The organism is Pontibacter sp. LHS1, from assembly GCF_058932855.1.
Window position 1 is genome coordinate 230686 of record NZ_JBZYWF010000006.1, and the last position, 56682, is coordinate 287367.

Below are 56682 nucleotides of genomic sequence, written 5' to 3' on the forward strand. Positions count from 1 at the left end.
TTTCGAACGCAGAGAGAAATCTGGATTTTTTCATGGCTTCCGAAATACTTCAGATTTCTCATTGCATTCGAAACGACATAATTGCTTTCTATAACAGCTCTATTTCACTGTGATACTTCCACCCCCCGAATAACTATTATACTCCGCATTATACATGGCATCAGCTCCAATCGGCCCTAACTGAAACGTACCCTTCGACACGGCTCTTACCTGGTAAAAGAAATATTGCGGCTGCGGTTTTGCTGTCGCGTAAAGATTGATCCGGTCGTCGCGGATGTCAATATGATCCGGGGTGGCGGGCTTTTGGGCTTCTATCCAACCGAACTCGCGGGCGGTCATCAGGCGTGGGTTTTCGATTTCGAAGCTGGCTGGCAGCATGTCAGTAATAGCGATGTTAGGCATGCTTCTGCCATCCAGCGACTGCAGCTCCACCCGCACTACTACCAGGTCGTTCTGGCGGAAAGAGTTGTTAGTGATCTCCCTGCCGTTGCGGTCGAAGAAGGCTTTGCGCACTTGTAGGTAATTATCTTCGCGCTTCACATCGCCGCTCTGGCTGATGCCTTCCAGTTCCCAGAAATAGTAAGAAGTACCGTTGCCTTTGGCGCGAATGCTGATCGGGCCGCTGCCGATGTTGTTGGTTAGTGTCAGGTCATTGCCGGAGAAAGTGCCGATTACTTTTCCGTTCTGGTATACCTGCGCTGTCTGGTTGCCCGGGTTCCTGCTCGTCAGTTTGCCCAAAGCCATCAACGCAAAAGCACGTTCCTGGGTATTATACCAGCGCTTGGAACGCAGTTCATCGGATAAGTGCCTTGCCAGCGTGCCGATCTGTGGGTTATCCGGATCAGCCTCTATTAAACTGTTCAGCGATATCGCCATGTCCCGGATCGGAGAGTAGAAACTGCCGCCGAGTGCGCGTACCGACGTTTCCCCGGCGAAGGAGCGGGGCAGGATCTGGTTGAAGCTTTCGCGGCTGCCGTTCATCGCATAGGTGCTGGCCAGCAGGTAGCGCGCATCAATCGAAAGTAGCTCCGGTTTGGCCTTGTAGTAGTTCATGGTCGACCAATCTACTATCCCGACAATGCTGAGCACATACAGCGAGTAAGTGGTTTCGCGGGCCGCAATATACTTGCTCTGTACCTGGCGGCTGGCATTGTAGTAGCGGTATTCTTCCATGGCCTTGCCTTTTACCTTTTGCTGCAGGTAGCGAACTGCCTTATCCAGCACCTCCTGCGTTACCGGGAATCCTGCCTTCTTTGCCTCCAGCAAAAAGTGTGTGGCATAGGTGCTGCTCCACCAGTCGGTGTAGGTGCCGCCGGGCCAGTAGGTAAAGCCGCCGTCGTACTGCTGCATCAGCTCAATTTTGGTAATCGCCTCCTGCACCAGGTAGTTCGGGTTAAAGGTGCGGCTCTTCTGGTCCTGTTGCAGTGAACGAGCCAGGTCGGTGTAGTATAACAGCGGGAAAGCCGTGGAAGTCGTCTGCTCCAGGCATCCGTGCGGGTAGCGCAGCAGGAAGGTGATATCGTCAGTGAACTGGGCCAGCGGCGAGCGGCTCACCACCAGCTTAGCCGACACCGACGAAGGTATAAAGTCGTTGGCTAGTTTGATGTCGGCGGTGGCGCCGTCTTTCACGCTGCCGGCATCGGCTACTTTGGTCAGCGGCACAATAGGCCGCACCGTGATATCGGTGTTGCTGACAAAAGACTCGTTCAGCGCATTGACTACCACTTTCACGGTAGCCTGTCCGATGGCAGGCGTGGCCACTAATTTGTAGGTTACCTGCGCCTCTGTGTTCGGATTTATACCTGTTGATTTTCGGGTTTCACCTACCACGCGCAAGGGACCAGTCACGGAGATCGTGCTGGCGGCTGTGGCTTTGTTAGCGGTGGTATTACTGAGCGTAACCGGCACCAGGATGGTATCGCGTGGACTGACAAAACGCGGAAGGGCCGTGCTGATCACTACCGGATCGGACACCCGCATCATCTTTTCAGAAGAGCCGAAGGCATTATCTTTATAAGCAACGGCCATGATGCGCACCGCTCCCGAAAACTCAGGTATACGCACGTTCACGGTTGCTTCGCCGTTGGCGTTTGCCTTTAACTGTCCGCTCCACAGCGACACCAGTTTTACTCGTTTGTTGGTAAGCGGATTGATGCGTTTTGCCAGGTCGTAGCCGTCGCCGCCAGTGCTGGAGCGTGCGCCCAATTCCGGGAACAGGTAAGGGTATAGGTCGTAGCCAGTTACTTCCAGCGCACGCTTCTGGTAAAAGAAGCCGTGCGGATCGGGTGTCTGGTAATCCTTGATCTGCAGGATCCCTTCATCTACCACGGCCAGCGTCACTTCTGCGTTTGGAGCCGTTTTCACCTTCACCTGCTGCACCCTGTTGGAGCGGGATGCTTCCGGCGCCTGTATGGCGACAGCCAGTTGCGTGCTCTTCTTAGTAACTGTTAATGGCTTGAATCCGCGGGCAATGGTGAGCGGCATCTGGCTGTCTTTAACTTGGCGCAGCGCAACAGCCGTGATGTAAGCCGTTGGCAGGTGCTCGTCCTTGATCGGCAGGGTAAGCGAGGCGGCTTTCTTGTCGGTTTTAAGGTAGTAGTAACTCAGCACGTTATTCTGCTCCACCGTTACCAGGATCTTACCGGCAAATGGAGACTTGAACAGAATCTTGGCCTTGTCACCTACTTCATACTGTGCCTTATCCAGCGAGATGTCTACTTCGCCTTCGGTGTTCACGGCAAAGGAAGTGCTTTCTGTATCGCCCCAGCCGTAGGCGTAAAACTCCTGCGCCACATAGTTGTGGGCGCCCGGCCGCATCACGCGTATTTCATACTGACCAGACGATACAGGCGTGAAATTAAACGTAGCTCCGTTTTCAGGTATGGCGATGTTCTGGCTGATGATCACATTCTCTTTGCGCTGCGATTTGTAGTTGTACTCGTCGCTGTAGCGCTCTATCACCGACTCGTAGGTATAGCGTACCAACTGCACCCGGGCTGTGGTGGAGACAGGGCTGCCATTACGGTCCAGGGCAATCAGCGGAATGTTTAGCGCGCTGCGGGTGCTCACATAATCATCAAAATTCCGGATACCGAAGAAAGCCTGCTGCGTGCTCACATCAAACCTGTTCAGGCGGTTGACAGGCCGGCCTGTTTCATCGAAAACGGTGGTGTAAAGGGAGCCTTCCAGCAAACCGATATCCCGGAAATTTTCCAGTTCGAATACTTCCTGCCCTTTGCCTTGTGCATCGGTTTCTCCCTGGCGGGTGCTGGTCTGGATGTTAATGGAGCCAGAGGTATGGATGTCAAAGGTATAGTCCGGGTAGCGTTTGGCTTCGAAGGTTTTCTTTTTGAGGCTGAGCTGGGTTTCATAGTTTCGGTTGGCAGCCGGCGGTCCGAACAGGTTTTGCGCTGTCAGGTCAAGTATAAGTTTCTCGCCAGCCTGGTAAGTGCTTTTGTTAAGTATCGTGGTCACTTTCAGGCGGTCGGGCATAAACTCCTCCACACCAATTTTCTTAGCGTTCAGCAGCACATCATTGCCCGAGTATACCTCCAGGGTATAGGTACCTGTGACAGCCGCTCCGTTTAAGATAAAACTTGTTTCGCTGGCGCCCTGGTTGTTCAGTTTGCCTTTGGTGCTGCGGTACTCTTTGCCGTTTGGCAGCAACAGTTTCACTTTGATAGGCAGTCCCGCCACTGTTTTCCAGTCGGGCGTGCGCACCACCGTGTTGACATGAATGGTGTCGCCGGGGCGATAAAGGTCGCGGTCGCCGTAGATAAAGGCATCATAGTTGAGTTCGTTCAGGCGCTTGCCTCCCACCTCGAAGCGGGATGTGTTTACCTGCGTCTGGCTGTAGGGCATGTAGTTAAAGTCGTCACCTTTTCGGGCCGTAATCATGCCGATCTTAAAATCCGGCGCTGCTGTGCCGGTGTTGCTGAACCGGGCCACGCCATCTTTATCGGTCGTAGCCTTGTGCACCACCTGGTTGTTCGTGCTGATAAAGCGGACTTCAACACCTTCCATGGTAGAGGCTTCGCGAATGGAGTTGGCAAACACCACCACTTCATCCTTGCCCTGCTTGGCGATCAGGCCGATATCCGAAACCGACACAATCTTGGAATCCTTCAGCCAGTTTTTGTCGGTGCTGGCCACCGTGATCACATACAGGCCTTTGAACTGGCTGTCGAAGTCGAGGTCGTGCAGGTTGAGGTTGAGCAGGTAGGAGCTGCCTTGCTTGCGCAGGCTCTCGGTGTTGTATTCGCGCTCAAAAAGCGTGTTGCCGTTGTTTTCGTTCACGTCATAGTAGGAGCTGGAGTAGTATTCTTCCGTCTCCTCGTCATAGTAGCCGTCGTACATCTTGCCCTCGCGCAGGTAGTGCAGAATGTTGTTTTCGTATACCTTGCTGATGCTCACCTTTATGCGCGGCACCTTGTTCAGGTTAAGGGCGATGTTGCGGGCTCCCTGGCTGCTCAGGTAAATGCTTTTGGCGTTGGCGAAGCTGATGCCGGGCTCTGTGTCGGCAAACGTGACGCTGTGCCGGTAAGGCTGCCCCATCGGTTTCCCGGCCATGCCCATCAGGTCGCCGGAAAGGGTGAGGGTATAGGTGCTGTTCTGGTTGAAGTTGCCCTTCAGCACCAGACCATTCTGCAGGCGCTCCACGGTATATTCACGGCGCGGGCTCACTTCGATCAGGTTGCTGATGTTGCTGTTGGTGATAGGTTGCGTGGTGAGAACATAGATGCGCTCCTGGCCTTCTTCCAGAGCGGTAACCACTTCAGATACCATCATGCGCTGTCGGCTTGGCAGCAGCACATCCCGCTCTATGGTATGGTCGGTCTGGTTGGTGCTGCCGGCTACGCTCAGACCTTTGGCAATGTGCAGGCGCAGCGGAATTTCTTTATCCTGCTGACCTTCCACGTTTTTCACCCGGATGGTAATGTTGTCGCGGTTGCCGCTGGTCAGCTCTACAGGCAGTTCTTTGCTGCCGGCATACACCTGCAAGTGCTCCCGCAACTCCTGGAATAGCACCGGATAGTTGAAGTCTAGCTGTAAACTTGCTTCCAGCTGGTTCGGGCTGTTTTCGTTGGCCACCCAATAGCTTTTGACCTTTTGCAGCCGGAGGTAAGGGGTATGGAATGTAACACCTTGTCCGGCAGGTATTTTATACTTTTCAGCTGTGTGCCGGAGCAGGTTTTCAGTCAGTTCTGCTTTGTAATTGGTCGTTGGTGCAAAGGGCTTGTCCGGCGAGAAAACCAATTCATTCGGCGCTGTCCACTTATACTTACCGGCCACTTTTGGCGTGAGGTTCAGGTAGGGGATCGTATCCCAGGTATTCAGGAGCGAGTCACCTACCAGGTCTTTATCGAAGGTGAACACCAGATTCTGCTCCCGGGCAATTTCCTGGTCGAAGTTCTTGTTTTGTAGCCGCAGTTCATCGCTTTTGCTGCGGCAGCCTATCATGCAAAGTATAAACAGAAAAACACTTAGCCGGAGCAGGTGCTGAAGCGGTGCGGAGTGGTGGTGTCTTATATTCATAGTATAGGTAGAAGAAGGGCAAAAATTGGCTGGTTGGGGAATACTTTTAAAATGGCTCCTTTTGCATTATTTCTCAAGAAAAAGTGCTACGTAATGATATGAATTTTTGCAGTAGTTGCAAAGGAGGCTATACCTAAATCAGCATGTTTGAGTAAGGATAAAAAGAATTCATACCTTTTATCGCTTCTATCTGTAATGCCGCTCCGCCATGTGAATTAGCTAATGTCAGGACGATTAGCTTAAATTAAGTGCCATAGAATGGGAAATGCCTGATTATCAGCTGTAATCAGGCATTGAAGGTATTGTCAAAATATTTTAGGATAAGATAGCCAACAATTATTTGGTTATGCTTTCAGACTTCCAGGAAATACTAGTCTTTGAAATCTCTCAACACTTTATAAAAAGTATCTGCATACGTATTACTGATAGGGATAATTTGATCCGTTATTCTAATCCTGTTTTTTTCGATGTGATCAATTTTATCGATGGCGACCATAAAGGATTTATGCACCCGGGCAAATTTTTTGTCAGGTAGCAGTTCCTGTAACTTAGCAAAACTCATCAAGGTCATTATCTTCTCCCTGTTGGTATGGATCCGGAGATAATCTTTCATCCCTTCGATGAATAAAATATCTCGAATAGCAATCTTTTGAATACGGGTACCTGCTTTTATAAAAACGTATTCCTGCTCGTTTTTAGGCATTACGTTCGCTTCTATTTGCTGGGGATTTAACTCCTGGTAGATCCGTAGTACTCCTTTGTAAAAGCGTTCGAAAGAAATTGGCTTTAACAGGTAATCTTTCACTTCCAGATCAAAGGCTTTAAGGGCATATTGATCGTAAGCAGTTGTCAGGATGATCATCGGCTTTGGATTCAGCATCGGAATAAAACTAAGTCCGTCCAGATCAGGCATATTTATATCTAAAAATAGCAGGTCGGGCTTGTCTTCGTCCATTCGGTCAACTGCATCCAGAGGACTCTCAAAGCTGCCTTTCAGCTCCAGAAAGGAAACTTTCGCAACATACTTCTCCAGTATTCTCTGAGCAAGGTGCTCATCATCAATTATATAACAACTGAGCTTTTTTCTCATTGTTCTGAGTGTGAAGATTCGTGATTTTTAATTCTGCTGTAAAAAATTCATCATTTTTGTTGATAGCCAGGCTATGCTGATTCGGATAGAGTAATTGCAGGCGTTTTTGAATATTCGAAAATCCGATGCCACCTGGTTCTTCCAATAAGTTACCTGTTTTTTTTCTAATCGTATTCTGAAAAGTAGCAGTTAGTAGATTGTCTTTTACCGCTATCCTCACCTTTATGGATCCTGGTTTTAATCGGGACGGACTATGTTTGTAAGTATTCTCCAGTAGATGAATGAATAACAGCGGTGCAACCTGGAAGGTCTCTGTATTGCCCTCCACCTGAAAGTCTACAATGGGAGTTGCCTTGTAACGTAGCTGCTGCAGGCTTATGTAGTCTTGTAGATAATCTATCTCTATGGAAAGAGGTACAGTTGACGCGTTGGATTCATAGATCATATAGCGCATCAGGGAAGAAAGACGCATCATGGCCTCAGGTGCTGCGGGATCCTGGGTGTAAACTAAGGTATGTATGTTATTGAGAGTATTGAAAAGGAAATGCGGATTGATCTGTGACTTCAAATAAACGAGTTCGCTATTTATGACCTGTTTTTCCAGCTGCTCTTTTTTTACTGTATTGATAATAAGGTTCTGAATAATTCCGACAATTGTGCTGGCAACGATAAAGATAAAAACGATCGATAGAGAGTCACCATAGTAATTCAGAAATCCCATCCATGTATTAAACTTTCCAGCTATAAAGAAAGCAAACAGTAAAAATGGAAGTGGACCCGTCAAAAAGATCAAGGTCAGGTGCCATAAGTAGGTTTTAAACTTCTTCTTATTCAGGCATTTCGTAAAAGTGTATAAATGGGCATAAAAAACATAGAGTCCTATCAATAGTGCCTGCGGCCTGAAGGGCCTGTCATTCACCATAACCTCCAGGGTAAAATTTACCAAAGCAAAAGCCCATAGAATGACATGAATAAGCGCTAAAACTTTTTTGATTCTATTCATAAGACAAAGGTATCTTATCCTGTCATTCCTCTTTCGTCTAATCGACCAGCGCCAGATATAATCTGCAAAATCAGTATTTGCTTCTGCAAGTGATTTGACAGAAGCAAAAGGTCTATTCGTCGATTTTTTCCATCTGTAGTATATCGCTTTTGACTTTCAGCATTGGTACCTGCTCTTTTGTTCTAAAATAAGCAGAAAAGGGTAGAGCCCCCTTCTCACTAACAAGATAATTTAAAAAAATGAAAGCAGCAATAAAGCCTTATCGCCCTAAATGTTTTAGAATCCTACAATAATGGAGGGTTCTGCTTCGGTGGAGAGACCGCTGCGGTGCTGGCATGAAACTGCATTGTGATGAGCATTCCGACAGTCTATAGTAATCAAAGTACATAGAATTATGAAAGATCAAATTGCTTTACGAATACAGAACGTCTCTAAATCCTATTCCAATGGAGTAAATGCGCTACAAAATGTTTCCCTCACTATACCACCCGGCATGTATGGCCTGCTAGGTCCAAATGGTGCCGGTAAATCATCACTTATGCGCACACTGGCAACCTTGCAGAATCCGGATGAAGGTACTATTCACTTTGGGAATATTGATGTGCTCAAACAAAAGGAGGAGGTACAGCAAACGCTGGGTTATCTTCCGCAGGACTTTGGACTACATCCTAAAGCAAAAGCAGAAGAACTGCTAAACTATTTTGCTGTGCTCAAAGGGATAAAGGGAAAAGACGCAAGGAGAGAAGTGGTAGAGGCGCTACTAAAACAAACCAACTTGTGGGATGTGCGCAGGCAAAAGCTTGGAGGCTTCTCAGGAGGGATGCGGCAGCGGTTTGGAGTGGCTGTAGCGATGCTGGGAAACCCAAAGTTGATCATTGTAGACGAACCGACTGCGGGACTTGACCCGGCCGAACGTGTACGGTTTCTCAACCTGCTCAGTGAAATGGGCGAGAACAGCGTTGTCATTCTCTCTACGCATATCGTGGAGGATGTATCCGAACTCTGCACGCGCATGGCGGTGATCAATAAAGGACAGATATTACTGGAAACTGAACCCCAAAGTGCTATCGAAGACTTAAAAGGAAAAGTATGGCGGCGGGTAATAGAAAGGAAGGCATTGCCAGGGCTGGAGCAGGAGCATGTTATCATTTCAACTAAACTTCTTGGTGGCCGGACTGTGGTACACGTCTATAGCGAATCCTCTCCCGGAAGTGATTTCGAACCGGTATCTCCTGATCTGGAGGATGTTTATTTCACTGTGATCGCTCAGGACTCCAGAAAGAACCAGGTACAAGAAACTAAGGAGGTGCTGGTATGAAACTTTGGGAAACTTTCCGATATGAGGTTGTTTACCAGATGCGAAGCGTCTCGACCTGGTTCTTTTTCCTGCTTCTTTTAGTAATTACTTTTTTCATGGCCCGCGACATCTTTACTGAAGAGATGATCATTGGTGGCTACTCCAGAAATGCACCTTATTTTGTTGCTAAAATTACCGTTATAGCCTTTCTGCTGGGGCTATGGATACTGGCTCCAATTTCTGGCAATGTAGCGGCTAGAGACATAGAAACCAGGATGCACCCGCTCCTCTACACTGCACCTGTTAGTAAGCTTGTCTACCTTGGAGGCCGTTACCTCGCCGCCTTTGCCCTTGGAGCACTCGTCATGACCGCCATTCCGGTCGGCCTTTTGGGTGCTTCATTTTTCCCCGGTGAACATCTGGGGCTTCCAGGACCAATCAATCCAGCCGCTTATATCAGTGCCTATTTCCTGCTCCTGCTGCCAAACACCTTTGTCGCAGTGGCATTCATGTTTGCTGTGGCTGTTCTGAGCCGACGAGGCGTTGCGAGCTTTCTTATGGGAGTTTTTATTGTTTTCGCAGCAATCGCCACCTGGCAGCTAATTGCTGTGGAGCTGGAGAACTGGAATCTCGCAAAGCTGACGGATCCACTGGGAATCACTTTAATTCAGGAACTGAAAAGCGTATGGACACCCTTAGAGAAGAACACACATTTGCCAGCAACGCAAGCCTGGACGCTTCTAAACCGGCTCTTGTGGTGCGCTTTTGCGCTTGGTATTCTTGCTCTCACCTATTTGCGTTTCACTGTAAATCCCGTCTTCCAGAGTGAGAAAAAAGATCGCACATGGCTCCGTTTATCAATCCTTTCTAAGATTCCGGACAGCTACCATACTGTAAAAAATGCCGCTGTTGTAGTTCCGCAAGTAAAACAAGCTTTTGGGGTTTCAACCCGGCTGCTACAGCTCGTAACGGTCGCCAGGGAGTCATTTAAGGTAGTGATGGATAGGGGATGGGTCGTTTTTGCCTGCCTCTCAATTTTTGTGGTCATTACGAGCCCTTCCTGGTTCAATGAATATCACTTCGTTCCTGAGCTGCCTGTTACAGGACATCTTTCAATTTTATTAGAAAACATTAATTACAATGCCATGTGGCTTGTGATCCCGCTCCTCATCCTCTACTACGCAGGAGAGCTTGTTTGGCGGGAGCGGGAAGCAAGGCTTAACGAGATAGTTGGCGCCGCGCCCATGCCGGTGTGGGCCTCCTTCGCAGGTAAGTTCGCCGGACTCTTCCTTGCACTTGTGGTATTACAGATGCTTATAATGGTTTCCGGAATGGTAGTCCAGATGCGTCTGGGGTACTATGACTTTGAAGTAGGTCTTTACCTGAAGATTCTATTTGGGATCCGGTTAGTTGAGTATGTCTTACTGGCGCTACTCTCGTTTGCTATCCATGTCGTGGTCAACCAGAAATACATTGCCCACCTGATCACGATCATGTTTTTTATTGTTCTCTTTTTTGGTCCTTCCATGGGCATTGAACCCGGGCTGCTGGTGTACGGGTCTGATCCCGGGTGGACCTATTCAGAAATTCGAGGATTGGAGCCGTACCTGGGGCCGTTGCTTCTTTTTAAACTTTACTGGGTAGCATGGGCCCTGCTATTAGCTGTAGTAGCAAAACTACTTTGGCCCCGAGGCACAGAAAGAAGTCTGAGACAAAGGCTTCGGGAAGGGAATCGCCGCCTGACTCGCCCAACAATGGCAATTGCCACCTTTGCCGGGTTGCTCGTTCTAATTCTGGGAGGTGTGATCTTTTATAACACTAACATCCTGTACCCTCGGACTGCTGCCCCCAAAGGAGAAGAGTGGAAAGCAGATTATGAGAAGCTGTATAAAAAGTATATGAATAGACCACAGCCCTGGCTGACCGGAACAAATCTTCATGTAGAGATCTATCCTGAACGGCGGGCAGTGGAGATACGCGGCAGTTCTGATTTTGTAAACAGGACCGCATCAAAGATCGATACGATCCATTTGGCGACTGCGTTGGGCCTTGAAAATCATCTGATACGCTTCAAGCCTGCTGCCAGACCGGCGCTGGTGGACGGGGAGCTTGGTCATCATATCTATGTGCTGGAAAAGCCTCTTTATCCCGGAGATTCGCTACGGCTAGACTTCCATATGAGCTATAGCCCTCAAGGCTTCCCGAACTGGGGAATTGATGCTTCTCTGGTAGAGAATGGCTCCTACTTCGACAATTCGTGGCTACCTGCAATTGGCTATAAAAGGGAACGGGAAATTGACGATCCTGTAGAACGAGCTGAGCAGGGACTCAAGCCTCACCAGGGGTTCTGGCTGGAAGATGATGAAGCACGCATGGGAATTCCCGGACAGGAGCGTATTTATTTTGAAGCTGTCGTGGGCACCAACAAAGGGCAAATTGCAGTAACCCAAGGAAAACTGCAAGCGAGTTGGACGGAAAACGGGCGTAGCTATTTTCATTATGCAGCTGAGGCTCCAATCACTAATAGATATGCTTTTTTCTCAGCCGATTACGATGTGCTTAAAGGGCAGTGGAAACACCCCGACTCGGCGCAGACTGTAAATATTGAAATTCTCTATCATCCCGGTCACTCGCTAAACATAGAGCGGATGATTAGTGGCGTACAGGCATCACTAAGTTATCTTACCTGGCAGCTGGGTCCTTATCCGCACAGCGAGATCCGTTTCCTGGAGAACTCTGGTTTTAATAAAGGTATGTATGCGCATCCAACCAACGTTTGGTACAGGACTGGAATTGCGCTTCTTAACCCGGATGAGGACCCACGGGAAGTCGATCTAATCTTCTCCATTGTTGCACATGAAGTGGCTCACCAATGGTGGGCACATCAACTTTCTCCGGCCCTTGTGAAAGGGAAAGGGTTGCTGACCGAAACCCTTGCATGGTATTCCGCTCTGGAGATTGTGGAGGAGGCCCAAGGGAAGAAACAGTTCCTCGGGCTCCTCCGCATGATACAGCAGGAACACTTTAGCCCACAATCAAGAGCCGTTCAACCCTTATTGCAAGCAAGCGATCATGATCTGATCTACCGCAAGGGACCCCTTGCCCTGTATGCAGTACGTGAATATATAGGGAAGGAGCAAATGAGTATAGCGCTTCAAAAATTGTTCAGGAAAAACGCCTCCGGGGCTCCGCCATTGCCTACCCCGCAAGATCTTTACAGCGAACTTCAACATGTTACCCCGGATTCCATCCAGTATTTATTACACGATTTATTTGTCGCGAATACATATTGGGACTTGAAAACAGAAAGATCTTCAGCCAGAAAAACCAATGCAGGTAACTGGGAGGTGAGCCTGGATGTGCAGGCAAGAAAATATACCGTTGACACATTGGGCGTCGAAGCAGATGTGCCAATGAATGACTGGATACAAATAGGAATTTTTGAACCTGGGGACGGGCAGAAGGGTGAACGGGAAACTATCTACTTACAATGGCACCGCATCCGCTCTGGAAAGCAGACTATAGTGGTGAATTTGCCACGTAAGCCCGCATATGCCGGTATTGATCCGAATCATCTGCTAATGGACCTGAAAAGACTTGATAATAGTAGTGAGGTGAGTCTTCAGTAGCAGGAATAACAATAAGTGGGTATGAAATTTTTAGTAACTGTTGCTAAATAAACTTAGAGATGATTAAGTCTAAGAAAAACATAAATCTTGTAGCGGTTTTCTCACTGCTAATCGTTTTTGTCTGTTGCACTTCAGATGGCGAATCTGAAATTACTAATAACGCAGGCGGATTTGCAATTAGTGACACTGCGCGTGACTACAAAGTAGAGAAAGTGACCAGATTTCCTGAGCTCCAGGAATATATTGCTACACGTAGTGATACGAAGGTAAAAGTCATCAATTTCTGGGCTACCTGGTGCGCGCCTTGTGTAAAGGAGTTGCCCTTTATAGACTCCCTGCGTTATGCGTATGGTCCGGATAAAGTTGAGGTACTGCTTGTAAGCTTTGATTTTCCGGATGAGCTTAGCAAGGTTAATACGTTTATTCAGCGTAAAAAAATAGGCTCTACTGTTTGGATACTGGACGAGTCTGACCCCAATCTTTTTATTGATCAGGTGGATCCTTCCTGGTCTGGAGCCATTCCTGCAACCCTTCTTATAAGAAATTTTACGGCTCAAAGAGTCTTCCTTGAGGGAGAACTTACAAAAGCAGAGCTTGAAAAACATATTAATAAACTTTTAAAAGATTAACTCTATGAAAAACGTAAATCTAATTGCGGTTTTATCACTGCTCATCTTTTTTGCCTGTTCATCTTCTGAAGGTGATCATGAGGGTGATGGCGTTACTGGCGGATATGCTGTTGGTGACACTGCTCGTGACTTCCGGTTAAAAAATGTGGATGGAAAAATGGTATCAATGGCTGATTATAAAGAAGCCAAAGGATATATCGTTGTTTTTACCTGCAATACTTGCCCTTTTTCAGTCATGTACGAAGATCGGATTAAAGCGCTGCACACCAAATTCGCAGATAAAGGCTATCCTGTTATTGCTATTAATCCAAATGACGCGCGGAAAAAATGGGGTGATTCATTTAAGAACATGATTGAACGAGCCAAAGAAAAGGGGTTTAGATTTCCATACGTCCAGGATGAAACACAGGAAATAGCCAGGGCATATGGAGCTACGAATACTCCCCATGTTTATGTGTTAGATAAGGATCGTAAGGTTGTATATATTGGCTCTATTGATAATAATGCCAGGGATGCGGCAAGCGCAGATAAACATTATGTAGAGGATGCGATTAAGGCGCTCGAGAGCAGTAAAGCTCCGGAAATCTCTAAAACCAAAGCGATCGGCTGTACGATTAAGTGGGCATCCTAACATTCTCACTCTTCATATAAAGGCCATCTGTTTAGATGGCCTTTTCTATTTCAGAACAGGTGCACCATTAAATATTGCGATTTACTTTCCGATGCAGAAAGTATGCTTGGTTTATAAATGATTGATAAATAGAGTGTTAATTGTGCTATGTGCCTGATTAGGTACAAATGGGGGACAGGATAAATTTACTTTCGGCAAATCAATATTTAGCCAAAAACAAAGGTAAAAAATTTTTCTCTTTCTATTATCCGTATCCAGCAAACCACCCAACCTATCTGTGACATTCAGGTATAAAATAAACCTTTCCCTCACTTGTCCATGTAGGGCTGCCAGTTGACGATGAGCACCTTCTCTTCAGGCAGAAGCATATAGCCATAGTCATAGCACAGGTGGTAGGTGTTTCCCTTCTGGGTACGGTAGACCTGTGTCAGGTAACGGAAATCAAAGCCCGCTAGCTCCAGGTACTGGCGGGGCAGGGTGGTCTTACCCTGCGGACTGAGCTGCTTGAGGATGCTGCGGTTCTTTCTCAACGCGGCATTGATCTGGAGAATCCTGCGTTCGTGCTGGTTCTGTAGCTTGACCGCATTATTGGCCAGGTGCCGGCAGGGGTCAGAGCAGTAGCGCTTGTCGCTTCTGCCCACGATGGCTGTTCCGCACTGGATGCATGTTCTGGCTTGGCTCATAACTTACCCGCGTTTATACCCGCGTATACTCGCGTAATAACGCGGCTAGGGTATGAAAAGGTTTTACTTTTGTCGGCAGTAATACCCTCAACTGCCATGGCTTACCTACCGCAATTACCTGTTGTGTATCTGAATCCGCTGGAACATGGCGGCAAAGCGTTTATACGTATCTGGCATAAGCCTAACCCTTTTATCTCCAAACGCCTGAAAGAGGCTGGTTGGATCAAGTACAGCAAAACCTACAAGTGCTTTGTCATGCACCGCAGCGGCCAGGCCATTGAGATGACGCACCAGCACTTCCAGGGGCTGGCCAAGGTGGATACAAGTTACTTGTACCGGCCCAGGCGCCTGCGCCCGGCGGAAGGAGCCGTTATCCTGCAACAGGACAGGCAGGTGGCAGAGCCATTGAAAAAGGTGCCTGCACGTCCCGTCGTGCGTTTGCAGCCCCTGGAACACCAGGGTAGGCCGTATGCACAAATCAGCTACCAATACAACCCGGAAATCTATACCTGCCTGAAGCAAAGCAAAGTGGCCAGGTGGCTGCAAGACATGCAGTGCTTTGTCATCAGCACCGAAAGCAATAGTCTCCACAGGCTTTTAATGGAGCTGGAGGCGGTAGCCCAGGTGTGGCTGGCGCAGACCATGCAGGTAAAGGACATGGCCCTGCAGGCCCGGCTCTGGGAACAATGCTACCAGAAGGGTGACGGCTATATTGGCTGCCCGCTTCACTACGTGGAGAAGCTATTCCTGCTGAATTACAGCCTCAGTACCATCCGCACATACCACAGCCTGCTCCTGCGCTTTCTGAACGCGCACAAGGGCAGCGGCCTGGAAGGCATCAATACCTTCTCTGAGGAGGCCACCACTACCATAGAAGCATGGTGCAGGCAAGTACCTATTCCGTATCGTTTATCAACCAATCCATCAATGCCGTCAAGTTCTACTACCAACGGGTGCTGTTACGTCACGAGGTACAGCTGAACCAGGTGGAGCGGCCCGAGAAGCCCGAGCGTTTACCCCAGGTGCTCAGCAAGCAGGATGTGCTCAAGATCCTGTCTGTGACTGAGAACCTCAAGCACCGCTGCATGCTGCAACTGCTCTACGCTGGAGGCTTAAGGATTGGGGAGGTGATAGGCCTGAAGCTGACCGATGTGCAGTCGGACAGGAACCTGCTCTTGATCCGTGGCGGTAAGGGTAAGAAAGACCGCACCACACTGCTCTCCCAGAAGCTACTGGAAAGCCTGCGGGCTTATTACAAACAGTACAGGCCAAAAGTGTGGCTGTTTGAGGGGCAGACGGGCGGGCAGTACACGGTGGAGAGCATTCGCAGCGTGTTCAGGGCCAGCAAGGAGAAAGCGGGTGTGAAAGCGCCCGCCACACCCCATACCTTGCGCCACTCGTTTGCCACGCACCTGCTCGAGCAGGGGACAGATCTACGCTACATTCAAGTGCTGCTGGGGCATCGATCCAGCAAAACCACCGAGATCTACACCCACATCACCACCCATGCTCTGGATAAAATTGTCAGTCCGTTGGATAATCTCTAGCAAACGCTTATATTAGCTTAAACATAAACGATCATGCACGCATCATTCACTTATATCAAATCCAGCCAGCAAAAAGATGCTAAAAGAGGGTTTGGCTACTACGTGCATAGTGCAGATAAACGTATGTTGTCTTATATCCGGTAGTTACCTATCATAGTAACCTATAGAACTTTGTCTTGGAATCCATCGTTAATGTAATAACTTTGTAATTACATTAAATAGAAGTGGCATGGAAGTATCAATCATTCAAATAGGAAATTCTAAGGGACTTCGGCTGACCAAGTCCATCCTTGACAGGTATAACATCAAAGATAAAGTTGAGCTAATACTGGAAAAAGGTCAGATTATTTTAAAACCAGTTGAGCATCCAAGAAAAGGCTGGGACAAGGCATTCAGGAAAATGCATGAGAACGGTGATGACCAGCTTTTATTGGATGATGTGTTTGGCGATGAAAGCTTTGACGAATGGAAGTAAGCCAGTATGAGATAGTCTTGGTGAATCTGGATCCCACTGTAGGAAGTGAAATACAGAAGACAAGACCCTGCGTGGTGGTATCCCCTGATGAAATCAATCATAATCTAAGAACAGTCGTTATCGCGCCGATGACTACCAAGAGTCGTAGTTACCCAACCCGTGTAAAAGTGAAACACAATAACCAAGTGGGGTGGGTAGTGATTGACCAGATACGGACTATTGATAAAGTCCGTATCGTCAAAGTGTTAGGAAACCTAAATCCTTCCGAAATAGCTACCTGCAAGAGTGTGATAAAAGAAACCTTCGTGGACTAATAAAAGAATAACGAATAGGTAACCCAGTGCAGCCTTAACCCTCGCTGCGCTTCGGACTTCTGCTGCACTAATCCGTTGGCAGGTATATAAACTAAAAAATTTGAGATCTTTAAAAATCCTTTTCACACTATTTCTCTTCTCATCCACTATTCTCTGTGCGTATGCGCAACGAACCATTAAAGGGAGAGTAATAGACGAAAACTTTGAGATACTACCTGCGTCTAGAGTTTATAACGCAGACATGCTTCAATTAGGAGAGATAGATTCAGAAGGATTTTTTGAAGTAAGTGTTCCAACCGAATCTGATAAACTACTCTTTGGTTTCCTCGGGTATGAATTTGCTACTGTTTCTATTCCCACAAACTGTAACTACCTTGAAGTTATCTTACTTTATCGTGGAACTAATCATTATAGGTCCAATCGGAAAGTAGACAGGCTTCGAAAAAAGGAATTCAATAAATTACCAGAGCTTCATAAAAAGGCTGTTGAAAAAGGGCTTTTCAAAATGGATAGCCCCTGTTATACAAGAGAGTTTATACCTGATAAGCCGCAGCTCGACCAGATAGGAAAAGAGTTGAAAGCGAAAAGGAAAGCTAATAAAAGGTATTATAAAGATTTAGCAATCGGGGATACTATAAGAATTCCTTATAGTGGCAGTAATGGTAGCGACAGAACAGGCAGAACGACTTTGATCCCCTATTCTTACGTTGTGGGTGGGAATCAATTTGATTGCATCATTGAAGGGGTCATAGTAGACAAGAACAAGAGTTACAATGGCTATAATTTTAAGTATAAAGTGACAGATACTGGGCAATGTAAGTATGATTCCATAATACATGAAGAAAGGGATATGAAGAAAGGGGAAGTTTTCAGGTATAATATGAAGTACTTCAAAGTAATAACTGAATAAATACATCTGCCAACACAGCACAGGCACCATGTTCGGCTAATGCCTCACCCGTTGCCTGTACCAACACGTTATGAAAAATAAAAGATGAATAGAACCCCTTTAAAAATTGCAGGAATAGTGAGTGCTATAATCGCAGTTATTGTAATAGGTGGCTTCATATATGTCTTAATATCAATTAATAATAGTTTTTGGGTGACTTCAAGAACAATTAGTATGAAGTTGGATGACCGAGCAAAAGAAACTTTTATTGTAATTGACAAACAGGCAATTCATCCTAATTCAATGGAGTTAAGAATGACTGGTTCTGTAGATGGACAGGGAATACTGAAATTTGGATGGAGTGATTCTTCATTTTATCGTTCTGACACAGTAAATGGAGACTTCAATATTTACTTTGAAAGACTTGATTGGTATAGTGACACATGCTTTTTTAGGTTTGAGCCTTTGACAGCTACAATTGGTGACTTGAAGATTGAATGTGAAATCTTCTCAAGTAGAAAATGACATTTCATAACCACACCCATAAGCCAGCTACGCCGCCTTATGGCCAAGTCCGTTGTAGGTAATACTAATCATGAACATCATAGTTCTTCTATTGACTCTCCGAGCTAAAACTTGGCTTCATATTAAACAATGGGTATATTAATTCTTCCTTTTATACTGGGTTCCTTGATAGCATTTATAGCTTCGGCAGTAACGATAGCTAAATTGGTTGCCAAAAAAGAAGTAAGACTGCCATATCTTATTTATGGTTTTATATTGGCTGCCACTGTCTATGGAGCGATAATAGGCAGCTATGCAATTGAAAAAGAATATTGGGCATTAAGTCCTTTATTTAGATTCCCAATATTTATGTTTTTAATCCCTTTTGGGATTGCAGTAGTTACTAAAAGCAGTCAAAACAATGCCCTTAGGAGAACAGCTATCTTGCTATTTATTAGCATCTTATTCTCTGGTTTATACTTTGCTACTTTTAACAACCTTACGTTTGAACTTCTGGAAAAATTGGGTAATCATGGACATTATTAAAAAAACTTAAAAAGTACTTCCTACAACAACTAAGGCTTCGTTGGGTACGAAGTGCCCACAATGAAGCCGTGGTTGCACGGAACCGTGCGACGCGTTATGGGTTTTAAGTCGGAAGAGGTTAGCTCAACGCTACCTGTCCAAGGCTTTCAGGTAGCTGGCTGGCCCATTGGAGGTGAGCCTGGAGGGGTAAAGAAAGGTGTTTCTGCTGTTTCCGGGAGAGGGTTCCCGCTTTTTTCAGTGCATTTTCTGCCGCATGGGCATAGCTGCGCCAGGCCACCTTTTCAGGCGGCTTTTTTTATATCCCTACTCGAACTCCCGGTACTTGTGCTGTGTCCTTAGACCCTGCGGCGGTCCCCTTTTGGGCAGCACCTGCAGGGTGACCATCGTCTCTTTTTTGCAGCAGGGGCACTCGAGCGGGTTATACTCCTCGAGCTGGCGGACCGGCTGCTTCTGCCTCTTCCCCTCCGGCAGCTGCTGGCGGATCACGGGAATGGCCGCGCCCTTGCCAGTGCCGCTCAGAATGCCGTAGTGGCGTATCCTGACAAAGCCCTTAGGCAGGATGTGCAGGGCGAAGCGGCGGATGAACTCCACGCCCTGCAGCCTCATCTCCAGCTTTCTGGCCCCCTGCCGGTAGTCCCTGTAGGAGAAGGTGACCGTCTGCCCGTCCACCTCCTTTATCCTGTGGTTGCTGATGGCGATCTTGTGGGTGTAGCGGCCCAGGTACTCCACTACGTGCCCGGGTCCCGAGAAGGGGCGCTTGGCATAGACCACCCACTCCTTTTTGAAGAGCGCCCTGATCAGGGACTGATCCGCCCCGGGCAGCTTTTCCCTTAGGGCCTGGACGTACTTTGCCCGGAACACCCGGCTCATGGCCTTCACCGGGAAGAGGTACTTTCCTTTGCCGCGGGCCCCTCGCCACCTGCCGTGCCCGGTGAGCCCGCCGCCCGGCACGATGCAGTGCAGGTGGGGGTGCAGCGACAGCGTCTGGCCCCAGGTGTGGAGCACGGCCACCATGCCCGGCCTTGCCCCCAGGTGCTTTCGGTCACTGGCGAAGGTGAGCAGCGTTGCCCAGGCGGCCTCAAAGAGGGTGTCGTAGACGAGCCTGGGCTGATGGAGGGCCAGCTGGTTGAGCGCCTCGGGCAGGGTGAAGACCACGTGGAAGTAGGGCACGGGCAGGAGCTCGGCCTGGCGGGCCTGTATCCACTCCTCGCGCCTGCGGCCCTGGCACTTGGGGCAGTGGCGGTTGCGGCAGGAGTTGTAGCTGACGCGCACCTGGCCGCAGTCTGAGCAGGCGTCCACGTGCCCGCCCATCTGCTGGGTGCGGCAGCGCATGAGGGCCGCCAGCGTGCGCAGCTGCCAGGAGTTGATGTGGGGGCTGGACTCCACCGCGGGCCAGTGCGCACGAAGCACATCGGCCACTTCAAAGCGGGGGCGCACTAGGCGTAGAGGGTGTCGAGCGGGGAGAAAGGCCTGCGGCTCCCGGACTGGGCCACGTGCAGATAGACCATCGTCGTGTCGATGCAGGCGTGGCCCAGCAGGTCCTTGATGGAGACGATGTCCAGCCCGTCCTCCAACAGGTGGGTGGCGAAGGTGTGGCGCAGGGTATGGGGCGTGACCTGCTTGGAGAGGCCGGCCGCCTGGCGGGCCGAGCGCACCACCCACTGGATGCCGGCCGTGTTGTAGCGCCTGTCGCGCAGCCCCTGCTCGTTCTCCTGCACCTGGCCGTTGAAGAGCCAGGTCTGCGGGCACTCGGCCTGGATATAGGCCTCAAGGCCGCGGACCAGGTGCCCGCTCAGGGGCACGTAGCGGTCCTTGCCGCCCTTGCCCTGGCGCACGTGCAGCATCCGGCGGTCAAAGTCCAGGTCTACTAGCTTCAGGTTGCAGGCCTCACTGCAGCGCAGGCCGCAGCCGTAGAGGGTGGCCAGCAGCACGCGGTGCTTGAGCAGCTTGGGAGCACGGAGCAACCTTCTGACCTCGGGCTTGCTGAGCACGACGGGCAGCTTTCCCTCGCGCCGCAGGGCAGGCAGCTCGATGCGCTTGTCCTTGAGGCCTTCCATGCGGAAGACGTAGCGCAGGGAATAAACGGTGAACTTGAAATAGGAGTTGGAGGGGGTATTGTGCTCCTGCTTTACCAGGTAGAGGTAATCGTTGATCTGATCAGCATCCAGCTCGGTGGGCAGGCAGTTAAAGTGCAGGGCCACCTTGGCCAGGTGGTGGCTGTAGTTTTTGAGCGTGCTCTGGCCGCGGCCGGCGACGGTGATTTTTTTGGAGAACTTCTCGTAAAGCTCGCTGAATCCCGCTACATTAGAGCAGGCGGTCTGGATAAGGGTTGGCTCTTTTTTTTCATCTTAATTAGAAGTTAAATGTGAATCAAAAGATAGCCCTTATCCGCTGCTTTTTAAAACCAGCTACCGAAGGTTTAGTGCAACAAAGTGCATAATTTAGGCTCGGCTACGCCTCCCCACATTATGCACCAACACGTTGGCATAAATAAACCTAATAGAAATGAAGCACACTCTTTTTACTTCAGTTTTTCTTCTAATTGCTCTAAACGTTTTAGGCCAGAACCAGAGTAAAAGTCTAACTAAGAGCCTTGAGAAGCTGAGCGAAAGAAATGTGCTTCCTGGTTTCGCAGTCTCTGTGCTCAACTCAGATAGTATAATGTACTCTCACTCCTTTGGGTACTCTGACATTTCTTGCCAAAGACCATTTACCCAAGAAACAGTACTCAATATTGGCTCAGTGAGCAAAACTTTTGTTGGTTTAGCCTTGATGAAAGCCATCAACGAAGGAAAATTGAGTTTAGACTCAAACATTAATGATTTTTTACCCTTCAAGGTTCAGAACCCATATTACCCCAACCAGCCCATTAAGGTATTGCATTTAGTCACACACACCTCTGGAATAACTGACAGAGAAGAGATATATAAGCAGACATATACACAAGAGTTGGATATCGACGCATATAAGGCGTTCTTGAAGGAGTACCTAAGCAGTAAGGGGGCAAACTATTCTGAAAAGAATTTCTTGAAGCACAAGCCAGGAGAGTGGCAGGAGTATAGCAATATAGGTTCTGCACTGGTGGCTTTTGTGGTGGAAGGGGCCACCAAATTACCCTTCAAGGAATATACAAGGCGGCATATAACAGACCCTCTAGAGCTTAGCTCAACAAGCTGGTTTCTTAAAGACATCCCGAAAAATAAGCATGCAGTCTTATATACTCCTCAACGACAATCTATTCCACTTTACTCTTTGCTGACATACCCGGACGGTGGCTTAAAGTCTAACCTCAATGACTTGAACAAGTATCTACAGGAAATCATTAGAGGCAGTGTCGGCAAGGGTAGAATTCTAAACGATTCTTCTTATAAAATTTTGCTTGACTCCAAATTTGAAGACGGCTTCAATCCCAATAACATTAATCCCAAAGAACCTAATATCGGAGTTTTTTGGGTGCATAAGAGAAATGGAGAAATAGGACATACAGGAGGGGATCCAGGTATAACAACTTTCGTTTTCTTCAATCCCAAAACAGCAACTGGAAGAGTATTCATAACTAACACTTTACTAGAAGAAGAAGAACAGGTTGAGGTGTTCGCAAAAATTTGGCAGCTTTTAAAAGAGTATGAAGAACAAATTACTGATGCCGACAAAAGCTAAAACACACCAAGGCGTGCATTAGCCCAACCGTTGTGTGCCATATGAAAACTAATAACTGAAATGAGTTTTTGGAAGAAAATATTCGGAAGTAAGAGCGAAACAAATGAAGATAAAGCTGAATCGCATTTTGATAAATATAGAAGCGAGTTAAATGAACTGAATTTGAAATCGATCTCTGATTTAGAAAATTTGGTTAAACCATTAATAAGAAAAACAACTAAGCTCGAAATTCAACCATCTTTAAGACCACCTGAAAATTCTCAATTAGAATCTCATTTTGGAGGGCACCCATACTTTGAAAAAGGTGAGGAATGGCCAAAGGGTAAAAACGGAAAACACTTGGACTTCATTTTTCAAGTTTTCAACTCACCTGAATTAGAGTTGCCAAAAAGTATAGAGTTAGTGCAATTCTTTTACGATTGGGATGAATTTCCGTGGGACACAGAAAATGATGGATGGTTAGTTAAAATATATGGCGAAATAAAAAAAGAGAGCATTGAGTTTATAGATAAACCTATTGATTTAAATAAATCAAAATTCTGCAAATTGGAATTTAAGCCAACTCAAACATTACCTGATTGGGAAGGAATCGATTTATTTGGAAATGACGCCTCTAAATTATCGTGTGTACTAAATGAAGATGAGCCTTGGGATAGTTATGACCAAGTCGTAACCAAATTAATTGGAGAACAAGATTATCAAAGTCAGTTAGGAGGTTATCCAAAATGGGTACAAGGAGAATCGACACCAAAAGACAATGAAGGAAACCCAATGAAACTTTTATTTCAAATTGACTCAGAAGATAATGCAGGATTGATGTGGGGAGATGTTGGTTTGATTTATGTATTTTATGATGAAAAATCAGAGAGAATTGAATTCACTTTACAATGTCACTAATCAAAAATAAAAATACGATACATAACAAAACCTAAAGCACATTAAAACGTGCCCTAGCCCAGACGTTAGCAAGTATTTTAATTTATGAAATCAACTTTTAGTCTAATTATATCGCTGCTTTTGAACTTGTGCTTTGATAATGGTGGAGAAAAGCTTCAGACGGGGCAATACTTAATTGAAGAAAGTGGATTAGTAGAATGCCAGCTTGTAGGTAGTAATGAAAAATACAGGCTTAACTCTTCTCCAATATTAACCACTAAACACTTCAAAAAAGCTATGATCGGTTATTACGATATCGGTAGCAGACAAGCACCATTTATCTTGATTGAGCTAACTCATGAAGGGCGGAGCAAGTTCAAGGAGTTCACAGGTAACAATGTCGGGAATGTATCTGGCACTGTTATAAACGGTAGGTTATTGACAGCCATCGTTGTGCAAACAGAATTAGAGATTAATTTTTTGGAAGTTCAGGCTAATGTCTCTAAAAAAGAAATTAAAAGGTTGGTAGAAGAGCTGAATGAAGAAATAAAAACCAATCGCTAACCCGGCACAGGCTCCATACTCGGCTACGCCTCGTTCGCAGCCTGTACAATCCGTTAGCGTTAACAGGTAATTAAGAATTTACGAAATGGATGAAAGGAGAGAATCTATTCTAACCCTTAGGAGAATTACATCTGAATTCCTTAAAGGAGACCTTGACTTTATAAAATATTACGATGTACTCTCCTTTGAATTAGGTTCTACCTTTGACCCTTTTGATTGGACAACGGAAGATTTGGAAAGTGAATTAGTTGAAGAACTAAAGCTATACTTGAAATTTTCAGGTGGCGAGTTTGGAGAGCATCAAGACTTCATTCCAAAGAATAAAGACTGGAAATATGGAGAATCAGACGTGAAATATGCATGGATTGATTCTACAGAGTATAAAGAACTTCTAAAGAGAGAGTATTCTTTAATTAAACTGAAAAGGCTGTAAAACTGATTACGCTAAAAGAGCACATAAGCCAAACTTCGGCTATGCCTTGTTCGCTTTATGTACGAGCCGTTGTGCGGCATTAACTTATTCATATGAAGCTAAAGTTTTTGATATTACTGTTATTATTTACAAGCTGCCAGGCCCATAAAAGTGGACTGTCATCAGATATATCAGAAACTCTTAAAAAGTCAGCAAATCCAACTCTTCTTGCACTTCAGTTTTTAACGGTTAAAATGAAGTATGATCAAGGAGAATGGGCAGACAGCGTAACAGATTATAAAGAGAGTTTTACTGATAGTTTAGATATGTTTTTCTCAGAATTTACAGAAATACAGTTTAAGCAACAGAAGGACACGCTAATGATTCTATATAAATTAAAAGACCCACTAAAAGTTAAGAACTTGGATATAGAATTTGTAGACCCTCAGTTATATACAGAATCTGCAAAGATTAAATTTGTGAGTGAAGCTAAGCCCGTGAATAATAAGAACGAATTCAAAGTGAATGAAGGAAGGATATGGTTTTTTGAGAGAAGTGATCATGTTTCTGTAATTCATGAATATCAAGGTGGGGTTTCAAAGAATAGAATAACGCCCGCACAACAATAGCTATAACGCATTATAATGCCCCATAGCCCAATCCGTTGGGTATAAGTAACAGTATGAATTTAGAACAATTAGCTCAACGAGAAAATAACCTTTGCCTTGTCGTAACAGAGTTGTATCATCAAAAACAGTCGGCAGAAAATGACGAGAAATTAAGAGAAGTGTTTACCTCTTATAAGCACATACATCAACAATATTCCGAAATGGCTGAAATGGATACTGAGGCTTTAAAAAGAGCGCTCTTTATTCAATGGTATGCACTAACTGAACCCAACTATTTGAGTGGTATTAACACTGTCGATGAACAAGCAGAAATTAAGGTAATTACCATCTTAGATGACTTGATTGTCCGTAATGCAGTTGACCCAGAGCTTATTTGGATGCTTAATTACTATGCTACTTGGGATTACGTGTTTGATAGATTTCCAACAAATGTGAATCTGAAAGCATTTGTGGCAAATGTAAATCTTGACACTCTTCCAGAAAAAATAGATAGAAAAGCAATGGGAAAAAGAGGGCAGATGGGCAAATATTGGAACTCTCTTGATAGATACAAAGAATAAAAAATACCTTTACCCAACCAAGTTCAGCCTTTAAGCTCGGCTTCGCCTCGCCCATCGGCTGCACGAGCACGTTATATGCAATAAGAGTAATAATGAAATACTTCGACAAATACATTAAATTAAGAGAAGAGCTATGGCTGGAATTCGAAAAGCTTGTTAGAACAGGAGCAAAGTTTCCTGAATTGTTAGAAGTCATTTACCCAATAGGTATAAACCCAAATGGCTTATCTAAAACGACTGAAGGGAATAGCTGGTTTTATGCGACTGAATTGATTGCTGACCCTAACTATAATTTGCATATAGGTGAAGATATAATCGTTGGGACTGCGAAAGTGACCTTTAAGGACACCAATGGTAGGACCCATAATTTGGAACCTGATATTCTGGATTTATACTGGCTAAGCGAGTTACTTGATAAGAGTAAAAAACCTTAAGACTTCATCCATTAAAAAGAGTTATTCCAAAGCACAAAATATATGTAAGTTCTTTGGAAAAGATTAAAGCATATAACCACGTGTATACTTTATGCTGCGGCTACCGCCTTGCACTTCGTCTACACCAATCCGTTATGCTAAACCAAAAGCATGAAAACAACAACAGACATAATACATCTATACCTAGACGAAAGCATCAGGACTGGTGGTTTTTATGAATTAAGCATACAGGTTTGTCCAAGTGTAGAAACAGAGCCAATTAAGCTATATACAGACTACATCTGGAATCTTCCATATGTAGAAGGTCCTTTTGATTTGAGCTTTGACAAAACTGAAGTTAATATTAATAGCTTTGAGCATCGGGGTATACTTCATCTTGGAAAATTTTCTATCCCTTTCAAGACCTTCAACATTCGGGAAGAAGAGCCTGTAGAAACTGGGTTTAATTGGTTTGACATATGCTTCTACACAGCAGCAATTGAAAAGGTATTTGGCGAAGAGTATCAGACATGGACAGAGAACCCAAAGGTACCTAAGCCCTTAGATGAATTTCTTTCAAATACAATGAAATCGCTTCACAGTCTACACCCATTCCTACTAGCAATTATCGACTTTGAAGTGTCAGGACAATACTATCTCAATGACTTAAAAGGTGACTTTCTGAATTGGACTTTTTCAAGGTTTTTCGTGGGCAAAGAAAATATCGGACTAATAGCTGAGAAGAATAGACACCTTGTAACTGTAGTAGATTGAAGAAATGGCGTAGCATAACCCTGCATAGGCTCCATACTCGGCTACGCCTCATTCGCAGCCTGTACTAACCGTTGTAAGTAATCCCAAACGAAATGAAAAACCTATACATCACCTTTTTACTTCTTACTGGCCTATTTATAGGCATCTCCTACAAAATTAAGGATGACTACTTTATCTTACCCTACCCAAATGCCATTGAGTACGTGTTGGTTTTGCTAATACTGCTACTCACAGCGGTAGTTTTAATTTGGAAAGAACATCGGCGAAAGAAATTGTTTCTAGGCCTGGCATCAGCAGCCACTTTATTAATAGTAGTCAATGTCATGAACTATTTCTTGGAGTGGCATCCGCTCAATCTTTCACTTCCCTTTACAACTTCACAGTCTTTTGAAGTCAGCCACGAGCCTTACAAATGGCAATCTGCCACTCCAACAAGTGCAGGATATAATCAGGAAGACATAGAGCTATATCTTAAGGAGATTGAAGGCTGGGATAGGCTAAGGGGGCTAATAGTAATCAAAGATGGTAACTTAATAGTGGAGAAGTATCAGAAAGGTGCTACCAGGTATAGCGCATTCAATGTGCATTCTGTCACCAAAAGCATCATGTCAGCCCTAACTGGATTATCGATACAGGAAGGCTATCTTAGTTCCGAAAACGATTATGTAATGCCATTCTTTCCTGAGTATCAAAAGAGTGAGCAGAATCTATATAAGGAAAAATTAACAGTAGCTCATTTGTTGACAATGCGGGGTGGGTTTACAGGTTGGGACGGCCCACACAACGTAGAGCAAGTGATACTGAAGGAAGAAGTATCGGATAGTAAAATAGGACAGGAATTTAATTACTTCACAGGCTCCCAGATGGTTCTTTCTGCTTTGATCACGAAAACCTCTAAAACAACCACAAAAGAATTTGCCCAGGAGAGGCTATTCAAACCACTCGGTATCCAATGTGGCTTTTGGCGGAACGTGGATGGTTACTATGCAGGCGGAGACGAGACTTATTTCACGGCAAGAGACCTCGCCAGATTTGGAGAGTTATACCTTAACAGAGGGAAAGTCAATGGGGTGCAGCTATTGGACTCTTTATGGGTGGATAAGAGCTTCACCAACTATACACTTGAAAGTAAGACTTTTAGAACCTTAGACTGCTATCAGGAAGTGGGGTATGGCTACTTGTGGTGGCTTCTAGACTACAACGGTGAACTTGTATACACTGCCAGAGGTAAAGGGGGGCAACACATCCTGATTCTGCCAGAAGAAAATGTTGTGGCTGTTATTTTGCAGGAATGGAATATGCAGAAAGACGTATTAAAGGAAAATGCATATTTATGCAAGTTGCTCTCTATTTTAACTAAAGAAAATAAAAGGACTGCTTACAACACGGCACATGAGTAAAGCTGTGCCTACGCCTTGCTCTCTTCATGTCCTAATCTGTTACATGCGATTTTAAGAATGAAAAAACTCCTAATCCTTATAATAATCCTCAGTTCATGTAAGGCGAAAGAGAGCGTCAAAATGGGAACCATAGATTTTGGCCCTTTTTCTATTGACTTACCAACTAAGTGGCAAGTGGTGGAAGTGCAAGGAATAGATTCTTATGTCAGGGAAATTGTCACAGGAGACGGAGATACCATCTACTTCGACTATGGCTATTATTCTAATTCATTAGAAGAAGAGAGTGTAAGAATGTATCCAAGCAACATGATTCCTTGGTTTCTGGAAAGAGAAATCGACACGACTGGAATGGTGTTCCTTAACAAAGAAAAAATAACAGAGACAGACAGAGAAAAATTTAGAAAGCAAATTGAGCTTTACGATACCATTGACGGATTTACAGCGAAAATTGTAGAACCAAAAATCACAGGAAGTGGAATGACAGGAGTCTACTTTGATAGCTTAGGAGTAGGCAGCATAGGGTAAATCATGTTGCAGGTTTCAGGTGTGGACTTAGCGCCTGTGAATAACGACTTATTCCTTAAGTCAATTAGAACCATCAAAATCAAGAAAGAATAACAGCATGTAACAAGGTTCAGCCTTAACCCTTGCTACGCTGCGGGCTTTGGCTGCACAAGTACGTTAGCTTCAATATAAATCATGAAAATAATCTACACACTCATAGTACTTGCGGTACTCTCATCCTGTACTAGCGAAAAGCAAAATCTAGACAGCATTGATTCTGCTGAAAATGTAGCATTGTTTCCATTACAAACTATCAAAGAGAAATCTATTGAAAGGAAAAGCTATTTCGCCTTGGACTCTGTAGGCCATACTGAACTTGAAGCAATCGATAGTGCATTTTATAAACGGTACTTTCTGGATTTACCTGTAAATAATCTCAATGACTATAAAATGGAGTTTGACCCCTACTCCAGATACTACTTCTTCGACTATAAAGACGTGGGAGATTTAGCTCTCTTCTCAATTATTCATGATGACGAAGTAGGCTATGCTAACCTTTACCACTTTACCTTTGACAAAACAAAAAATAAGCTGCTGCAGGTTGATTTCCTAGCTGCAACTGGAAGTGACGGTGGACACAGGAACTTTGATAAACTGAATTTTAGCCAATCAGGGGACTCCTTGATTCATACAAGTCTTTCGAGCTATCAGAAATACATAAAAGATGGTGATGGTTCTGTTACCCAATACGATTCGGTGATATACAAAGTCCTATTCAGTAAGAACAGCACGAGATTCATAAAGCTCGATTCTTTGGTTAGAATGGACACAGTTTGGACAAAGAACTAATAAATACAAAAGCTAACCACAGATTTACTGTAGCTGCGCCACCGCAAAGCCAAGTCCGTTAGCATCCATTTCATTCACATGAATAATAAAATAGAGTTACTAAAGTCAAACACGATACTTTTCACAGGAATTGAGTTAGTGAAAGGTTCCCTCTCAGAATGGCTGATTGATGAAATTTTTGAAATTGATGAGAAGTATAAGAATGAGCAGATGCTAAAGGGAAAGCTGAATTCCAAATATGATCTAATGAAGCTGAAGGAATTTCTTGACAGAGAAATAAAGCATCAAGATGACGCATTATATTACTCTTGCATAGAGGAACTAAGGGAAATGAAGGAAGATTTAAGGTGGAGCAGTTCAAAAGATGGAAAGTTTATCATAAAGCTTGAGGACTGGGTGCTTGATGCGAGGAACAGGATTTCGCAACAAGGTTGGGATAAGATATTTATCGGTAGAAGTATTATTGACCCTAAGGAGTTGAACATAGGTGGTTGGATAAGGAACAATAAGGAGTCCGTTGAGATCAAGGTACAAATAGATTCGTGGGCACCGCCTGTTTCTCCAAGGTATACTTTTGAGATAGAATAAGAAAAACAGTTGCTAACCATGTATATGATCAAAGCATCGGCTGTGCCTTGCTCACCTCATGTACGAGTACCGATTAAACAGACAGGTTTAAACAAAGTCTAAGTCCTTCTGCTTGTAGCTACTTTTTTTGCTGTTTTGGTAAACGTAAGTAGCTACAATAGCTATTGAAAATACATTAGAATTCTCTGCAAGCAACGCTATACTCATTTGGCTTTTAGAGCCGAATGAGTATAGAGGTTAATTTATTTGCGGTATGATAGCATAACGTGATGGTTGCACGCTAATAAAGTTCAAGTCGAAGGAACATTAAAATGAAAACTCCGACTCAAATAGCAGCACCCAACATGGATATTAAGAGAGGCTGCTCCCTTGCAACAGTTTCTTGTTGATGTTTCGCAGGAAAGATTCCCGGTAGCTTGTGCCTATGACGATGGTCCGTTTATCTTCCAGCGTGATCATATTTCCCTCTATCACTCTGATTCTCGAATTATTGACAATGAACGATTTGTGGATACGGGAGAACTTCTTTTCCGGGAGACTCTCCTGTAGTTTCTTCAGCGTCAAATGCGTGACGATGGACTCTCGTTGCGTGTGAATCTTTACATAGTTTTGCAGTCCTTCAATGAAGATGATTTCATCATACTCTACCTTCACCATTTTCCCCTTCATATCACTCTTTACATAAAAGAAGGGTTCATCTGCTTCGAGTGGCACTACTTTTTTGGAAAGAACACGTGCCTTTATCCTACTGATAGCTTGCAGGAACCGTTCATAAGAAACAGGTTTGACCAGGTAGTCGATCGCGTTCTTATCGAATGCCTGCAACGCGTAATCCGGATAAGCTGTGGCGAAGACCACCTCTGTATAGGGGCGAATTAGTCCGGCCAAATCTATACCCGACAGTTCCGGCATGTCAACATCAGCAAAGACAACATCGGGACATACGGTTTCGCCAGTGATAGCATGCAGGGCTACTAAAGGGTTTTCCTCCGTGCCTATTAATTCCAGTCCAGGAGTTTTAAGAATATAATCTGAGAGGAGATGAATGATGTGTGCTTCATCATCTACGATATAACATTTAATCATGCTAAATTGACTTTTAAGTTTGTCGAATAGTAGAGGTCAGTTTCTTGTATTTGCAGGTGGAAATCCTCTTCCCGGTAAAATTCCTTTAACCTGGTTTCCACGTTTTGGACTCCTATTCCAAAGCCTGTCTTGATGTAAGACTTCCGTTTTTTATTCTGGATTTGAGCAGACAATATGTTGTCTTTACATCGTATTGTGACAGTGGCTGGGTGTGCGGCATCATTGAGAATGCCATGTTTAAATAAGTTCTCGATGAAGGTGAGTAAAAGCAGTGGAGGAAATCGGTGATTAAGAAAGTTTCCCTCGATGTGCATGTCTAAATGAAGGGGTTTACTAAACCGAAGTTGGTTGAGTACCACATAGTTTTTGACTTGCTCTATTTCTCTGGATAGGTCGATCTTCCCATCCTCATGCACTGGCCCCAGCGCATAATGCATGATGTCAGAAAGCAGCATAATGCCCTCTGAGGCTTTTTGAGACACATTGTACACAGAACTGTATACAAAACTGAGTGTGTTAAACAGTAAGTGCGGATTGATTTGCGCCCGTAGGTAAGCATTCTGAGAACGAGCCAGGTTTCGTTCCAGCTCTGCTTTTCCAAGCTCCAGCTCTGCTTTTCTGCGCTCCATATCAGCTTGCTGGACCTTCATCTTACTTATCCTTTTATTTCTGTCGATGGTGCTTAGGACAAACCAGTAGGCTGTGCTTAGACCGATGAAATAGACGCCCCGCCAAAGACAGCTTAACACAAAGTGCTGGTTAAAGCTAATGGCATGGGGAACGGTTCGAAAATGGTTAAAGACATGCTCTAAGCTGTATTCAGCTACTGCATAGAGAAGCAATTCTAGCGGTACAAGTAAGGCAATTAGATACCTCTTTTGTTCTTTCTTAAAGCTATAGGACAGAACCAGATGGGCATTGGCATAAAATAAGGCAATGTTCACACTGTAGTAGCCAAGATACTCCCACCACAACGTTGAGCTAGGCGTCAGAATGAGGACAATGGACACCTCATAAAAAATAAATAAAGCCCAAGCCAGCGTATGTTGCAGGATCTTGTTGAACAAGGGTGATGGGTACATAAGTCAGGCAAAAAACTGATGTGTAAGATAAGGTATTGTTCACACCTAGCAAAGGCCTATTGGTGGAATAAATTGCCTATCGGTTTTCATTCAACTTAGATTTATCTCAATAACATCAGAAAAAACCATCAAAAAAACATGAAAACGAAATCTAAAGGCCTTCAAGTCAGAGCGAAACAGCTTTTTAAATTTGAGCAGGGGAGTAACGATTCCTTTCTTTCTACACAACCGACTGTTACCCTCACAGGAACACAAATGACCTCTTTGACTTCTCTAATTTTCACTAAAAAATAAGGTATAAAAAGTTGTAGCGAGGCGAATGCCATGATACTACTACCTGCGCTCATCAAGTAACAAGATGAAGGGAAAAGGAGTCAAGCTGCAACGCTTCAAGATGTTTGGCAGGAATTTGCTCTGTAAGCGATAGTGAACCCACCCTTGTGTAGCCTATCAACATGACAAGAGCAATATTCCTGTAAAACGGTCGGAAATCCTGAAACAGCGACCTAAAACTATCTTCTGAAAGTAGGGAAAAATTTCATCTTAAAACATTATGAAAAACATTTTCAAAGTAGGCCTGGCGGCCTTCGGCTTCGCACTGGCAACATTTGCCACCACCAATGTAGTAACTGCCAACACCACGCTTGAGTCCGAGGCTGTCGCTCCGGGCGCCGGTTGTGTGGGGAGTGGTGACTGTGGCGTGTCTAACGCTGGTGTTTCCCTCACTGGCAAGTGGAGAGAGTGGTAAGCCAATAAATGTGCAGCAGCCTCTGCTCTTCTTTCAGAGGCTGCTGCATTCTCTTCAATCTAACAAAGATCTTTATGAAAAACATGTTGAAACTAGGCCTGGCGGCCTTCGGCTTCGCGCTGGCAACATTTGCTAACACGAATTCTGTGACTGCCAACCCCTCTTCAGATTTAAAGTCTTCTGATCCCATTATGGTATGTTACGGATCAGGTACTTGTGGCGTCTCAAGCGGTGGTGTTACGATCACAGGTACGTGTGGAGAGTGCTAATACAATTCATAGGAGGTAGCCCCTCGTTTTCGTATCGGAAGCTGCTTCATTTTCCATCAATTTATTTAAAAACATTATGAAAAACATTTTCAAAGTAGGCCTGGCGGCCTTCGGTTTTGCACTGGCAACATTTGCCACCACCAATGTAGTAACTGCCAACACCACACTCGAGGCCGAGGCTATCGCACCGGTGGGTGGCGGTTGCGTAGGAGGCGGTGACTGTGGCACCTCTCCGGCAGGCGTTAAATTAACAGGTAAATGGAGAGAATGGTAGACTTACCATTTTTAGAAAGGATGGGACCCTCCTCAAGCTTTGTTGAGGGTCCTTTCTCTCAAAAATTTACAATGATTAATAGAGAAACCGAGTCATGTGTTGCTTTGTCTGATAGCCACTCTTTCTTCAGGCTTTTCACGTGACTTGATGCTGGTACACGCTCCATATAATATTTAGATGAAGTACATTCTTATTCTTGCCGCATTCCTATTTTCGGGTACCTACGTTATTGCGCAGCAGCTACAACCAATCAGTGGCGTTGTGCAAGCAAGTGACAGCCCCATTGCCGACGCCATTGTTTTGATCAATGGGAACCATAAAACTATGCACCTCATAACCGATAAGGAAGGCAAGTTTTATGTGAAGGAGTTTGCTTTGACGGGTGATTCCTTAGAAATGATCGTGACAAGGCTGGGTTTCCGGCCTTATCGGAAAAAATTCGCTGCTACAGAGATGCGCTATCCTTTACATATAGGGCTAGTGGCAGACAGTGCCCAGCAGCTACAGGAAGTGGTGATTACGGGCAGTAATGTGACCAATACGGCTGGTAAAACGATCTATAATCTGAATAGCAAAGAATATATCATCAATGCGAAGGCGAATGTGGCCCTGCAGTCTCTACCCGGCTTAGCCATTACGGGAGAAGGGGTCTTGGTGGATAATCATAAAAGAGCCTTGATATTCATTGATGGTGTTGAGTCCTCTATCGAGGAACTTTACAGACTGAATGTGAGTGAAATCAGCACGGTAGAGGTGATAACCAATCCTTCAGCGCTCTATGGAACGGATCATCTGGGCGCCGTTGTGCAGGTAAATACCAAAGAGAAAACTTCGAGCTTCTTCAAAGGAGAGCTAGAGACCTTTGCTGGCGTGCGACTCGGTAGCAGAGGCATCACGCCTACCTTATCTTATAAATTTAGGTCTCTTACCCTCAAAACCTTTTATGGGTACCAAACCAATAATCAGTTTATAAACACACAGACCGAGCGGCAGGAAACAGACAGCTACTACACGGAGAATAACAGGCGTAGTATTGAGGGCTGGCAGGACTATTTAAGTGCCCGCATGAAAGTCGATGTTTCTGATAAAGCCGCATGGGTACTTAGTGGCAACATGTTCCGCTATCATTTCGATGGCCTGACCAGGGGAACTTACAGCATTGAGAATGGAGAAACAGGATTCACCATGAAGGATGAAGAATCCTTAAGCAAATGGTTTCTCTCATCCGTTTACAGTCATCAGTTAAGCAATAGAGACAAAGTACTCTTCAAACTGAAGTATTTTGATTACACCAACAAAAATGCATCCCGTTTTGAGGAAGGGAGTCAGGAGGGACTTTCCTCCAATGCCATTGCTTCCAAAACGAAGGAGTATTCAGGGGAGTTGGTTTGGGAAAAGGATTCTTTGAAGCTTATAACAAAGGATGCAAGTTATACAACAGGTCTAAAAACGATTTTTAGGGACTTTCGCTTCGAACCTTCGGCATTTGAGCTCAAACAGCAAGTGCATACCCTGTTTGTCGATACAGACGCAACACTGAGCGACAGACTATCAATGGCGACATCTTTTTCCCTTGACTTCACGCATAATAACGGGGAGGGCGTAGATCAGCACTACACTTATCTGTTACCGAGTGCTACCTTTCTCTATAAGTTTGAAAAGCAGTATAATCTGAGAGCTAACTATGGAAGAAGAATTATTCGTCCGAGCGCTAACAATTTAAACACAACGCCATTCAACCTAAATGCGGGCCTCGCCCTGAAAGGCAATAATAACCTGATGCCTCAGCTGCGAGACCTGTATGAACTTAGTCTTTCGAAAACGTTAAAAGGGGGAAAATCAGTATCCTTGCGCTTCTTCTCTGAACACATAGACAATGCTATTGTAGAGTCTTATGAGAGAGAGGGGGAAACGTTTTATATGACTTACGAGAATGCTGCTAATTCTCAGGTTACCGGGGGCAGTGTTGGATTCAATGGCAGGTTCTTGAATGCGCTGCGTGTAAACTTAACTTCCGGACTTCATTACAGCAGTTACACCAATGACGCAGCAAGCGCTCTAGTCAAAGCAACACAGGGGATAACGTTTAATAATAACTTTTACATCAATGCCCTGCTAAAACAAAAGGTGTCTTTCTCCTTTTACGGATCCTTCGCCTCGCCCCGATACACGATGATTGCAAGGACTTTCCAGCAGCCACGGCTCAATTTAGAGGCTGAGTCCACCTTTTTCAAAGATAAACTGAACGTCAGGCTCACCTATATGGATATTGGTGCCCTGCATGCCAAAACAATCAACAAGGTTCGGTCAGAACAGCTTCAACAGGTCATCAGAACCAGGAACAACACATCAAATATCAGCTTGACCTTAACTTACAACTTTGGAAAGGTTTTCAATGATCGATTCCAGAATCAGATGATTTCGAATGACGACATGATTTTAAAATAAGCTTTCATCCTAATAACTACACAATGAGAACACCTTTAAAACTTATCTATCAGGTGATGTACTCCTTCCTGATTCTGTTCATCTCCTATACATTGATGAACAAGGTTGTGTCCCTGGAATCCTTTCAGGTGAATCTGCTGAAGACCGGCGTATTCAATACTGCCTACATTCCTTATGTTTCTTATGCTGTGATTGTATTAGAACTAGGTGTATTGCTTCTGTTCATCTTCTATAGCCGTGTAGGCATTCCCATGATGCTGGGTATGTTAACAATGTTTACCCTCTATATTGTTTTCTTGCGGGTAACGGGCAAATACGAGATTTGTGGCTGCGGGGGCGTACTGAATGGGCTCGCCTTTAAATATCACTTCATGATCAATATGGCCCTGATAGGTTTTACCTATTTCATTTATAACTTCTCAGTTTCTTCCACCCTAAGACTTTCCTCCAATGAAAATTAATGTAAAACTCTGGGTCAGCATTATCTTACTTTCTTCACTTATCATCGCTGTGCAGTATTTTGAGTCAGTGCGTAGCAGGGAGTTTACTTTTTCAAGAAGCTTCAAAGAAGAAGTGGCATTCAAGGAGGTGAAGGAAAACTTTAATCCTGAGATCAGCGATTATTTCAATCTGATACTGAATAAAGATCATGTTGCCGCCTATAATTTAGTGAGCAGTGATTCGGTTGGGAAAGCTTTTTCTTTACATTATTATGATATCAACAGTGCGGCTAAAATCGGCTTATCCTCAATTCAAATACCCCTAACCGCAAACATCGTTGCTTCTACACGCAGTCACATCTACTATATTGACCGATTCAAACTCTACAGCTATGATGTTGCCAAACATGCGCATCAAGTAATGGACGTTCCAGGTTTGAAGGTGGCGGACGTTGTCGCCTTAGAAGGTGATGAAAATAAATTACTTTGCTTTGGGGAAATAGAAACTGATAAGGAGTTTGTCACAGGCTTCTTCGTGATGCAAAGGGGCGCTGTCGGTTTATGGGAAGCTGTTCATATCGTTGAAACGAATCATGAAAGCAGGGTTGCAGAAAATGCGATGCGCTATGCCGGAAGCTTTCAAGTGAGTGAGGACGGCTTTGTTTCCTACGTTTGCGATAAATATTCAAAACTGTATTTCTTTACCGGGCAGGGAGCGTTTTCAAAAGAAATCACCACGAAGGATCAAGCGCCATTGCCCACCTTAGTTTTTGATAAAGATTTCTTTTTTTATAAAAGAGGCGAGACGTTCACGACGAATACCGGGATGGTGAAGGACCGGGACAAAGTGCTGGTTTTCTCTTCCAGGACAGACGAAACGAAGCAGATGACAGTAGACCTGTATGATTTTGGATCAGGAGCGTACCTGAGTAGTTACGCGTTTCCTCTATCCGGTAAAATGTGTGCTGACATCAACTATTTTTCTGTGAATAAAAACAGGGTACTCATAGGTCTTGATGAGCGTATTGCCGTTTTGGATTATCAGTTACTTTAACACAGCAGATAGGAATAACCTCGTGCAGGGTATGCCCGTCCCTTTAGCAAAAGAGGGGGGGCGCCTCTTTTAACAAATTAACAGGTACTTTTGCACATGTTACCCTTGGCCACAACTAGCATAAGTCGAGTATACTCCATCTAGACCCGCCTGACCTTTTGGCACTATACCAATCCAATTTGGGCGCATCACCTGGTGAGGAGCGAAAGGGCGGGGTACCAATCATGAGGTTAAGGTAAACAGTTTTCGCAGTAGAGGATGATACAGGGAGGACCCATTATAGGTTTTACGATTGCGCTGCAGCGGGGTAGCCGGGCAGGGAGTAGGTTCAAGCGCATGCACCAGCATCAGGCGGAATTAAAACATCAGGCAGTCATAAAAAGAGCCCCCGTAAGCGGTTACGGGGGCTCTTTCATGGGATGAAAGCGGCTAGATCGTCATTCCCTTCCGGCGTGACTGGCGCTTTTCTGCCGATTCCTTCAACCCATGGGATTTCTCCGGTAATTGGCGCTTTTCCGGAGTCTCCTGCTGCGCCTGCTGCTGGATCGTCTCCCGCATCACTGCGTGGCGCTGCTCGTTGTAGACATTGATGGTCTTAAACTGCGGGCTGGCCTCTATAAAGCGCTTGACCGCATCACTGCCCTCCAGTGCCGTGACCGGGTGTTGGTTGCCTTTTCGGAGGGAGTGGAGCAGCCTCTCTTTCTGCAGGGGGTCCTGCAGTTCCCTGATTTGAAACTGCTGCAGGGTTTTGTCCAGGTCATAACCGTAGTTGTCATGGTACTGCTTGACTTTGTAGTTGCCCGATGGTTCCCGCGTCTTCAGGTCCAGCTGCACCCAGGCCTTATAGGGCTGTTCCTCGGCATTGAGCAGTTCTTTGTAGACGGAGCGTCCCTGCAGAAGATTATAGGCCTCTTTGGTGGTGATGCCGCCATTGCGATTCATGTAAAAAGTGTGGCTCCTTTCTTTGTCCAGGTCAGGGGACCGCAGGACCGCCTCATACTTGTTGAAAAAGTATCTGTCCGTCTGGTCTGACCGGCGAAAGTGCAGGGTGTGGTCCACCGTGCTGTTATGATAGGTCAGCTGCAACTGGAGTTGGAACTGGGGAGCCTGCTGCTTGAGTTGCTGCTCCAGGTCGCTGTACAGCTGCTCACCGAAACCAGTATACTTAAGCTCGTCTTTCAGGAAATCAAAGTTTTTGGTGTTCATAAAATCAATAGTCTTAACAGGTTATAAATGAAATAGGATACCAATTATTCAAAGAGCAGGGAGCTTGCCTGGACCAGGTGTCTGTCGCTCAGCCGGAGGGTTAAGTGCCGGGAGCCGTTACGCTCATAAAGCTCGATGACCTGCTCTTTCCCCCGGCCAAGGGGGAAGCGCTCCAAGGCAAAGAAGAAGACCTGGGATGCCCCGGCTTCCATGCTCGCCTCCTGGGTGCCCCAGGCATAATAAGGCTGCAGTTCGACTTCCTGGCTGGCCGTGCGTCTGGCCTGCCGCCTGTCCCGCGTGGCAAAGCGTACTGACTCCAGTTCGAAGGGAAGCGAGGACATATTATAAAGCACGAGCCGGTAGACGAGCGTGTTTCCTTTCGTATAGAGCCCCTCCAGAACGAAGCGCATACCGCCCGCCCTGGCCTTGATGCCATGGTAAAACCGGGTGTCATGGACCAGTTGCCGGGAAATGTTATCCAGCTGCGCCTCATGCAGCCTGCCTCCCGGCAGCAGCACCGACGTTTCGGTGGGGGTATGCGCGTCGAGGGTGATCAGGGTTGCAGCAGGAGCAGCGGCATAGCGCACCGGAAAACTGTAGAGTTTGCCGTCTTTGGTGATCACGGTCAGGTTCGTGTGGGGGAAGTGCTCCCGGCCCCCTTTGACCTGGAGCACGTTGGCTGTCTGCTCGGGAACCTGGGCCAGGATATCACCGCTGCCCCGGTCCACGCTCAGGATGGGGTAAGGAAAAACCAGGCTGGTCGTCTGGCGCACGCTCAGCTCCAGCGGGGGCTGCGTACCGGGCTGGGCATAGAGGGGCGCTTGCAGTAAAAGCAGGCAGAGGAAGAAAATGAAGCTGTTTTTTTTCATGGTAGGATCTGTTTGAAATTGGAAAAATTTAAAAGCATCATCAGCGGTTTCGCAAAAGCAGGCGGTGACCGGCCTTTACCGTCACTTTTACCTGCCGGGTCTGGCGGCTGAGCATGTCCCGGGCGGTCGCCATGCCGGCACTGGCTGCCTGGATACCCACCGATGGGGAAAGGGAGGGGAGTGGCAGGCTTTGCTGCAGGGCGCGGCCCGCTCCCTGCCGTACTGCCTCCTGCCTGCTGGTTACCGGCATATAGAGTCCTTCCTGGCCGTCCAGGTCGTAGGCTGACAGCGCAACGGCCAGGCTTGTCTTGCCTGATAGCACGGAATTGATCTCGATGGCGAGGCGCTCCCCGCGCAGGCGGCAGGTGCCGTAAAGGAAGCTGCCTTGGGGGATGCGCTCGCCTTCCAGCTGCAGGTCCTCCAGCAGGCGCAGCTTCACAAGAGAACCCGGCTGAAGGGTTTGTGTGGTGGGAATCACGGCTTCAATCGTATTGCCACCCGCTATAAGCGGGGACTGCAGCGTGGGCAGCGCGTAAAAGCCGGCTGCTGCTCCCGCGTGTAGAGCCGCCTCATCTGGCTGCACGCGGGCAGGGGGCGGAGGCGTTTCCAGCAAGGTGATGGCCGCCTGCCGGCCGCTGCCCTGCACCGGTGCGGGTGGTGGCTGCTGTGACATATCTTCTTCTCGTTTCCCTTTTAGGCGCTCCGGGTGCTGGATATCCAGGATACGCTCGAGCAGGGCTTCCATTTGCTGCATTTCCGGGTTCGGGGCGCTAGGGCTTCCCATGCGCTGCATCAGCGCCTCCAGCCTGCTGACATCCTCGCTGAAACGACTGTCCGGTTTGTCGGTCTGCCCGGTGACGGGAAAGGCGGCAGGCCCCGTACGCGGGCTAGTGCCGGCCGCCAAAGCGGAGAGCTGCGCGAGTCGCTGGTTGATTTCCGCTTCGGTTGGATCAGTAGGAAGTGGGGCGCTTTCGGGCGCGCTTCCAGTAGGTAGTGCAGCGGTAGGGCCCAGAAGATCGGGTGCAGCCAGGGCATTCGCTTCCAGGGAAACCAGGCCTCTCCAAACCGGGGACTCACGCTCCGGGTCAGTTCCCGGTTTGGAGAGGCCACGGCGGGCCTGCTCGTACAGGCTAAGCTTGTCTAGCTCTTTTGATTTCTTGAACTGCGGGTCCGGGAGCGTGAGGCTGAGCCCGCCGCTTTCGGTAGCGGCAGGCAGGGCGAAGGGGGTGCCCCGGCCGCCTCCGAGTGCCCAGAAAGCCAGGGTCAGGAAAGGAAATACGAGTAGGGGCAGCACCAGGAAGAATTTCCGTTGGCGGAGCGTGGCCTCATTTGGTGTGTTCATGGTCTACAAGTTTTAGGTGGATGATCGTGTCAGGGGACTAGTTGTATCCGGTCCGGGTAATGCTAGCGGGGCTTAGTGTGCAGGTGCCTGTTCTCCAGGGTGGTCCAGCGCTCGATCAGAAAGCCATGGGGGTTGTTGTCGGAGCGCGACACCGGGCGCAGGAAGCCTTCGGTGATGAGGTTGCGCGTCATCACCGAGGTGGTGCGCAGCAGTTTCTGGTGGGCATAGCAGCGAAAGCGGTAGGGCGTTTGCCCTGTGTCCACCTGCACGCTGTCAATGGTGATCTCCTGGCTGATGTTGGCCGTGATCAGGTTATAAAAGTAGCCGCTCTCCCGCAGGTTGTCATACACCTGCTTGGCTGAGTGGTCGGCCAGGTACAGGGCACGCTTCATGGTCGCCTCAATGGCTTTGTCATCAGGTGCCAGCGTAAAAAAAAGCTGATGGAACTGGCGCACGTGCTCGCGCGCCTCCACCGGCAGGTTCTCCCTGCCTCCGGCGGCGAACGCTTCCAGGGCTTTTCCGCCTGCCAGGATGTAGACGCGCTCCTGCGCGTGCCGTACCTGCCGGTAACTGTAATAAAGGGACAGGCAGCTGAGGGTGGCGCATACCAGGACCAGTACCAGGCTGAAGGTGCGGATGTAGCGAAAGGCGGTGTCGATGTGCTGAAATTTTCTGAACATAGCGCGAAGGATTAGGGGTTGGGTTTTCCGGATAGCCGCTCCTGCTGATAGCTTTGGTGCGTGTTGTTACTCGTTGGAGCCGCGCTTGTCTGGCCGGGACCATAGAAGTCGGCTAGGCCCTGGGCCAAGTGCTGGGATCCGGCAGCGAGCGAACCGGCCGCATAGCCGGCTGCCGTGCCGCCGCCGGAGACGGTGGTGTGGCTGGCGCTGCTCAGCAGGTTGGTGACCTTGTAGAGCAGGGCATTGCCGCCGCCGGCGTGGACGATGTAACCAGCGACGTTGGGTACCGTGAAATAACCCACAATGCCCATGAGCAGAAAGATGAGGTAGGCCGTATCGGTGGCGCTAAAGAAGGTGTCGCCGCTTGTCTCCACCTGGCTGATGTCGAGCAGGAGCATGTGTTCCTGTACCTTGCCAATGATGGCGCCGAAAAGATTGGCCACCGGGAGCCACAGAAAGACATTGATGTAGCGGGCAATCCAGACCGTAAGGGTGTGGTGCAGCCCGTCAAAGACGGAGAAGCCAAAGACCAGGGGCCCCAGCACCGAGAGCACCACCAGGTAAAAGGTGCGGATCGTGTTGATGCACAGGGCGGCCGCCTGGAAGAGGACCTCGAGCACCTCGGACATCCACTGCTTGATGGAGTGGCGGAAGCTATACGAGGCCCGGGCCATGGCAAACTTCATGTCATTGCCAATGCTCTCGAGCAGGCCTTCCCCTTCCCCGAGCGGGTCTTCGGGGTGCGCATAGCGGTACCACTCCGCCCGGTCGCCTGCCCCATCCAGTCCCACGTACATCTGCCAGGCGTCGGATTGCTGGATGGCCGCCTGTTTTTGCTGGAGAAGGCGGGCAATGGCCCGGTCTGAGTCTTCCACCATGGCGCCGGTCGCATGGACGGTCGGTTGCAGCACGCCATTGAGGAGTGCCAGCACGGACGGAAAGAGCAGGATGGCCAGGCCCAGGGCAAAGGGGCGGAGCAGGGGATAGAAATCCACCGGCTCGGCATTGGCCATGTGGCGCCAGACGCGGGAGGCGATGTACCACAGGGCGGCAAAGCCGGCCAGGCCGCGCCCGACCCCGATGAGCTGCTCGCAGAGGGGAAGCATCTCCTCGTGGAGTTGGGCCAGCACCTGGTGCAGGCTTTGCATGCGGTCCGCCAGCCCCTGTGCCTGGGAATCGGTGGGCCAGACCAGACACAGGACCAGCAGAAAGAAAAGGAATCGGTATTTTTTCATGTGCTTTGAAAAGGTTAAGGGGTGGGGAGGTGGAGACGCTGCACTGCCTGCCAGTCGTTTTGTTCCCTGGCCCGTTGGAGGGCCAGCCGGGAAGCCTGGCGGTTAAAGTGCCGGAGAAAGGAGAGTTTATCGGCCGTGGCTTCATAGAGGCGGTCAACGGCCTCCAGCCGTTCGGCCTCTGCCATGCGCAGCTCCCCGGCTGTGAGGACGAGGACCAGCTCCTCCAGGTGACGCAGGCTCTCGGCCAGCAGCCTGTCGTAAACAGCGGACAGGTAAGCCAGTTCCCCCGGTGTGAAGGTGCCGGCCTCCCGGAAGCGGCGGTAGGCACCGCGGTACTCCTGCACCAGGCGTTGCTGCAGGGTGATCGTCTCGGCCACGCGCCGGTAGTGGCGCACGGTTGGGCTCACGGCCAGCAGGCCCTCCAGAAAGGTGTGGTGCAGGCTGAAACTCCCTTCCGAAATATCCCGGACAGTGCCGTACCCCCGGTGCAGGATCTCATAGCCCTGCTTCATATCCGAGAGAATGCTTTGGAGCTGCCGGAGCTTTTCCACGTTGAGCAGCAACTGCTGCACCTCGTCTGTCTGCGCTTTCGCGCGGTAGGGTAGTCCGGCTCCCAGGAAAAGGAGCAGCAGGAGGGCGTAGCGGTATTTCATCGTCTATTCAGTTAAGGTAAACCATAAGTCTTTTGCAGCTTCGTGACTTCCTGTCCCTGCCGCTCGCGCAGCCGGACCAATGCCTGCACATCGGCCAGGAAGGCCTGCGCGAAAGCCAATTTTTCACGGGTGCTGGCCTGCAGGCGTTGGATTCTTTCCAGCCGTACCGCGTCAGATAGCTCCCGCTCTCCGGCCGTAAGCGTCTGCCGGAGTTCCTCCCGGTCCGCTGCAAGGCCATTCAGCAGGGCGGCGCGCACCTGTTCGAGGTAGGCACGCTCACTGGCATGGAGCAGGGGCAGGGAACGCACCTGGTTAAAGGTTTTCTCGACCAACACCTGCCAGGCCAGGATGTCCTGTAGCTGCATGAGCCCGGCGAGGGCAGGGTTTACTGCCTTCGGGGAGGAAAAGAAGTCCTGGTGCAGACCCAGGTCACCGTTTTTGATCGTGTGCACGGTCTGGAGCCCCTGGCGGACGAGGGCATAGCCCTGCTGCAGGGTACCGGAATAAGCCTGTAAGGCGGCGATCTGCTGCACCAGGTATTCTTTTTGGGTCTTTCGCTGGCGGAACCACTCATCAAAGGTCTGTGCCCGGAGCGTGCCCCCAGCCAGCAGGAGCAAGGAAAGGAGGAGGTGCCGTTTCATATCAGTTGTGGGTGGTGATGCCGTATAGTCGTTGCATGGCCTCCAGGTCTCCCTGCTCCCGGGCGCGCTGCAGGCACAGCTGGAGCTGGCTGGCATTGAAGCGCCGCAGGTCGCTGTAGTTTTGCCGGATGCCCGCGGCTGCGGCCTCCAGGCGCGCCAGACGTTCTCCGTCGCGCATCTGGGTGGCCAGGGAGCTGGTCACCAGCAGGGCCTGGTCCAGGTGCTGGATGCTCTCAGAGAGAATGCCGGCGTACACGCGGTAGAGGTAGTCCAGCTCCTTCGGGGAGAGGTTTCCGTCCTGGCGGAACAGGCCGTAGGCCCGCCTGTACTCGGAGACCAGGGCCGCCTGCAGGGTGATGATCTCCCGGACCTGGTGATAAGTGGCGATGGCTTGCTTGACCTGCCAGAGCTCGGCATAGTAGTCCGCGTACAGGGTGCGCTGCCGCTCGCTCCACTCGGAGATTTCGGTGAGGCGGAGTTCGGAGAGCTTGTTCTCGAGCACCTTCTGGGCGTTCTGCAGCCAGATGGTCTCGTTCTGGATGCGTTGGACCTGCAGGTCCAGCGCGACGATCACCTTCTTCACGCCGGCCTTGATGGCTTCGGAGATGGGGTCCTGCGCGTAGGCCGGTTGCAGGCTGGCTGCGGTGCTGAGCAACAGGGTCAGCAGTAGGATGCGATGGGTTGGTTTCATGGGATTATTCTTTTTGGGTCCGGATGTGTTGTGCCAGCTCGGCGATGCCCTTGGCCATGTCACCGCCCCAACGGGCGGCATAGGCCTGGACCTGGAGCTTTTCCTTTTCCTCCGTGGTATAGGCCAGGTACTCCTCGAGCGATACCTCGGTGCGGTAGACTTTGGAGAGGACGCCCCCCAGGCTGATAAAGACTTCCTTGTAGGTGCGGGCGGGGTCATTGGCCCGGTTGACAGAGAGCACCAGCGCCTTTTCTTTCTCCGTAAGGCCCAGCAGCTGCTGGATGCCGTCGAACTGCTGCAGGTACTTGCGCTGGTCCAGGAGGATCTTGCAGTCGGAGTTGTTGATGATCGCCTGCTTGACAATGGGCGAGGAGATGATGTCCTCCACCTCCTGGGTGACGACGATGGCCTCACCGTAGAACTTGCGCACCGTCTTGAACAGGTAGCGGATGTACTCGGCCATGCCTTCCCGGGCAATGGCCTTCCAGGCCTCCTCGATCAGGATCACCTTGCGCAGCCCCTGGAGCTTGCGCATCTTGGAAATGAAAACCTCCATGATGATGATGGTCACCACCGGGAAGAGGATCGGATGATCCTTGATGTTGTCGAGCTCGAAAACGATGAAGCGCTCGGACAGCAGCTCCAGGTTCTGGCGCGCGTTGAGCAGAAAGTCAAACTCGCCTCCCCGGTAGTAGGGGCGCAGCACGTACAGGAAGTTATCCAGGTCAAAGTCTTTCTCCTTCACCCCGTCCGCCTGCAGCCGCGCCCGGAAGCCGTCCCTGACAAAATCATAAAAGGTGTCAAAGCAGGGAAACAGCGCCGGCTGCGCTGCCAGCTGCCGGTAGTAGAGCTCCAGTGCGTTGGAGAGGGCCACGTACTCGGCGCGGGTGAAGGTCTCGCTGTCTTTCTTCCACAGGGCCAGCAGCAGGGTCTTGATGCTTTCCTTTTTCTCGGTGTCGAGTGCATCCCCCTTCCCCAGGAAAAAAGGGTTGAAGCGGAGCGGACGCTGGGCATCGTAGGTAAAGTAATAGCCATTCACCAGCTCACATAGCCCTTTGTAGGAGTGCCCCACGTCCACCAGCACGATGTGGGCGCCCTGCTCGTGGTAGCTGCGCACCAGGTGGTTGGTGAAAAAGGACTTGCCGCTGCCCGAGGGGCCCAGGATAAACTTGTTGCGGTTGGTGCAGATGCCCTGCCGCACGGGCTCGTCTGAAATGTCCACGTGCACGGGCCTGCCGGTAAGGCGATCCCCCAGGCGCAGGCCGACCGGGCTGCGGGAGGAGCGGTAGGCCGTCTCCAGGTTCAAAAAGCAGCAGGCCTGCTCGAGGAAGGTATCAAAGGTCTCGTTTAGGGGAAAGTCACCGGCATTGCCGGGCAGCCCGGCCCAGAAGAGCTGCGGTGCCCCTTCCGTCTCCAGCTTGGGGGTGGCGTCCAGTTGGGCGATGGCGGAGGAAACTGTGTTGCGCAGTTCTTTTAACTTGCCGGCCTCCGCTGTCCAGGCCAGGAGGTTGAAATGCGCCTTGACCGGCAGCCGCTGCTGGCTGACAGCCTCCTGGAGAAATTCCTGGGCCGCATCACGCGCCAGCGCATTCCCGCGGGAATAGGCGGCCAGGGACTGCAGGCGCAGGCGCTTGCTTTCCAGGCGCTCGAGCGTCTGCGGGGCATCCCCTGTGAAAATGTACTGGTTAAACAGGTGGTTGCAGGGCAGCAGCTGCCCCAGCGGGGAGGCAAAGCCCGTGCTGCAGCGAGAGCGCTCGGTGGAGTAACGGTCGTAGTTGACGCGGGACCCGCACAGGGCGGGCAGGTCTGCCGCGTCCGCCAGCGTAAAGAGCAGGCAATGCTTGTCACCGACGCGAAGGCCCTCGCGGAAGTGAATGTCCTGAAGCAAAGGGGCACTGCCGGCCGGGAGCAGCCCGCAGTAGCGCTCGAGCAAACCCGCCCGCTCCTTCGTACCGGTCAGCTCATCGTCCGGGAGTCGCCGCAGGGTGACAAAGCCACTGTCCTCGAGCACCCGCACAAACTGCCCTGCCTGGTCCACAAACTCCTGGTAAAGCTGCGGCTGCAGGGTCTGCTGCGGGGCAAGGGAGCGTCGCAGCAGGCTGGAGAGCAGCGAGGCAGAGGGTTTGACATCCTCGGGGACTTTGGTGAGCAGCACATAGCTGTGGTGCTCGAAGAAAGGGCGTTCATGAAAGAAACGCTCGCTTGCCCGGGACAGAAAGCCCTGCCCTTCCTGTTGGAAATCCGCCTGGTGGAGGTTCTCCACAAACCAGTCCTGCTTGTGCAGCACGCAGTGGCGGGGCAAAAGCCGGATCGCTTTGACCAGGGCCTGGTGGAAAGCCTCATACTCCTGGTCCGAAAGGGTGAAGATCTCGGGCAGGGTGACCTCAAAAGCCAGGGTGGTGTCTCCCCGACGGGAGAGGATCGTGTCCTGCTCCACCCCGTAGATGGGCAGCAGGCGCTCTAAATCAACGGCTGTGGCCATGGCGGAACTCCTTTCTGCTGAGGTGTAAGAAGAGGGCGCGCGAGCGGAGACGCAAAAAGTCCGGGATGCGACGGCGGGCAAGCCGCTTGCCGAGCCCATGCTCCCCAAACCGCTTGTTCAGGTGGTAGACGCCGGCAAACAGGGCGCCGCCCAGCAGCAGGACCACCGGCAGGCAGAGGGCCAGGGGCGTTCCCACCAGGTAGAGCAACGTGAAAAGCAACAGCAGCCCTACCAGGCCCACGGCCAGGTAGGCGATGTATTGGGCCCGCAACCCCTTGAACTCCAGGGGGCGGTTGATGCCTTTGTTGATGCGGTAGACACTGGTAGCCATCGGATTTGCCTTAAACACCAAAGAAAGATTTAAGAACCGTGGCCACGATCACCAGGAAGATGCAGCTGCCAAACCAGGCGGCGGCCACCTTGCCCGTGTCAGGCTCCCCGGCGTTCCACTTCTGGTAGACTTTCACGGCCCCCACCAGGCCGACGATGGCGCCGATGGCATACATCAGGCTGGTGCCCGTGTCAAAATAGCCGCTGATCATGTTGGTGGCCTGCTGGATGCCGGCCTGGCCGTCGCCTGTCTGGGCTTGAGCCGCCAGCGAGGAGAGGAGCAGCGCGACGGTCAGCAGCGCTGGGCTGGTACCCTTGAGCGGGCGGGAGCGGAAAGGGAAGAAGTTTTTCATCGGTTGCATTTTTATGTTAAGAATTTAATGACATTATCAGGTTAGGCTGGCAGGATCTTGCTCCGTTTCGGCCAGGTCGTTGGCGGTAAGGGGAAAGGAGAGCTTCGCGGGGCCGTGCTCCAACAGGTAGTCCTGCACCGCCTGCCTTTCTTCCGCTGCGAGCATATGACGCTCGTCGAGCAGACGCAAAAGCGAAAGGAAAGCCGCTTTGTCCAGTCGCGTTTCGGCGGCACTCTCCAGCAGGGAATCCAGCTCTGCCAGCATGGCAGCCTTCAGAGGGGAAAGCGCTTGGGGCGGGACCGGTTCAGCTGGCGCTACCAGCAGGTCACTGGCCGAGGAGAGGGAAGGTGCCGCCTCCGGAAAGGCGGCACCCAGGATGGACTCCTGCGGAGGGGATGGCCGAGGGGCCGGCAGGCCTGCCCGATGAAAAGTCTGGCTAAGCTGGCGCTTGATGTCGTGTCTGTAAAATAGGAGCAGGACGGCCAGGTAGTAGAGCACCAGGACCGTTCCGGCAGTCAGAAAGAACTGGGACCAGGAAATGTCGGTAAGCATGGCGATTTCGTTTTAACCCGACGCCCCGTGCGGCGGGCTTGGTGAGACAAAGGTGGGGAAGGCCACCGCCCCTTCTTCACAAGGAATTCCGGACTTGGGTAATTTTTCTGGGGAAATAATTTTCAAACCCTAATTCACTAAAACCCACCACTACCAGGGGGTGGGTATGTGGGAAAGTCCGGCGGACCTTTTCCATATAGCCACGCCCTTTGCGCCAGGCGCTGGCATCAGGCGCCGTCCAGCGCGTCCATGCGGTGCAGCAGGCGCTCGCGCATCAGGTCCAGGAACTTGGTGCGGCTGTCCTTTTTGCGCTGGCGCACTTCCTGGAAGGTGCGGTACACGTTGCCCAGCTTCACCCCGAAAAATGTCTCCAGCCGCTCGGTGATCTCGCACAGGTCGGCCATGCCGTTGTTGATCTGGCCGGACTCGAAAAGGCCATAGGCCAGCTCGATCAGGTACACCTTGGAGCCGGTCCAGTTCAGGACGGGCCCGTTCTGGGCGGCGTTGAAGTCCACCTGTCCCTGCTCCAAGCGGTGGATGGTCTGGATCAGGTATTCCCCCAGGCGGCGGTTGGCCTCCAGGCGCGCGACGATGTAATCATAGTGGGTGCTGAAGCGGGTATCGGTATCCATCGAGGAGGTGCATTCATGATAGGGCAGGTCCGCCTTCCCCCGCACAAAAAGGCGGCTGTCCAGGTAGGTTGCCCCCGACAGCAGGTACTGGTAGAGCTGCACGTGGTGGTCGTAGAAGACGCGGATGAGGAGCAGTTCATTTTCATAGTGCCGGCGCAGGTCCTGCAGGCTGCCCAGCGGTTTTTTGAGCTCAATCAGGGCCAGGCGGGCATGGTAGATAAGCAGGCTGGTGAATTTGGGCTTGATCTCTTTGAAGAAGAAAATTTCTTCCGCCTCATCTGCGAAGGTGTAGGTGATCACCTGCTGCTTGAGTGCCTCGATGGCCCCCCGGATGTGCTGCAGGAGCCGCTCCTGGCGTTGCGCCGGAGCGGAGAAGGGCATTGCCTCCGTTTCCCGGAGCTGCTGCGTCAGCTCCTCATAGAGTTGGTTCGCTTGCTGTATCATATCAATTTGCTGAATTGGTGTACCAAGGTCTTGTGGCTTCAGTCACGACCAGATAAGGCCCGGTAAGGCGAACCGGTGCTGATGCCGCTGGGCAGCGCAAAGCCGCTAAGGAGGGGTAAGGAATCAGCGCGGAGAGGTTGGTGAATTTTGATGAAACAAGCTGAAAGACAGGCTGTTGCTATTTGTAATTAATTGAAATATAGTAATTTATGATTTTAAACAGATGTTAAGGATGTGATGAACCTTTGGTAAGGATAGAGGCAACGATGTCCCGTACCTCCTGCTTTACCTGCCGGTACTGCCGCTGCACCGTATCGGTGTCCACCTGCCGGATTTGGGGAATGGGGCGGTAGTGCTTTTCCTCACGGGCAATGGCCTGGTGATCATTTAGGATAGCGGCGTGAAAAGCCTTGAGGTGAATCGGGCAGGAAGGTTCATCGGCCACGATGCCGACAAACTCCCCCGAGGAGAGGGAGGCTATGGTGGCAGGAGGCACGGCCGCCTCCAGCTGGGTGGAGCGGCTCACGGAGGTGTCGCTGCTGTTGATCGAGAGGCTCTGCCGCTCCTGCACAATCTTGCCGAAGCGCTCCGAGAGCTGGCGCGCCGTCTCCCCGGAGACCTGCCCGCTGATGATATTGCCCACGATGTTCATCACCACCTCCGCCTGCTCGCGGCCATAGTCTTTCTTGAGTTGGCTGTAATCCTGCACCCCCAGGGTGGTGGCCACCCGGTTCGAGCGAGCCGTGGCGATCAGGCTGTCAATGCCGTTGAAGTAAATGGTCGGAAACTCATCAAAGACCAGGCTGCTGGGAAGGCGGCCTTTTTGATTCACCAGCTTGATGGCCCGCGACACATACAGCGACAGCACCGCCCCATAGACCTGTTGCTTCTGAGGGTTGCCGGCCAGGCAGATGACTTTGGGCGCCTGCGGGTTGTTGAGGTCGAGCGTGAAATCGTTGCCCGAGAGCACGTAGTAAAGCTGGGGCGAGGCCAGGCGCGCCATGCTGATCTTGGCGCTGGCCACTTGTCCCTCCAGCTGTTCCATGGCCTCATGCTCGAAGGCCGAGACAAAGGGGTTGATGAGCACCTCGATCTCGGGCTCGGTGCGCAGCACGGCGAAGAGCTCGGCATAATCCGTCTGCATGAGCTCGATCACATGGGGCAGGGTGCAGTAGCGTCCCTGCTGGTAGCGGCGCAGAAACCAGATGATGGCGGTAACAAAGTTGATGGGGGATTCGACAAAGAAGTCCCCCTGCTTTTTGATCCATTCGCGGTTGAGGCCCAGCATGATGGTGCGGGAGGCCTCGGTGGCGTCAGTGATGTCTGTCATGGAGACCGGGTCCAGCGGGTTGCAGCGGTGCGTGCGCGACAGGTCATCGAAGTTGATGAGGTAGAATTTCCGCTTCTCGTCTTTTTGCCGGAGCAGCGCATTAAAGGCGATGCGCGTCAGGTCATCGTACTTGAAATCATAGAGAAACAGGGAAAAGCCCTTGGCGATGTGCTGCGTGATCACATGGCGGATGACAAAGTAGGACTTGCCGGCTCCGGGCGTGCCGATCACCAGCAGCGCCCGGAAGGGATTGATGATGTTGATCCAGCTGCGGCGCACCTGGCCCTTGAGCGTATACTCGGCCGGAAGGTTCACGGAATACTTATTTTCCAGCAGCCGCTCCTCCTGCGGAAAGGACTGGTTGTGGCGGTTGAAGATGTCGGTGGAGAGGCGTTGCCGCAGCAGGCGCGAGCAGCGCGTGCCCCCGGCCAGCAGGAGCAGGTAGCCCAGCAGGGTGGTCCCCAGATAGGCAACAGCTACCCGTGTTGAGGGACTGACCAACAGCAGGTGACTGGCACTGTAGAGCAGTCCTCCCGGCAGGAGGTAAGCCAGGAGCTGGCGGTATGTGAGCCGCTCATCCTTTTTGCCGCGGGCCCCCAGAAGGGAAATCCCCAGCAGGAGTCCGGCGGTGGCCTTGGCGCGCCAGGGCTCCTGGAAAAGGGAAACCTGCGCGGCGTTCCAGGCTACCCGGTCCACCAGCGGGTGGGTCATGCCCCAAACCTGGAAGCTGTCATAGCAGGTGATATAGCCGTGCAGGAGCAGCACCGCCAGGCTCAGCAGGCGTGTAAAGTCCAGGACCTGGCGCAGTCCCTGTACGTTTTCCCCGGTATTCATGGTATTACAGCTTTGGTCTTCTTTTTTTGCGTTTTCTGAGGTGTTTCCGCAGGTCATACGCCAGCCCCTCGACCTGCGGCTCCGCGTGCAGCAGCACGTGCAGGAAGTCCGGGGTCTGAAAGTCCTCCTGTGGCATAAAAGCTTGCTGCAGCGGCGCCTGTGGAAGTTTTTCTACCTGGCTGCCGGCCGGGACATCCCTTGCAGGCAGGCGGGCCAGGAGCGCCTTGGCGCTGTAGGACTTGCCCAGCTCGCTGCCGTTGAAAACCGCCCGCTGCCCGTGATCCAGGAAAGTCACCCCATAGACCTGCCCGCCGGCGCTCTCCCGAAAGAGAACCTGCACTTGCACCCGCTCCAGGCAGGCGGCCAGGGAGGCCCTGTCCTGCGGCCGCTGGGTGTACATGGTATCGTCCAGCGTTTGCCTGAGCTTTTCGCGCAGGGGTTTGCGCAGCAGCTTGTGCTGGGCGAAGCGTTTTTCCAGCGAGGCCAGGGTGGGTCTGCCCGGCAGGCTGCTGGCTTTGAGCGGCACGCCGACCGGCTGGCCCTGCCGGTCCAGGAGGCGGAAGTGCAGCCCGCCTTTGCGATACATCTGCGTCCCCTCGTTCCCCCGGTCCGCCCGCACCCGAAAGGCGCCTAGCGCCGCATTGAGCTCGGCCAGGCTGGTGTAGCTGTAGGTGCGGGTCACCACGCTCACGATATGGGCGATGCTGCGCTTTGTTTCGGAAACCCCATAGCGGGCAGGGGAGAGTGGCAGCCGGAGCAGCGTGTCGAGGGGCGTTTCGGTTTGCCCTTCCGCCGGTTTCAGACCATAAGCCAGCTCCAGCGCTTTGCGGGCCGGCTCTGAGCGGTCCCTGCCCAGGTTGTGCAGGGGAATGCGCGTTCCGTCCGGCTGGAGGTTGGTTGTCACGATGTGCAGGTGGGGATGCGCCGCATCCAGGTGCTGGTAGACCAGGTAGGGCTGCTCCCCAAAACCAATGCGGTCCATGTAGTCGGTGGCCAGGCACTGCAGGGTCTCTGGCGGCAGCTCCTCACCCCTGGCAAAGTTCAGGGAGATGTGCACGCAATTGGTTTTAACCCGCGGGTTTTTCTCAGTCAAGCGTTCAAAGCGCCTTAGCTTGTCTTCCCAGCTCAGGGACTGGGGCTCCTGCAGGAAGCGGTGGGCCAGCAACAGCGTGGCCTGCCCTTCTTCGACTTTTTGCTCGTTGTAGCGCAGGGCCCCGCGGATGCTCTTGCCGGTGCTGATGCGCGCTACCATCGGCGGGCCAGCTGGGAAAGAAGCGTGAGCAGCGTATTGATTTTCTGCCCGACCAGCTTATACTGCTCCAGGGCCTGCTGCGCCAGGAAGACGCGCTTGTGGGCCTGGGTGGAGGCGTTGAAATGGCGCGTGATCTGGTTGATGTTCACGCCAATGGCCCGGAGCTCCTCCCGCACGCTGGCCAGCTCTTCCACTACCCCGTCCAGGGAGCTGTCTTTGTGAAAAACCAGGATGCGCCGGTTCTCCAGGATGCGGCGAACCACTTCGCCCACGGAGCGGCAGTCGCTCTGCTGGGCGAGCTGCAGCAGCTTCTCATACTCCTGCTGCCTGACGCGAAACAGGATGGTCTGCGAAAGCAGGGCTGCCGTGTCTTTTGTTTTCTTTCTAGCCATGGGTATGCACGTTTATAAAATCAAACACCGAGTTCCGAGGGGTGCCGAAAAGGGAGAAACTGGAAGCGAATATGTATGCAAAAGTACATCTTGCTCGCTGCAACAGGCCGCAGCGTGTCCTTTCGGCAAGGTTTTGGCTGCACCAGGAGTTAAGAGACGGACAAGAGCGGTCATTGCTTCCTGTTTTTTGCGGAAAGATGGGCAGGCAGAGGCAGCGGAATTCACAAGCGTGGCCGGAGGGGGGAAAGAAATGGCAGCAAAATTTCCCCTCTTGGGGTTTAGTTGTGAAGGGGGATGCGGTGGATCCACCACCTTAGAGGCCTAACCAAAACCTGACCGTTATGTCCGTAGAACTGATTACCAAGGAAGACCTGCAACTGTTTCGCAGGCAACTGCTCGAAGACCTGCAAGGGCTGCTGGGCAAACCGCAGCGCCAGGCGCTCCTGCCGGTGCTCAAATCCGCTGAAGTGCGCCGGCTGCTGCAAATCTCACCCTCGACGCTGCAGACCCTGCGCCTCAAGGGCACCTTGCCCTACGTGAAGGTGGGCGGCACGCTTTACTACCGCACGGAGGACATCAACCGGCTGCTGCAGGGAAAGGAGGCACAGTCATGAACTACATCTCCCACCTGAACGGTTTTTTCGGACGTGTCTCCCGCGATTACCGGCTCAACCCCACGCACATCAGCCTGTATATGGCCCTGTTTCAGCAGTGGAACCTGCACCGCTTCCGCAACCCCATCTCCATTGCGCGGGAGGAGGTAATGGCCACCTCGCGCCTCCACTCCCGGGTGACCTACCACAAGTGCCTCCGGGAACTGCATGCCTGGGGCTTCCTGCACTACATGCCCTCCTATAACCATTACCGGGGCAGCCTGGTCTATATGCTGGAATTCGCAGCTGAGGGGCAGGGCAGGCAGCAGCAGGATATTTCTTGTACCGGAGCTGGACAGGAGCTGGACGCGGGCTATACCGGAAGTGAACAGGAGCTGAGCCCTTCCTTAAACAGGACAAACCTCTTAAACCTTCTAAACAATTTAAACAGGAGAAAACACGCGCGCACAAACGAAAGCGGTGTAGCAAAGGAGGAGCAGAAGTCGCAAAGCAGCGAAAGAAAAGAAAAAGCTTGCGCCGAAAAAGAAAAGAAAGAGGGCCAGGCCCTCATACCGCCAGAGCTGGAAGAGGTGCGGCGCTTTTTCCAGGCGAATGCCTATGGGGAGGTGGAGGCCACGCGCTTCTTTCACCACTACAGCGCCAACGGGTGGCGCGTAGGCAGCCAGCCCATGCAGGACTGGCAGGCGGCGGCGCATAAGTGGGCCTGCAACGCCTTCAGCCAGGTGGAGGCAGGTGCTTTTGCAAAGGATCAGAAAGACGTGAGAGACTATGCAGCCCCTCTCTAACCTGACGGAAGACAAACGGGAGAAGTCGCGGCTGCTTTGGCTAGAGTGGCAAGGGAAGCGGTTTTATGGGGAGCATTTCCAGATCTACGAAGAGGACCATGCGCTGCTGAGCAAGCTACTGGCTTACTTCAGCGGAGATCAGGCTGCGGCTGAAGCAGCGGAGTTGTCTTTGCGGAAAGGCATCCTGCTCACGGGGCCCATTGGTTGTGGCAAGACCTGTCTGATGACCCTGCTGCGACTGCTGCTGCCCCCTGATCAGCGCTTCCGGATCCTGTCCTGCCGGCAAGTCAGCTTTGCCTTTCAGCGGGATGGCTTTGAGGTGATCGGTCGCTACAGCAGTGGGGGCGGCAAACCGGCCGTGTACTGCTTCGACGACTTGGGCGCAGAGCAGGTGCAGCGGCATTATGGGAGTTCCTGTCAGGTGATGGGGGAGGTATTGCTCAGTCGCTATGATTTGTTTGTCTCCTCCGGGTTGAAAACCCATCTGACCACCAACCTCACCAGCGCCGAGATCGAACAGGTATACGGCCTGCGGGTGCGCTCACGGATGCGGGAGATGTTCAACCTGGTACCCTTTCCGGCGAATGCGCAGGATAAACGGCGGTAAACATACAGACAGCTCCTTCTTTCTGTTTTTTTAAAGGGAAAAATAGAGCTGTAGGAGCTGCCAGTCTAAAGTTTATTTAAATATTCAAAATTATCTATATTAGAGCTTTTCAACTGCACCATACGATCTAGCTATGTTCAAACTTTACCCCGGGCTGCTCCTGCGCACGCCTGCTTATCCCTATTCCACTTATGCGACGGCCGATCTTCGTCAACTGCTGCAGGACCCTTACTTTCGGGCGGCCCTGCAGCTTGCCAGCCGTTCCCTTTTCCAGGCCCTGGAAGCGGCGGGGTTCCACTATGATGCCTTGTCCCCAAAAGTCAAGTCGAGCCTGGCCAAGTACCTGAACAGGATGTGTTTCCGGCCCACGCCCTTTGGTCTTTTTTCCGGGTTTTCCCTTGCTTCCTGGGGAGCCGCCACGGGCCAGCCCCTGCAGCTGGAAGAGAGGGCATTAAAAGTGCACCTCCACCTGGCCTTTGCCGAAACCTTGTCCATGGCTGAGAAGCTGCTGGCTGAGGAGCTGGCCCCCTTTCAGCGTTACAGGCCGAACCGATCGCTTTACAAGGAGCAGGGCGGCTTTCGCTATCTGCGCATTAAGGAAGATGACCGGCAGCGGAAGCGGAAATTCTCCGTTGACGGCCTATCCAGTGACGCTTTGCTTGGGGATGTACTGCGGTTTTGTGAGACAGGACCCTCCAGGCAGGCGATCATCGAATTTGTTTCGTGCCAGGCAGGGGTGGAAACGGAGGCGAGCGCAGCTTATGTGGAACAGCTGATAGAAGAGCAGGTGCTCGTCTCTGAGCTGACTGTGAATATCACGGGGCATGATTACCTGCTGCGCTTGCTAAGGCTATGTGAAAAGCATGGGGTGGATACGCCCAGGACGCGGCGCTTACAACTATTGCTGCAGGATCTTGGGGCGGCAGGAGAGTCGGGCGCATGCCTGCAGCAGACCTTGGCATCCTTAAAAGTAAATACGGAGCTGCACCAAGAAACCTTTTATGCCAACCTGGAAAAAGGCCTGGCAGCTGACAGACTGTGTGACTCCTACCAGACTAAAATTTTGGAGGCACTGCGCTGCCTGCAGCGCCTGGTCCCGCTGGCAGCGCCTACAGGGCTACAGGAATTTGTGCAGGCTTTTGAGAAAAAATTTGAGGGCCGTGCCGTGCCGCTGCTCCTGGCACTAGACCCGGAGTTGGGGGTAGGGTATGAGGAGCTGGCTGTGAGTTACCAGGTGCCGAAGCTACTGGAGGGGCTTTCTTTCGTTCCCCCGGAAACCGGCAAGCAAATGTTGGAGTGGTCGGCGGCGCATGCGCTGCTACTGGAGAGATGGCAGGCAGCTGGCCCTTACCCTGC

General features: G+C 50.0%; 57 protein-coding genes (1 of these 57 only partly in view). 33 read left to right on the forward strand and 24 right to left on the reverse strand.

All coding sequences use genetic code 11. From position 1 onward, the window contains the following. Window positions 1–99 precede the first annotated feature (99 nt). The 3 genes from AC5FXQ_RS13585 to AC5FXQ_RS13595 all read right to left on the reverse strand — a co-directional run bounded on the left by AC5FXQ_RS13585 (window position 100) and on the right by AC5FXQ_RS13595 (window position 7628). Window positions 100–5535, reverse strand: coding sequence for an alpha-2-macroglobulin family protein (locus AC5FXQ_RS13585; protein WP_493602970.1), 5436 nt, complete (start codon window positions 5533–5535; stop codon window positions 100–102). 370 nt (window positions 5536–5905) lie between these two features. After that, window positions 5906–6625 (reverse strand): LytR/AlgR family response regulator transcription factor, encoded by a 720-nt coding sequence (locus AC5FXQ_RS13590; RefSeq protein WP_493602971.1) that lies wholly within the window; start codon window positions 6623–6625, stop codon window positions 5906–5908. Next, window positions 6594–7628 (reverse strand): sensor histidine kinase, encoded by a 1035-nt coding sequence (locus AC5FXQ_RS13595; RefSeq protein ID WP_493602972.1) that lies wholly within the window; start codon window positions 7626–7628, stop codon window positions 6594–6596. Before AC5FXQ_RS13595 ends, AC5FXQ_RS13590 begins: the two co-directional genes overlap by 32 nt. A 406-nt stretch (window positions 7629–8034) precedes the next feature. On the opposite strand from AC5FXQ_RS13595, the gene AC5FXQ_RS13600 reads away from it, so the two are divergent. The 4 genes from AC5FXQ_RS13600 to AC5FXQ_RS13615 are packed head-to-tail and all read left to right on the forward strand — an operon-like array spanning window position 8035 to window position 13814. Further along, window positions 8035–8946 (forward strand): ABC transporter ATP-binding protein, encoded by a 912-nt coding sequence (locus tag AC5FXQ_RS13600; RefSeq protein WP_493603052.1) that lies wholly within the window; start codon window positions 8035–8037, stop codon window positions 8944–8946. Further along, window positions 8943–12554, forward strand: coding sequence for an ABC transporter permease/M1 family aminopeptidase (locus AC5FXQ_RS13605; protein ID WP_493602973.1), 3612 nt, complete (start codon window positions 8943–8945; stop codon window positions 12552–12554). Before AC5FXQ_RS13600 ends, AC5FXQ_RS13605 begins: the two co-directional genes overlap by 4 nt. Window positions 12555–12613: 59 nt before the next feature. Continuing rightward, window positions 12614–13183, forward strand: coding sequence for a TlpA disulfide reductase family protein (locus AC5FXQ_RS13610; protein ID WP_493602974.1), 570 nt, complete (start codon window positions 12614–12616; stop codon window positions 13181–13183). Between the two features lie 4 nt (window positions 13184–13187). Further along, window positions 13188–13814, forward strand: coding sequence for a thioredoxin family protein (locus tag AC5FXQ_RS13615; RefSeq protein ID WP_493602975.1), 627 nt, complete (start codon window positions 13188–13190; stop codon window positions 13812–13814). A gap of 308 nt (window positions 13815–14122) precedes the next feature. Here AC5FXQ_RS13615 and AC5FXQ_RS13620 read toward each other — a convergent pair whose 3' ends face one another. Further along, on the reverse strand, window positions 14123–14497 hold the full coding sequence (locus AC5FXQ_RS13620; protein ID WP_493602976.1) for a hypothetical protein: 375 nt from the start codon (window positions 14495–14497) through the stop codon (window positions 14123–14125). A gap of 96 nt (window positions 14498–14593) precedes the next feature. Between AC5FXQ_RS13620 and AC5FXQ_RS13625 the strand changes: the two genes are divergently transcribed. From AC5FXQ_RS13625 to AC5FXQ_RS13655, 7 genes are all read left to right on the forward strand, one after another. Beyond that, entirely contained in the window at window positions 14594–15478 is an 885-nt protein-coding gene (locus tag AC5FXQ_RS13625; RefSeq protein ID WP_493602977.1) for a hypothetical protein, read from the forward strand. Further along, window positions 15376–16044: a tyrosine-type recombinase/integrase gene (locus tag AC5FXQ_RS13630; protein ID WP_493602978.1), complete on the forward strand. Its 669-nt coding sequence runs from the start codon at window positions 15376–15378 to the stop codon at window positions 16042–16044. The genes AC5FXQ_RS13625 and AC5FXQ_RS13630 overlap by 103 nt, the downstream gene beginning before the upstream one ends. 229 nt (window positions 16045–16273) lie before the next feature. Beyond that, window positions 16274–16519, forward strand: coding sequence for an AbrB/MazE/SpoVT family DNA-binding domain-containing protein (locus tag AC5FXQ_RS13635; protein WP_089320658.1), 246 nt, complete (start codon window positions 16274–16276; stop codon window positions 16517–16519). Further along, complete coding sequence (locus AC5FXQ_RS13640) at window positions 16510–16833, forward strand: type II toxin-antitoxin system PemK/MazF family toxin (RefSeq protein WP_493602979.1); 324 nt, start codon at window positions 16510–16512, stop codon at window positions 16831–16833. The genes AC5FXQ_RS13635 and AC5FXQ_RS13640 overlap by 10 nt, the downstream gene beginning before the upstream one ends. A gap of 241 nt (window positions 16834–17074) precedes the next feature. After that, window positions 17075–17743: a hypothetical protein gene (locus tag AC5FXQ_RS13645; RefSeq protein ID WP_493602980.1), complete on the forward strand. Its 669-nt coding sequence runs from the start codon at window positions 17075–17077 to the stop codon at window positions 17741–17743. 84 nt (window positions 17744–17827) lie between these two features. Next, on the forward strand, window positions 17828–18247 hold the full coding sequence (locus tag AC5FXQ_RS13650; RefSeq protein ID WP_493602981.1) for a hypothetical protein: 420 nt from the start codon (window positions 17828–17830) through the stop codon (window positions 18245–18247). A 129-nt stretch (window positions 18248–18376) separates the two neighbouring features. Beyond that, a complete protein-coding gene (locus AC5FXQ_RS13655) occupies window positions 18377–18772 on the forward strand; it encodes a hypothetical protein (RefSeq protein WP_493602982.1) in 396 nt (131 codons plus the stop codon). Between the two features lie 303 nt (window positions 18773–19075). On the opposite strand, the gene AC5FXQ_RS13660 is transcribed toward AC5FXQ_RS13655, so the two are convergent. Both AC5FXQ_RS13660 and AC5FXQ_RS13665 read right to left on the reverse strand, forming a co-directional pair. Further along, window positions 19076–20209 carry an IS91 family transposase gene (locus tag AC5FXQ_RS13660; RefSeq protein ID WP_493602983.1) on the reverse strand — a complete coding sequence of 378 codons (1134 nt, stop codon included), beginning with the start codon at window positions 20207–20209 and terminating at the stop codon, window positions 19076–19078. After that, window positions 20209–20973, reverse strand: a complete 765-nt coding sequence (locus tag AC5FXQ_RS13665) for a tyrosine-type recombinase/integrase (RefSeq protein ID WP_493602984.1) — start codon at window positions 20971–20973, stop codon at window positions 20209–20211. Before AC5FXQ_RS13665 ends, AC5FXQ_RS13660 begins: the two co-directional genes overlap by 1 nt. A gap of 304 nt (window positions 20974–21277) precedes the next feature. Between AC5FXQ_RS13665 and AC5FXQ_RS13670 the strand changes: the two genes are divergently transcribed. The 12 genes from AC5FXQ_RS13670 (at window position 21278) to AC5FXQ_RS13725 (ending at window position 30001) form a co-directional block, all read left to right on the forward strand. Continuing rightward, entirely contained in the window at window positions 21278–22432 is a 1155-nt protein-coding gene (locus AC5FXQ_RS13670; protein ID WP_493602985.1) for a serine hydrolase domain-containing protein, read from the forward strand. Window positions 22433–22492: 60 nt separating this feature from the next. Continuing rightward, window positions 22493–23329, forward strand: a complete 837-nt coding sequence (locus AC5FXQ_RS13675) for a DUF1963 domain-containing protein (protein ID WP_493602986.1) — start codon at window positions 22493–22495, stop codon at window positions 23327–23329. Window positions 23330–23413: 84 nt separating this feature from the next. Beyond that, complete coding sequence (locus tag AC5FXQ_RS13680; protein ID WP_493602987.1) at window positions 23414–23872, forward strand: SecDF P1 head subdomain-containing protein; 459 nt, start codon at window positions 23414–23416, stop codon at window positions 23870–23872. A gap of 85 nt (window positions 23873–23957) precedes the next feature. Next, on the forward strand, window positions 23958–24305 hold the full coding sequence (locus AC5FXQ_RS13685; RefSeq protein WP_493602988.1) for a hypothetical protein: 348 nt from the start codon (window positions 23958–23960) through the stop codon (window positions 24303–24305). A gap of 92 nt (window positions 24306–24397) precedes the next feature. Next, window positions 24398–24913: a hypothetical protein gene (locus AC5FXQ_RS13690; RefSeq protein WP_493602989.1), complete on the forward strand. Its 516-nt coding sequence runs from the start codon at window positions 24398–24400 to the stop codon at window positions 24911–24913. 53 nt (window positions 24914–24966) lie between these two features. Then, on the forward strand, window positions 24967–25473 hold the full coding sequence (locus AC5FXQ_RS13695; protein WP_493602990.1) for a hypothetical protein: 507 nt from the start codon (window positions 24967–24969) through the stop codon (window positions 25471–25473). 92 nt (window positions 25474–25565) lie between these two features. Beyond that, window positions 25566–25907 carry a hypothetical protein gene (locus AC5FXQ_RS13700; RefSeq protein ID WP_493602991.1) on the forward strand — a complete coding sequence of 114 codons (342 nt, stop codon included), beginning with the start codon at window positions 25566–25568 and terminating at the stop codon, window positions 25905–25907. A gap of 150 nt (window positions 25908–26057) precedes the next feature. Further along, window positions 26058–26660 (forward strand): hypothetical protein, encoded by a 603-nt coding sequence (locus tag AC5FXQ_RS13705; RefSeq protein WP_493602992.1) that lies wholly within the window; start codon window positions 26058–26060, stop codon window positions 26658–26660. A 92-nt stretch (window positions 26661–26752) separates the two neighbouring features. Beyond that, window positions 26753–28060, forward strand: coding sequence for a serine hydrolase domain-containing protein (locus AC5FXQ_RS13710; RefSeq protein ID WP_493602993.1), 1308 nt, complete (start codon window positions 26753–26755; stop codon window positions 28058–28060). A 57-nt stretch (window positions 28061–28117) separates the two neighbouring features. Beyond that, window positions 28118–28585, forward strand: coding sequence for a hypothetical protein (locus tag AC5FXQ_RS13715; RefSeq protein WP_493602994.1), 468 nt, complete (start codon window positions 28118–28120; stop codon window positions 28583–28585). Window positions 28586–28759: 174 nt separating this feature from the next. Beyond that, the gene (locus AC5FXQ_RS13720; protein WP_493602995.1) at window positions 28760–29413 is read left to right on the forward strand and encodes a hypothetical protein; all 654 of its coding nucleotides are present in this window, start codon (window positions 28760–28762) and stop codon (window positions 29411–29413) included. Window positions 29414–29491: 78 nt separating this feature from the next. Next, window positions 29492–30001: a hypothetical protein gene (locus AC5FXQ_RS13725; RefSeq protein WP_493602996.1), complete on the forward strand. Its 510-nt coding sequence runs from the start codon at window positions 29492–29494 to the stop codon at window positions 29999–30001. 351 nt (window positions 30002–30352) lie between these two features. Here AC5FXQ_RS13725 and AC5FXQ_RS13730 read toward each other — a convergent pair whose 3' ends face one another. Further along, window positions 30353–31087 carry a LytR/AlgR family response regulator transcription factor gene (locus AC5FXQ_RS13730; RefSeq protein WP_493602997.1) on the reverse strand — a complete coding sequence of 245 codons (735 nt, stop codon included), beginning with the start codon at window positions 31085–31087 and terminating at the stop codon, window positions 30353–30355. Continuing rightward, the gene (locus AC5FXQ_RS13735) at window positions 31084–32154 is read right to left on the reverse strand and encodes a sensor histidine kinase (RefSeq protein WP_493602998.1); all 1071 of its coding nucleotides are present in this window, start codon (window positions 32152–32154) and stop codon (window positions 31084–31086) included. Before AC5FXQ_RS13735 ends, AC5FXQ_RS13730 begins: the two co-directional genes overlap by 4 nt. A gap of 153 nt (window positions 32155–32307) precedes the next feature. Between AC5FXQ_RS13735 and AC5FXQ_RS13740 the strand changes: the two genes are divergently transcribed. From AC5FXQ_RS13740 to AC5FXQ_RS13765, 6 genes are all read left to right on the forward strand, one after another. Further along, complete coding sequence (locus tag AC5FXQ_RS13740; protein ID WP_493602999.1) at window positions 32308–32463, forward strand: hypothetical protein; 156 nt, start codon at window positions 32308–32310, stop codon at window positions 32461–32463. A 259-nt stretch (window positions 32464–32722) separates the two neighbouring features. After that, on the forward strand, window positions 32723–32917 hold the full coding sequence (locus AC5FXQ_RS13745) for a hypothetical protein (protein ID WP_493603000.1): 195 nt from the start codon (window positions 32723–32725) through the stop codon (window positions 32915–32917). A 345-nt stretch (window positions 32918–33262) separates the two neighbouring features. After that, window positions 33263–33460: a hypothetical protein gene (locus AC5FXQ_RS13750; RefSeq protein ID WP_493603001.1), complete on the forward strand. Its 198-nt coding sequence runs from the start codon at window positions 33263–33265 to the stop codon at window positions 33458–33460. Window positions 33461–33637: 177 nt separating this feature from the next. Beyond that, window positions 33638–35908, forward strand: coding sequence for a TonB-dependent receptor plug domain-containing protein (locus AC5FXQ_RS13755; protein ID WP_493603002.1), 2271 nt, complete (start codon window positions 33638–33640; stop codon window positions 35906–35908). 23 nt (window positions 35909–35931) lie between these two features. Next, window positions 35932–36369 (forward strand): MauE/DoxX family redox-associated membrane protein, encoded by a 438-nt coding sequence (locus tag AC5FXQ_RS13760; protein WP_493603003.1) that lies wholly within the window; start codon window positions 35932–35934, stop codon window positions 36367–36369. Beyond that, window positions 36359–37402 carry a hypothetical protein gene (locus tag AC5FXQ_RS13765; RefSeq protein WP_493603004.1) on the forward strand — a complete coding sequence of 348 codons (1044 nt, stop codon included), beginning with the start codon at window positions 36359–36361 and terminating at the stop codon, window positions 37400–37402. The genes AC5FXQ_RS13760 and AC5FXQ_RS13765 overlap by 11 nt, the downstream gene beginning before the upstream one ends. Window positions 37403–37831: 429 nt before the next feature. On the opposite strand, the gene AC5FXQ_RS13770 is transcribed toward AC5FXQ_RS13765, so the two are convergent. From AC5FXQ_RS13770 to AC5FXQ_RS13845, 16 genes are all read right to left on the reverse strand, one after another. Next, window positions 37832–38608, reverse strand: a complete 777-nt coding sequence (locus tag AC5FXQ_RS13770; protein ID WP_493603005.1) for a hypothetical protein — start codon at window positions 38606–38608, stop codon at window positions 37832–37834. A gap of 44 nt (window positions 38609–38652) precedes the next feature. Further along, window positions 38653–39477 carry a conjugative transposon protein TraN gene (gene traN / locus AC5FXQ_RS13775; RefSeq protein WP_493603006.1) on the reverse strand — a complete coding sequence of 275 codons (825 nt, stop codon included), beginning with the start codon at window positions 39475–39477 and terminating at the stop codon, window positions 38653–38655. 40 nt (window positions 39478–39517) lie between these two features. Further along, window positions 39518–40819 (reverse strand): conjugative transposon protein TraM, encoded by a 1302-nt coding sequence (gene traM, locus AC5FXQ_RS13780; protein WP_493603007.1) that lies wholly within the window; start codon window positions 40817–40819, stop codon window positions 39518–39520. A 62-nt stretch (window positions 40820–40881) separates the two neighbouring features. Next, the gene (traK, locus tag AC5FXQ_RS13785; protein ID WP_493603008.1) at window positions 40882–41499 is read right to left on the reverse strand and encodes a conjugative transposon protein TraK; all 618 of its coding nucleotides are present in this window, start codon (window positions 41497–41499) and stop codon (window positions 40882–40884) included. Window positions 41500–41510: 11 nt separating this feature from the next. Next, window positions 41511–42734 (reverse strand): conjugative transposon protein TraJ, encoded by a 1224-nt coding sequence (traJ, locus tag AC5FXQ_RS13790; RefSeq protein WP_493603009.1) that lies wholly within the window; start codon window positions 42732–42734, stop codon window positions 41511–41513. A 14-nt stretch (window positions 42735–42748) separates the two neighbouring features. Further along, window positions 42749–43387, reverse strand: a complete 639-nt coding sequence (locus AC5FXQ_RS13795) for a TerB family tellurite resistance protein (RefSeq protein WP_493603010.1) — start codon at window positions 43385–43387, stop codon at window positions 42749–42751. Between the two features lie 11 nt (window positions 43388–43398). After that, window positions 43399–44028 (reverse strand): hypothetical protein, encoded by a 630-nt coding sequence (locus tag AC5FXQ_RS13800; RefSeq protein ID WP_493603011.1) that lies wholly within the window; start codon window positions 44026–44028, stop codon window positions 43399–43401. Between the two features lies 1 nt (window position 44029). Beyond that, window positions 44030–44719, reverse strand: a complete 690-nt coding sequence (locus AC5FXQ_RS13805) for a conjugal transfer protein TraI (protein WP_493603012.1) — start codon at window positions 44717–44719, stop codon at window positions 44030–44032. A gap of 4 nt (window positions 44720–44723) precedes the next feature. Further along, complete coding sequence (locus AC5FXQ_RS13810; protein ID WP_493603013.1) at window positions 44724–47300, reverse strand: TraG family conjugative transposon ATPase; 2577 nt, start codon at window positions 47298–47300, stop codon at window positions 44724–44726. Continuing rightward, window positions 47185–47532 (reverse strand): DUF4133 domain-containing protein, encoded by a 348-nt coding sequence (locus tag AC5FXQ_RS13815; RefSeq protein ID WP_493603014.1) that lies wholly within the window; start codon window positions 47530–47532, stop codon window positions 47185–47187. The genes AC5FXQ_RS13810 and AC5FXQ_RS13815 overlap by 116 nt, the downstream gene beginning before the upstream one ends. Window positions 47533–47542: 10 nt before the next feature. Then, window positions 47543–47884: a DUF4134 domain-containing protein gene (locus tag AC5FXQ_RS13820; RefSeq protein ID WP_493603015.1), complete on the reverse strand. Its 342-nt coding sequence runs from the start codon at window positions 47882–47884 to the stop codon at window positions 47543–47545. 36 nt (window positions 47885–47920) lie between these two features. Continuing rightward, entirely contained in the window at window positions 47921–48436 is a 516-nt protein-coding gene (locus tag AC5FXQ_RS13825; RefSeq protein ID WP_493603016.1) for a hypothetical protein, read from the reverse strand. A gap of 227 nt (window positions 48437–48663) precedes the next feature. Beyond that, window positions 48664–49512, reverse strand: a complete 849-nt coding sequence (locus tag AC5FXQ_RS13830; protein ID WP_493603017.1) for an RteC domain-containing protein — start codon at window positions 49510–49512, stop codon at window positions 48664–48666. A gap of 226 nt (window positions 49513–49738) precedes the next feature. Beyond that, the gene (mobC, locus tag AC5FXQ_RS13835; protein ID WP_493603018.1) at window positions 49739–51676 is read right to left on the reverse strand and encodes a conjugal transfer protein MobC; all 1938 of its coding nucleotides are present in this window, start codon (window positions 51674–51676) and stop codon (window positions 49739–49741) included. A gap of 4 nt (window positions 51677–51680) precedes the next feature. After that, a complete protein-coding gene (locus AC5FXQ_RS13840) occupies window positions 51681–52928 on the reverse strand; it encodes a relaxase/mobilization nuclease domain-containing protein (protein ID WP_493603019.1) in 1248 nt (415 codons plus the stop codon). Continuing rightward, on the reverse strand, window positions 52922–53320 hold the full coding sequence (locus AC5FXQ_RS13845; RefSeq protein WP_493603020.1) for a plasmid mobilization protein: 399 nt from the start codon (window positions 53318–53320) through the stop codon (window positions 52922–52924). Before AC5FXQ_RS13845 ends, AC5FXQ_RS13840 begins: the two co-directional genes overlap by 7 nt. A gap of 341 nt (window positions 53321–53661) precedes the next feature. Between AC5FXQ_RS13845 and AC5FXQ_RS13850 the strand changes: the two genes are divergently transcribed. The 4 genes from AC5FXQ_RS13850 to AC5FXQ_RS13865 all read left to right on the forward strand — a co-directional run. Continuing rightward, entirely contained in the window at window positions 53662–53934 is a 273-nt protein-coding gene (locus AC5FXQ_RS13850) for a helix-turn-helix domain-containing protein (RefSeq protein WP_493603021.1), read from the forward strand. Continuing rightward, complete coding sequence (locus AC5FXQ_RS13855) at window positions 53931–54719, forward strand: hypothetical protein (RefSeq protein ID WP_493603022.1); 789 nt, start codon at window positions 53931–53933, stop codon at window positions 54717–54719. Before AC5FXQ_RS13850 ends, AC5FXQ_RS13855 begins: the two co-directional genes overlap by 4 nt. Beyond that, window positions 54703–55326, forward strand: a complete 624-nt coding sequence (locus tag AC5FXQ_RS13860; RefSeq protein ID WP_493603023.1) for an ATPase — start codon at window positions 54703–54705, stop codon at window positions 55324–55326. The genes AC5FXQ_RS13855 and AC5FXQ_RS13860 overlap by 17 nt, the downstream gene beginning before the upstream one ends. A 133-nt stretch (window positions 55327–55459) precedes the next feature. Continuing rightward, window positions 55460–56682 carry the start of a lantibiotic dehydratase gene (locus AC5FXQ_RS13865; RefSeq protein WP_493603024.1) on the forward strand. It continues 1852 nt past the right edge of the window, so only the first 1223 of its 3075 coding nucleotides appear in the window; its start codon is at window positions 55460–55462; its stop codon lies beyond the right edge, outside the window.

Bases quoted from the DNA above. Each gene is read 5' to 3' on its own strand.
- AC5FXQ_RS13585 (WP_493602970.1), bottom strand. From the start codon at position 5,535: ATGAATATAAGACACCACCACTCCGCACCGCTTCAGCACCTGCTCCGG.
- AC5FXQ_RS13590 (WP_493602971.1), bottom strand. From the start codon at position 6,625: ATGAGAAAAAAGCTCAGTTGTTATATAATTGATGATGAGCACCTTGCT.
- AC5FXQ_RS13595 (WP_493602972.1), bottom strand. From the start codon at position 7,628: ATGAATAGAATCAAAAAAGTTTTAGCGCTTATTCATGTCATTCTATGG.
- AC5FXQ_RS13605 (WP_493602973.1), top strand. From the start codon at position 8,943: ATGAAACTTTGGGAAACTTTCCGATATGAGGTTGTTTACCAGATGCGA.
- AC5FXQ_RS13610 (WP_493602974.1), top strand. From the start codon at position 12,614: ATGATTAAGTCTAAGAAAAACATAAATCTTGTAGCGGTTTTCTCACTG.
- AC5FXQ_RS13615 (WP_493602975.1), top strand. From the start codon at position 13,188: ATGAAAAACGTAAATCTAATTGCGGTTTTATCACTGCTCATCTTTTTT.
- AC5FXQ_RS13620 (WP_493602976.1), bottom strand. From the start codon at position 14,497: ATGAGCCAAGCCAGAACATGCATCCAGTGCGGAACAGCCATCGTGGGC.
- AC5FXQ_RS13625 (WP_493602977.1), top strand. From the start codon at position 14,594: ATGGCTTACCTACCGCAATTACCTGTTGTGTATCTGAATCCGCTGGAA.
- AC5FXQ_RS13630 (WP_493602978.1), top strand. From the start codon at position 15,376: ATGGTGCAGGCAAGTACCTATTCCGTATCGTTTATCAACCAATCCATC.
- AC5FXQ_RS13635 (WP_089320658.1), top strand. From the start codon at position 16,274: ATGGAAGTATCAATCATTCAAATAGGAAATTCTAAGGGACTTCGGCTG.
- AC5FXQ_RS13640 (WP_493602979.1), top strand. From the start codon at position 16,510: ATGGAAGTAAGCCAGTATGAGATAGTCTTGGTGAATCTGGATCCCACT.
- AC5FXQ_RS13645 (WP_493602980.1), top strand. From the start codon at position 17,075: ATGCTTCAATTAGGAGAGATAGATTCAGAAGGATTTTTTGAAGTAAGT.
- AC5FXQ_RS13650 (WP_493602981.1), top strand. From the start codon at position 17,828: ATGAATAGAACCCCTTTAAAAATTGCAGGAATAGTGAGTGCTATAATC.
- AC5FXQ_RS13655 (WP_493602982.1), top strand. From the start codon at position 18,377: ATGGGTATATTAATTCTTCCTTTTATACTGGGTTCCTTGATAGCATTT.
- AC5FXQ_RS13670 (WP_493602985.1), top strand. From the start codon at position 21,278: ATGAAGCACACTCTTTTTACTTCAGTTTTTCTTCTAATTGCTCTAAAC.
- AC5FXQ_RS13675 (WP_493602986.1), top strand. From the start codon at position 22,493: ATGAGTTTTTGGAAGAAAATATTCGGAAGTAAGAGCGAAACAAATGAA.
- AC5FXQ_RS13680 (WP_493602987.1), top strand. From the start codon at position 23,414: ATGAAATCAACTTTTAGTCTAATTATATCGCTGCTTTTGAACTTGTGC.
- AC5FXQ_RS13685 (WP_493602988.1), top strand. From the start codon at position 23,958: ATGGATGAAAGGAGAGAATCTATTCTAACCCTTAGGAGAATTACATCT.
- AC5FXQ_RS13690 (WP_493602989.1), top strand. From the start codon at position 24,398: ATGAAGCTAAAGTTTTTGATATTACTGTTATTATTTACAAGCTGCCAG.
- AC5FXQ_RS13695 (WP_493602990.1), top strand. From the start codon at position 24,967: ATGAATTTAGAACAATTAGCTCAACGAGAAAATAACCTTTGCCTTGTC.
- AC5FXQ_RS13700 (WP_493602991.1), top strand. From the start codon at position 25,566: ATGAAATACTTCGACAAATACATTAAATTAAGAGAAGAGCTATGGCTG.
- AC5FXQ_RS13705 (WP_493602992.1), top strand. From the start codon at position 26,058: ATGAAAACAACAACAGACATAATACATCTATACCTAGACGAAAGCATC.
- AC5FXQ_RS13710 (WP_493602993.1), top strand. From the start codon at position 26,753: ATGAAAAACCTATACATCACCTTTTTACTTCTTACTGGCCTATTTATA.
- AC5FXQ_RS13715 (WP_493602994.1), top strand. From the start codon at position 28,118: ATGAAAAAACTCCTAATCCTTATAATAATCCTCAGTTCATGTAAGGCG.
- AC5FXQ_RS13720 (WP_493602995.1), top strand. From the start codon at position 28,760: ATGAAAATAATCTACACACTCATAGTACTTGCGGTACTCTCATCCTGT.
- AC5FXQ_RS13725 (WP_493602996.1), top strand. From the start codon at position 29,492: ATGAATAATAAAATAGAGTTACTAAAGTCAAACACGATACTTTTCACA.
- AC5FXQ_RS13730 (WP_493602997.1), bottom strand. From the start codon at position 31,087: ATGATTAAATGTTATATCGTAGATGATGAAGCACACATCATTCATCTC.
- AC5FXQ_RS13740 (WP_493602999.1), top strand. From the start codon at position 32,308: ATGAAAACGAAATCTAAAGGCCTTCAAGTCAGAGCGAAACAGCTTTTT.
- AC5FXQ_RS13745 (WP_493603000.1), top strand. From the start codon at position 32,723: ATGAAAAACATTTTCAAAGTAGGCCTGGCGGCCTTCGGCTTCGCACTG.
- AC5FXQ_RS13750 (WP_493603001.1), top strand. From the start codon at position 33,263: ATGAAAAACATTTTCAAAGTAGGCCTGGCGGCCTTCGGTTTTGCACTG.
- AC5FXQ_RS13755 (WP_493603002.1), top strand. From the start codon at position 33,638: ATGAAGTACATTCTTATTCTTGCCGCATTCCTATTTTCGGGTACCTAC.
- AC5FXQ_RS13760 (WP_493603003.1), top strand. From the start codon at position 35,932: ATGAGAACACCTTTAAAACTTATCTATCAGGTGATGTACTCCTTCCTG.
- AC5FXQ_RS13765 (WP_493603004.1), top strand. From the start codon at position 36,359: ATGAAAATTAATGTAAAACTCTGGGTCAGCATTATCTTACTTTCTTCA.
- AC5FXQ_RS13770 (WP_493603005.1), bottom strand. From the start codon at position 38,608: ATGAACACCAAAAACTTTGATTTCCTGAAAGACGAGCTTAAGTATACT.
- traN (WP_493603006.1), bottom strand. From the start codon at position 39,477: ATGAAAAAAAACAGCTTCATTTTCTTCCTCTGCCTGCTTTTACTGCAA.
- traM (WP_493603007.1), bottom strand. From the start codon at position 40,819: ATGAACACACCAAATGAGGCCACGCTCCGCCAACGGAAATTCTTCCTG.
- traK (WP_493603008.1), bottom strand. From the start codon at position 41,499: ATGTTCAGAAAATTTCAGCACATCGACACCGCCTTTCGCTACATCCGC.
- traJ (WP_493603009.1), bottom strand. From the start codon at position 42,734: ATGAAAAAATACCGATTCCTTTTCTTTCTGCTGGTCCTGTGTCTGGTC.
- AC5FXQ_RS13795 (WP_493603010.1), bottom strand. From the start codon at position 43,387: ATGAAATACCGCTACGCCCTCCTGCTGCTCCTTTTCCTGGGAGCCGGA.
- AC5FXQ_RS13800 (WP_493603011.1), bottom strand. From the start codon at position 44,028: ATGAAACGGCACCTCCTCCTTTCCTTGCTCCTGCTGGCTGGGGGCACG.
- AC5FXQ_RS13805 (WP_493603012.1), bottom strand. From the start codon at position 44,719: ATGAAACCAACCCATCGCATCCTACTGCTGACCCTGTTGCTCAGCACC.
- AC5FXQ_RS13810 (WP_493603013.1), bottom strand. From the start codon at position 47,300: ATGGGCTCGGCAAGCGGCTTGCCCGCCGTCGCATCCCGGACTTTTTGC.
- AC5FXQ_RS13815 (WP_493603014.1), bottom strand. From the start codon at position 47,532: ATGGCTACCAGTGTCTACCGCATCAACAAAGGCATCAACCGCCCCCTG.
- AC5FXQ_RS13820 (WP_493603015.1), bottom strand. From the start codon at position 47,884: ATGAAAAACTTCTTCCCTTTCCGCTCCCGCCCGCTCAAGGGTACCAGC.
- AC5FXQ_RS13825 (WP_493603016.1), bottom strand. From the start codon at position 48,436: ATGCTTACCGACATTTCCTGGTCCCAGTTCTTTCTGACTGCCGGAACG.
- AC5FXQ_RS13830 (WP_493603017.1), bottom strand. From the start codon at position 49,512: ATGATACAGCAAGCGAACCAACTCTATGAGGAGCTGACGCAGCAGCTC.
- mobC (WP_493603018.1), bottom strand. From the start codon at position 51,676: ATGAATACCGGGGAAAACGTACAGGGACTGCGCCAGGTCCTGGACTTT.
- AC5FXQ_RS13840 (WP_493603019.1), bottom strand. From the start codon at position 52,928: ATGGTAGCGCGCATCAGCACCGGCAAGAGCATCCGCGGGGCCCTGCGC.
- AC5FXQ_RS13845 (WP_493603020.1), bottom strand. From the start codon at position 53,320: ATGGCTAGAAAGAAAACAAAAGACACGGCAGCCCTGCTTTCGCAGACC.
- AC5FXQ_RS13850 (WP_493603021.1), top strand. From the start codon at position 53,662: ATGTCCGTAGAACTGATTACCAAGGAAGACCTGCAACTGTTTCGCAGG.
- AC5FXQ_RS13855 (WP_493603022.1), top strand. From the start codon at position 53,931: ATGAACTACATCTCCCACCTGAACGGTTTTTTCGGACGTGTCTCCCGC.
- AC5FXQ_RS13860 (WP_493603023.1), top strand. From the start codon at position 54,703: ATGCAGCCCCTCTCTAACCTGACGGAAGACAAACGGGAGAAGTCGCGG.